The organism is Burkholderia sp. THE68, assembly GCF_009938265.1.
GTDB lineage: Bacteria > Pseudomonadota > Gammaproteobacteria > Burkholderiales > Burkholderiaceae > Caballeronia.
On sequence record NZ_AP022319.1, the window covers coordinates 1,432,022 to 1,487,546 of the forward strand.

57 protein-coding genes (2 of these 57 cut by a window edge) are annotated in these 55,525 nt (G+C 63.4%); 43 read left to right on the forward strand and 14 right to left on the reverse strand.

Going from position 1 to position 55,525, the window contains the following annotated elements; all coding sequences use genetic code 11:
- A protein-coding gene (locus BTHE68_RS34980; protein ID WP_162070818.1) for an MFS transporter crosses the window boundary here: on the forward strand, positions 1–863 show its 3' portion. 487 nt of this gene lie to the left of the window's left edge; only the last 863 of its 1,350 coding nucleotides appear in the window; its start codon lies beyond the left edge, outside the window; the stop codon is at positions 861–863.
- A 52-nt stretch (positions 864–915) separates the two neighbouring features.
- Here the strand turns inward: BTHE68_RS34980 and BTHE68_RS34985 are convergent, their stop codons facing one another.
- Positions 916–1,668, reverse strand: a complete 753-nt coding sequence (locus tag BTHE68_RS34985; protein ID WP_162070819.1) for a FadR/GntR family transcriptional regulator — start codon at positions 1,666–1,668, stop codon at positions 916–918.
- Between the two features lie 140 nt (positions 1,669–1,808).
- Here BTHE68_RS34985 and BTHE68_RS34990 point away from each other — a divergent pair, with 140 nt between their 5' ends.
- From BTHE68_RS34990 to poxB, 6 genes are all read left to right on the forward strand, one after another.
- Positions 1,809–2,654 carry an NAD-dependent epimerase/dehydratase family protein gene (locus BTHE68_RS34990; protein WP_162070820.1) on the forward strand — a complete coding sequence of 282 codons (846 nt, stop codon included), beginning with the start codon at positions 1,809–1,811 and terminating at the stop codon, positions 2,652–2,654.
- 103 nt (positions 2,655–2,757) lie between these two features.
- The gene (locus BTHE68_RS34995) at positions 2,758–3,504 is read left to right on the forward strand and encodes an amino acid ABC transporter permease (protein WP_162070821.1); all 747 of its coding nucleotides are present in this window, start codon (positions 2,758–2,760) and stop codon (positions 3,502–3,504) included.
- Entirely contained in the window at positions 3,501–4,154 is a 654-nt protein-coding gene (locus BTHE68_RS35000) for an amino acid ABC transporter permease (protein WP_061178110.1), read from the forward strand. The genes BTHE68_RS34995 and BTHE68_RS35000 overlap by 4 nt, the downstream gene beginning before the upstream one ends.
- Positions 4,138–4,866, forward strand: coding sequence for an amino acid ABC transporter ATP-binding protein (locus tag BTHE68_RS35005; protein WP_162070822.1), 729 nt, complete (start codon positions 4,138–4,140; stop codon positions 4,864–4,866). Before BTHE68_RS35000 ends, BTHE68_RS35005 begins: the two co-directional genes overlap by 17 nt.
- A 60-nt stretch (positions 4,867–4,926) precedes the next feature.
- Entirely contained in the window at positions 4,927–5,724 is a 798-nt protein-coding gene (locus BTHE68_RS35010) for a transporter substrate-binding domain-containing protein (protein WP_162070823.1), read from the forward strand.
- 244 nt (positions 5,725–5,968) lie between these two features.
- Positions 5,969–7,690: a ubiquinone-dependent pyruvate dehydrogenase gene (poxB, locus tag BTHE68_RS35015; RefSeq protein WP_162070824.1), complete on the forward strand. Its 1,722-nt coding sequence runs from the start codon at positions 5,969–5,971 to the stop codon at positions 7,688–7,690.
- A gap of 18 nt (positions 7,691–7,708) precedes the next feature.
- On the opposite strand, the gene BTHE68_RS35020 is transcribed toward poxB, so the two are convergent.
- Together BTHE68_RS35020 and BTHE68_RS35025 are read right to left on the reverse strand one after the other, a co-directional pair.
- Positions 7,709–8,224 carry an SRPBCC family protein gene (locus BTHE68_RS35020; RefSeq protein ID WP_162070825.1) on the reverse strand — a complete coding sequence of 172 codons (516 nt, stop codon included), beginning with the start codon at positions 8,222–8,224 and terminating at the stop codon, positions 7,709–7,711.
- Positions 8,211–8,567 carry an ArsR/SmtB family transcription factor gene (locus BTHE68_RS35025; protein WP_162070826.1) on the reverse strand — a complete coding sequence of 119 codons (357 nt, stop codon included), beginning with the start codon at positions 8,565–8,567 and terminating at the stop codon, positions 8,211–8,213. Before BTHE68_RS35025 ends, BTHE68_RS35020 begins: the two co-directional genes overlap by 14 nt.
- A gap of 107 nt (positions 8,568–8,674) precedes the next feature.
- Here BTHE68_RS35025 and BTHE68_RS35030 point away from each other — a divergent pair, with 107 nt between their 5' ends.
- The gene (locus tag BTHE68_RS35030; RefSeq protein WP_162070827.1) at positions 8,675–9,523 is read left to right on the forward strand and encodes an alpha/beta fold hydrolase; all 849 of its coding nucleotides are present in this window, start codon (positions 8,675–8,677) and stop codon (positions 9,521–9,523) included.
- Between the two features lie 6 nt (positions 9,524–9,529).
- On the opposite strand, the gene BTHE68_RS35035 is transcribed toward BTHE68_RS35030, so the two are convergent.
- The 3 genes from BTHE68_RS35035 to BTHE68_RS35045 all read right to left on the reverse strand — a co-directional run bounded on the left by BTHE68_RS35035 (position 9,530) and on the right by BTHE68_RS35045 (position 11,571).
- Positions 9,530–10,324 carry a DUF899 domain-containing protein gene (locus BTHE68_RS35035; protein WP_162070828.1) on the reverse strand — a complete coding sequence of 265 codons (795 nt, stop codon included), beginning with the start codon at positions 10,322–10,324 and terminating at the stop codon, positions 9,530–9,532.
- Positions 10,325–10,411: 87 nt separating this feature from the next.
- Positions 10,412–10,921, reverse strand: a complete 510-nt coding sequence (locus BTHE68_RS35040) for a DUF6622 family protein (protein ID WP_162070829.1) — start codon at positions 10,919–10,921, stop codon at positions 10,412–10,414.
- A 74-nt stretch (positions 10,922–10,995) separates the two neighbouring features.
- Positions 10,996–11,571 (reverse strand): thioredoxin family protein, encoded by a 576-nt coding sequence (locus BTHE68_RS35045; protein WP_162070830.1) that lies wholly within the window; start codon positions 11,569–11,571, stop codon positions 10,996–10,998.
- Positions 11,572–11,771: 200 nt separating this feature from the next.
- Between BTHE68_RS35045 and BTHE68_RS35050 the strand changes: the two genes are divergently transcribed.
- The 12 genes from BTHE68_RS35050 (at position 11,772) to BTHE68_RS35105 (ending at position 26,277) form a co-directional block, all read left to right on the forward strand.
- Entirely contained in the window at positions 11,772–13,514 is a 1,743-nt protein-coding gene (locus BTHE68_RS35050) for a cytochrome c biogenesis protein DipZ (protein WP_162070831.1), read from the forward strand.
- Positions 13,515–13,898: 384 nt separating this feature from the next.
- Entirely contained in the window at positions 13,899–15,185 is a 1,287-nt protein-coding gene (locus tag BTHE68_RS35055; RefSeq protein ID WP_162070832.1) for a quaternary amine ABC transporter ATP-binding protein, read from the forward strand.
- A complete protein-coding gene (locus tag BTHE68_RS35060) occupies positions 15,182–16,072 on the forward strand; it encodes an ABC transporter permease (protein ID WP_162070833.1) in 891 nt (296 codons plus the stop codon). The genes BTHE68_RS35055 and BTHE68_RS35060 overlap by 4 nt, the downstream gene beginning before the upstream one ends.
- Before the next feature lie 55 nt (positions 16,073–16,127).
- Positions 16,128–17,009, forward strand: a complete 882-nt coding sequence (locus tag BTHE68_RS35065) for a glycine betaine ABC transporter substrate-binding protein (RefSeq protein WP_061178099.1) — start codon at positions 16,128–16,130, stop codon at positions 17,007–17,009.
- Positions 17,010–17,043: 34 nt separating this feature from the next.
- Complete coding sequence (gene glyA / locus BTHE68_RS35070; RefSeq protein ID WP_162070834.1) at positions 17,044–18,339, forward strand: serine hydroxymethyltransferase; 1,296 nt, start codon at positions 17,044–17,046, stop codon at positions 18,337–18,339.
- A 48-nt stretch (positions 18,340–18,387) separates the two neighbouring features.
- Entirely contained in the window at positions 18,388–19,275 is an 888-nt protein-coding gene (locus tag BTHE68_RS35075; RefSeq protein WP_162070835.1) for a dihydrodipicolinate synthase family protein, read from the forward strand.
- Positions 19,276–19,282: 7 nt separating this feature from the next.
- Entirely contained in the window at positions 19,283–20,614 is a 1,332-nt protein-coding gene (locus tag BTHE68_RS35080) for an NAD(P)/FAD-dependent oxidoreductase (RefSeq protein ID WP_162070836.1), read from the forward strand.
- Between the two features lie 17 nt (positions 20,615–20,631).
- Positions 20,632–22,125, forward strand: coding sequence for an aldehyde dehydrogenase (locus tag BTHE68_RS35085; protein ID WP_162070837.1), 1,494 nt, complete (start codon positions 20,632–20,634; stop codon positions 22,123–22,125).
- Positions 22,126–22,142: 17 nt separating this feature from the next.
- Positions 22,143–22,913, forward strand: a complete 771-nt coding sequence (locus BTHE68_RS35090) for a pyrroline-5-carboxylate reductase (protein WP_162070838.1) — start codon at positions 22,143–22,145, stop codon at positions 22,911–22,913.
- A 54-nt stretch (positions 22,914–22,967) separates the two neighbouring features.
- Entirely contained in the window at positions 22,968–23,969 is a 1,002-nt protein-coding gene (locus BTHE68_RS35095; RefSeq protein ID WP_162070839.1) for a LysR family transcriptional regulator, read from the forward strand.
- A 7-nt stretch (positions 23,970–23,976) separates the two neighbouring features.
- Positions 23,977–24,903: a LysR substrate-binding domain-containing protein gene (locus tag BTHE68_RS35100; RefSeq protein ID WP_162070840.1), complete on the forward strand. Its 927-nt coding sequence runs from the start codon at positions 23,977–23,979 to the stop codon at positions 24,901–24,903.
- A gap of 117 nt (positions 24,904–25,020) precedes the next feature.
- On the forward strand, positions 25,021–26,277 hold the full coding sequence (locus tag BTHE68_RS35105) for an aromatic ring-hydroxylating oxygenase subunit alpha (protein WP_162070841.1): 1,257 nt from the start codon (positions 25,021–25,023) through the stop codon (positions 26,275–26,277).
- A gap of 15 nt (positions 26,278–26,292) precedes the next feature.
- Here BTHE68_RS35105 and BTHE68_RS35110 read toward each other — a convergent pair whose 3' ends face one another.
- Positions 26,293–26,994, reverse strand: a complete 702-nt coding sequence (locus BTHE68_RS35110; protein ID WP_162070842.1) for a GntR family transcriptional regulator — start codon at positions 26,992–26,994, stop codon at positions 26,293–26,295.
- Between the two features lie 166 nt (positions 26,995–27,160).
- Here BTHE68_RS35110 and BTHE68_RS35115 point away from each other — a divergent pair, with 166 nt between their 5' ends.
- From BTHE68_RS35115 to BTHE68_RS35135, 5 genes are all read left to right on the forward strand, one after another.
- Positions 27,161–28,435, forward strand: a complete 1,275-nt coding sequence (locus BTHE68_RS35115) for a glucarate dehydratase family protein (protein ID WP_162070843.1) — start codon at positions 27,161–27,163, stop codon at positions 28,433–28,435.
- Between the two features lie 40 nt (positions 28,436–28,475).
- Complete coding sequence (locus BTHE68_RS35120; RefSeq protein WP_162070844.1) at positions 28,476–29,795, forward strand: MFS transporter; 1,320 nt, start codon at positions 28,476–28,478, stop codon at positions 29,793–29,795.
- A gap of 51 nt (positions 29,796–29,846) precedes the next feature.
- On the forward strand, positions 29,847–30,245 hold the full coding sequence (locus BTHE68_RS35125; RefSeq protein WP_162070845.1) for a DUF3597 domain-containing protein: 399 nt from the start codon (positions 29,847–29,849) through the stop codon (positions 30,243–30,245).
- 129 nt (positions 30,246–30,374) lie between these two features.
- Positions 30,375–30,749 (forward strand): phage holin family protein, encoded by a 375-nt coding sequence (locus BTHE68_RS35130; RefSeq protein WP_162070846.1) that lies wholly within the window; start codon positions 30,375–30,377, stop codon positions 30,747–30,749.
- Entirely contained in the window at positions 30,746–31,045 is a 300-nt protein-coding gene (locus BTHE68_RS35135; RefSeq protein ID WP_162070847.1) for a hypothetical protein, read from the forward strand. Before BTHE68_RS35130 ends, BTHE68_RS35135 begins: the two co-directional genes overlap by 4 nt.
- Positions 31,046–31,053: 8 nt before the next feature.
- On the opposite strand, the gene BTHE68_RS36695 is transcribed toward BTHE68_RS35135, so the two are convergent.
- The 4 genes from BTHE68_RS36695 to BTHE68_RS35150 all read right to left on the reverse strand — a co-directional run bounded on the left by BTHE68_RS36695 (position 31,054) and on the right by BTHE68_RS35150 (position 33,741).
- A complete protein-coding gene (locus BTHE68_RS36695) occupies positions 31,054–31,230 on the reverse strand; it encodes a hypothetical protein (RefSeq protein WP_174258145.1) in 177 nt (58 codons plus the stop codon).
- Positions 31,231–31,259: 29 nt separating this feature from the next.
- The gene (locus BTHE68_RS35140; RefSeq protein WP_162070989.1) at positions 31,260–31,802 is read right to left on the reverse strand and encodes a hemerythrin domain-containing protein; all 543 of its coding nucleotides are present in this window, start codon (positions 31,800–31,802) and stop codon (positions 31,260–31,262) included.
- Positions 31,803–31,866: 64 nt separating this feature from the next.
- Positions 31,867–32,625: an alpha/beta hydrolase family protein gene (locus tag BTHE68_RS35145; RefSeq protein WP_162070848.1), complete on the reverse strand. Its 759-nt coding sequence runs from the start codon at positions 32,623–32,625 to the stop codon at positions 31,867–31,869.
- Positions 32,626–33,741: a DUF3182 family protein gene (locus BTHE68_RS35150; protein WP_162070849.1), complete on the reverse strand. Its 1,116-nt coding sequence runs from the start codon at positions 33,739–33,741 to the stop codon at positions 32,626–32,628.
- A gap of 223 nt (positions 33,742–33,964) precedes the next feature.
- On the opposite strand from BTHE68_RS35150, the gene deoC reads away from it, so the two are divergent.
- The 8 genes from deoC (at position 33,965) to BTHE68_RS35190 (ending at position 43,592) form a co-directional block, all read left to right on the forward strand.
- Positions 33,965–34,969, forward strand: coding sequence for a deoxyribose-phosphate aldolase (deoC, locus tag BTHE68_RS35155; protein ID WP_162070850.1), 1,005 nt, complete (start codon positions 33,965–33,967; stop codon positions 34,967–34,969).
- 26 nt (positions 34,970–34,995) lie between these two features.
- A complete protein-coding gene (locus BTHE68_RS35160) occupies positions 34,996–37,386 on the forward strand; it encodes an aldehyde dehydrogenase family protein (protein WP_162070851.1) in 2,391 nt (796 codons plus the stop codon).
- A 61-nt stretch (positions 37,387–37,447) separates the two neighbouring features.
- Positions 37,448–37,930, forward strand: coding sequence for an RbsD/FucU family protein (locus BTHE68_RS35165; protein ID WP_162070852.1), 483 nt, complete (start codon positions 37,448–37,450; stop codon positions 37,928–37,930).
- Positions 37,927–38,859 (forward strand): ribokinase, encoded by a 933-nt coding sequence (gene rbsK, locus BTHE68_RS35170; RefSeq protein ID WP_162070853.1) that lies wholly within the window; start codon positions 37,927–37,929, stop codon positions 38,857–38,859. The genes BTHE68_RS35165 and rbsK overlap by 4 nt, the downstream gene beginning before the upstream one ends.
- Positions 38,856–39,899, forward strand: coding sequence for an ABC transporter permease (locus BTHE68_RS35175; RefSeq protein WP_162070854.1), 1,044 nt, complete (start codon positions 38,856–38,858; stop codon positions 39,897–39,899). Before rbsK ends, BTHE68_RS35175 begins: the two co-directional genes overlap by 4 nt.
- A 47-nt stretch (positions 39,900–39,946) precedes the next feature.
- Entirely contained in the window at positions 39,947–40,951 is a 1,005-nt protein-coding gene (locus tag BTHE68_RS35180; RefSeq protein WP_162070855.1) for a substrate-binding domain-containing protein, read from the forward strand.
- 53 nt (positions 40,952–41,004) lie between these two features.
- Positions 41,005–42,534: a sugar ABC transporter ATP-binding protein gene (locus BTHE68_RS35185; protein ID WP_162070856.1), complete on the forward strand. Its 1,530-nt coding sequence runs from the start codon at positions 41,005–41,007 to the stop codon at positions 42,532–42,534.
- Positions 42,531–43,592: an ABC transporter permease gene (locus tag BTHE68_RS35190; RefSeq protein WP_162070857.1), complete on the forward strand. Its 1,062-nt coding sequence runs from the start codon at positions 42,531–42,533 to the stop codon at positions 43,590–43,592. Before BTHE68_RS35185 ends, BTHE68_RS35190 begins: the two co-directional genes overlap by 4 nt.
- Before the next feature lie 75 nt (positions 43,593–43,667).
- On the opposite strand, the gene BTHE68_RS35195 is transcribed toward BTHE68_RS35190, so the two are convergent.
- On the reverse strand, positions 43,668–44,390 hold the full coding sequence (locus BTHE68_RS35195; protein WP_162070858.1) for a DeoR/GlpR family DNA-binding transcription regulator: 723 nt from the start codon (positions 44,388–44,390) through the stop codon (positions 43,668–43,670).
- A 145-nt stretch (positions 44,391–44,535) separates the two neighbouring features.
- Positions 44,536–45,216: a dihydrofolate reductase family protein gene (locus BTHE68_RS35200; protein ID WP_162070859.1), complete on the reverse strand. Its 681-nt coding sequence runs from the start codon at positions 45,214–45,216 to the stop codon at positions 44,536–44,538.
- Between the two features lie 101 nt (positions 45,217–45,317).
- Between BTHE68_RS35200 and BTHE68_RS35205 the strand changes: the two genes are divergently transcribed.
- From BTHE68_RS35205 to BTHE68_RS35220, 4 genes are all read left to right on the forward strand, one after another.
- On the forward strand, positions 45,318–45,566 hold the full coding sequence (locus tag BTHE68_RS35205; RefSeq protein WP_162070860.1) for a hypothetical protein: 249 nt from the start codon (positions 45,318–45,320) through the stop codon (positions 45,564–45,566).
- Between the two features lie 254 nt (positions 45,567–45,820).
- A complete protein-coding gene (locus BTHE68_RS35210) occupies positions 45,821–46,108 on the forward strand; it encodes a DUF3649 domain-containing protein (protein WP_162070861.1) in 288 nt (95 codons plus the stop codon).
- Positions 46,075–47,733 (forward strand): PepSY-associated TM helix domain-containing protein, encoded by a 1,659-nt coding sequence (locus BTHE68_RS35215; protein ID WP_162070862.1) that lies wholly within the window; start codon positions 46,075–46,077, stop codon positions 47,731–47,733. The genes BTHE68_RS35210 and BTHE68_RS35215 overlap by 34 nt, the downstream gene beginning before the upstream one ends.
- Positions 47,730–47,996 (forward strand): DUF3325 domain-containing protein, encoded by a 267-nt coding sequence (locus BTHE68_RS35220; RefSeq protein WP_162070863.1) that lies wholly within the window; start codon positions 47,730–47,732, stop codon positions 47,994–47,996. Before BTHE68_RS35215 ends, BTHE68_RS35220 begins: the two co-directional genes overlap by 4 nt.
- A gap of 3 nt (positions 47,997–47,999) precedes the next feature.
- Here the strand turns inward: BTHE68_RS35220 and BTHE68_RS35225 are convergent, their stop codons facing one another.
- Positions 48,000–48,902, reverse strand: coding sequence for a DMT family transporter (locus BTHE68_RS35225; protein ID WP_162070990.1), 903 nt, complete (start codon positions 48,900–48,902; stop codon positions 48,000–48,002).
- A 168-nt stretch (positions 48,903–49,070) separates the two neighbouring features.
- On the opposite strand from BTHE68_RS35225, the gene BTHE68_RS35230 reads away from it, so the two are divergent.
- The 6 genes in view from BTHE68_RS35230 to BTHE68_RS35255 are tightly spaced (at most 20 nt apart) and all read left to right on the forward strand, a layout consistent with a single transcriptional unit that may run on beyond the window.
- Positions 49,071–49,376: a non-heme iron oxygenase ferredoxin subunit gene (locus tag BTHE68_RS35230; RefSeq protein WP_061178070.1), complete on the forward strand. Its 306-nt coding sequence runs from the start codon at positions 49,071–49,073 to the stop codon at positions 49,374–49,376.
- Positions 49,377–49,390: 14 nt separating this feature from the next.
- Entirely contained in the window at positions 49,391–50,638 is a 1,248-nt protein-coding gene (locus tag BTHE68_RS35235; RefSeq protein ID WP_162070864.1) for an NAD(P)/FAD-dependent oxidoreductase, read from the forward strand.
- A complete protein-coding gene (locus BTHE68_RS35240) occupies positions 50,625–51,917 on the forward strand; it encodes an aromatic ring-hydroxylating dioxygenase subunit alpha (RefSeq protein ID WP_162070865.1) in 1,293 nt (430 codons plus the stop codon). Before BTHE68_RS35235 ends, BTHE68_RS35240 begins: the two co-directional genes overlap by 14 nt.
- Entirely contained in the window at positions 51,918–52,427 is a 510-nt protein-coding gene (locus BTHE68_RS35245; RefSeq protein ID WP_061178067.1) for an aromatic-ring-hydroxylating dioxygenase subunit beta, read from the forward strand.
- Positions 52,428–52,447: 20 nt separating this feature from the next.
- Entirely contained in the window at positions 52,448–54,853 is a 2,406-nt protein-coding gene (locus BTHE68_RS35250; protein ID WP_162070866.1) for a xanthine dehydrogenase family protein molybdopterin-binding subunit, read from the forward strand.
- Positions 54,850–55,525 carry the 5' portion of an FAD binding domain-containing protein gene (locus tag BTHE68_RS35255; protein ID WP_162070867.1) on the forward strand. 161 nt of this gene lie beyond the right edge of the window, so only the first 676 of its 837 coding nucleotides appear in the window; the start codon lies at positions 54,850–54,852; the stop codon falls past the right edge of the window. Before BTHE68_RS35250 ends, BTHE68_RS35255 begins: the two co-directional genes overlap by 4 nt.

Consider the following 55,525-nt stretch of genomic DNA (forward strand, 5'->3'; position numbering starts at 1 on the left):
GCGGGCCGATCTCCGGCGCGCTCCTGCAAATGGATGGTCTGGGCGGCATGCAGGGCTGGCAATGGCTGTATCTGATCGAAGCATTGCCCGCGCTGGTGCTCGCGTTCGTCGTGTACTTCTATCTGACCGACAAGCCCGCGGACGCGCACTGGCTCGCGAAGGAAGAGCGTGACTGGCTCGTCAACCGGCAGGCGCAGGAGCGGGCGCATCGCGAATCCGTGCATGCGTTCAGCGTGAAGGAGGCCATTCTCAATCCGCGCGTGCTGGCCATCGCGTTGATCTACTTCGGCGCGAATGCGACCAACTATGGCCTGAGCTTCTTCCTGCCGCAGATCGTGAAGGCCTTCGGTCTCACCAATCTGCAGACCGGCTTCGTCACATCCTTGCCTTATGCGGTCGGCGTGATCAGCATGGTGCTGTGGGGCCGTCATTCGGATCGCAAGCTCGAGCGCCGCTGGCACGTCGCGATTGCGCTGATGGTGGCGGCGGGCGGCATCGCGGCTTCGGCGGGGCTCGATAACCCGGTGCTGAAGATGATCGCGCTGTCGATCGCGGGCTTCGGCATCTTCGGCTGCCTGCCGGTGATCTGGACGCTGCCGGCTTCGTTCCTGTCGGGCGCGGCTGCTGCCGGCGGTATCGCGGCGATCAATTCACTCGGCAATCTGGCGGGCTTTTTCGGCCCGTATGCGATGGGCTGGATCAAGGACAGCACCGGCGGTTTCGGCGCGGGTCTGCTGTGCCTTGCAGGGGCGGGCATGGTCGGCGTGGCGGCGGTGTTGCTGCTGCATCATGATGCGTCGATGGAGACGATTTCGGGCGCGCATGATGGCGATAGTGGCGAGGTGGAGATGGCGGCTCGTTGAAGCCTTCGCATCCGTGGCAAGGACCGTCGCAATACGCGGCCTTGCCACGCATTCATTCGGACGATGCCTGCGCCCGCCGCAACCTCTCCCGGCTATTGATCAAATGCAAACGCATCGCGGTGCGCGCCGAATCGGCGTCGCCGCGTTCGATCGCATCCGCAATCTGCTCGTGCTCGCGATTCACGCGCATCAGATACTCCGTGTATTGATCGCGTGGAATCGGCGTCGCGGTGATGCGCGTGCGCGGAATCATGCGCGTGCCGAGATGCTCCATGATCTCGACGAAATATCGATTGCCCGTCGCATGCGCGATCTCCATGTGAAAACGCAGATCGGGCGATACCGTATCCGTCGCATGACCGACGCTCTGTGCGAAATCGGCCAGCGCCGAGCGCATCGTGGCGAGACGGGCAGCATCGCAACGCATGGCGGCGAGTCCCGCGCTTTCGGTTTCGAGACTGATGCGCAATTCGAGAATCGCCAATGCGTCGATGGATCCGGCGACATCGGCGGGATCGAGCTGCAAGAGCGACGACGTTCCCGCCTCGCACACGAAGGTGCCGATGCCATGCCGCGTCTCCACGAGTCCCGCCGCCTGCAATCTCGATAGCGCCTCGCGCACCACGGTGCGGCTCACACCGAAGCGCTGCACCATTTCCGCTTCGGTCGCGAGGCGGCTGCCGGCCTTCAATTCCTCCGTGTCGATTTGCGAGCGCAACGCATCCACTAGTTGCGCGGTAAGACTGCGTCGCGCGCCAGGAAAAGCGGTGGATGCATCAGTGGGAAGATCGGGCGATAGCGTCACGGCGTTCTCGTTGGAATGGGTTTTACACACATTGACAAATCGGTCGGTAAATGATGATATGCGTCATGCAGTGATATGACAACGTACAAGAAGACGCGTGCAGGGTAATCCCTAGCCGATCTCGCTGGAGACACAACTCGATGGAACAACAAAACGGCACGCCCTCAACGGACTACGTCGCGCAATTCGACCGCTTGCTGCTGACCGGCGCCGCGGGCGGAATCGGTCAGGCGATCCGGCATCGCGTCGCTGAATTCGCTCAGCGCATCCGCATTTCCGACTTGCCCGGTGTGCTGAGCAGCGACGCCGCGGCTCACGAGGAGATCATCGCTTGCGATCTGTCCGACCGGCAGGCCGTCGATGCGCTCGCGAAGGATTGCGACGCGATCATCCATCTCGGCGGCGTTTCGGTGGAGCGTCCGTTCGAGGAGATTCTCGAAGCCAACATCAAGGGCGTGTTCAATCTCTACGAAGCGGCGCGCAGGCAAGGCGTGAAGCGCATCGTGTTCGCGAGCTCGAATCACGTCACGGGTTTCTATCGGCAGGACGAACGAATCGATGCCACCGCGCGCAAGCGTCCCGATGGCTACTACGGCCTGTCCAAATCGTTCGGTGAAGACATGGCGCAGATGTACTTCGACCGGTACGGCATCGAGACGGTGAGCATCCGCATCGGTTCCGTGTTTCCGGAGCCGAAGGACCGCCGCATGATGGCGAGCTGGATGAGCTACGACGATTTCCACGATCTGCTGCGCCGCAGCCTGTTCACGCCGGAGGTCGGACACACGATCGTTTTCGGCATGTCTGCCAATGCACACACATGGTGGGACAACCGCTGCGCCGCGCATCTCGGCTTCGTGCCGCACGACTCGTCCGAGCCGTTCCGCGCAAAGATCGAAGCGACGCCGCCGCCCGCGCCCACTGACGCGGTAGCCGTATTGCAAGGCGGCACGTTCACGACGACAGGCCCGTTCGACCCGGTTTAATGCATGCAGCATGCAGTATCACGGCATTCATGGTATGTCGTCATACATCCAGCGCGGGTCGCAATGAAAGCCGCGCCCAGACCTCACAGGGACATTCGCCGTCATGTTTTCTCTCGATTTCTCGCCGCTATGGCCGTACTGGCCGACCTTCCTGCTAGGCGCATGGCTCACGCTCAAGATGACCTGCGTGGCCGTGTTCTTCGGGCTGATCCTCGGCATGCTGGTCGCGTTCGCCAAGCGAGCGAAGCTGCCGGTGATCACGCGCATCTGCATCATCTATATCGAGGCCGTGCGCAACACGCCGTTCCTCGTGCAGATCTTTCTGCTGTACTTCGGTCTCGCGAGCGTCGGCTTGCGCATGCCGACCTTCGCGGCCGCCGCGCTCGCGATGACGATCAACATCGGCGCATACGCGGCCGAGATCATTCGCGCGGGGCTCGAGTCCGTGCCGCGTGGCCAGATCGAAGCCGCTGAGTGTCTCGGGCTGCCGAAGTGGCGCATCGGCTGGCATGTGATGTTGCAGCCGTCGATCGAAAAGGTGTATCCCGCATTGACGAGCCAGTTTCTGCTGATGATGCAGGCCTCCGCGATCGCATCGCAGATATCGGCGGAGGAGCTCACCGCCGTCGCCAACACCGTGCAGTCCGACACGTTCCGCTCGCTCGAAACCTACATCGTGGTCGCCGCGCTGTATCTCGTGCTGTCGCTGATCATCAAGCTCATTGCGTGGGCCGTGGGAGAGCATCTCTTCAAGCGCCGCCGCGCGATTCGTCTTGCAGCGAAGCGCGCGGGCAAGACGCCGCCCGATCCGCAACGCGTCGATACCGTGATTCCGGGAGGTGCGGCATGAGCGGCGGATTCACGTCGGCGCACCTGATCTATCTGGTGCAATCGATCGGCTGGACGCTGGTGCTTTCCGTGCTCGCGTTCGCGCTCGGCGGCATCGGTGGTTTCTGCGTGATGCTCGCGCGCATCTCGCCGCGCGTGTGGCTCTCGCGCGCCGCGCTCGTCTATATCGAGGCGATTCAGGGCATTCCGCTGCTGATCCTGCTCTTCATCGTGTACTTCGGCCTGTCGGTATATGGCTATCAGGTGCCCGCGCTCGTCGCGGCCGGCCTTGCGCTGATGGTGTATTCGAGCGCTTATCTCGGCGACATCTGGCGCGGCTGCATCGAAGCGATGCCGAAGCCGCAATGGGAAGCATCGGAGTGCCTGTCGCTCACGCGCTGGCAGACGTTGCGCCTCGTGATCATCCCGCAGGCGATGCGTCTCGCGTTGCCGCCGACGGTCGGCTTTCTCGTGCAGCTCATCAAGATGACGTCGCTCGCTTCGGTGATCGGCTTCGTCGAACTGACGCGCGCGGGCCAGATCATCAATAACTCGATCTTCCAGCCGTTCCTCATCTTCGGACTGGTCGGCGCTTTCTATTTCGTACTGTGCTATCCGCTTTCGCGCTGGAGCCAATCGATGGAGAACAAGCTCAATGTCAGCAATCGTTAAGGTCGGCGATATTCACAAGAGCTTCGGCTCGAATCACGTGCTCAAGGGCGTGTCCTTCGAGATCGAGAAGGGCGAGATGATCGCCGTGATCGGCGCGAGCGGTTCGGGCAAAAGCACGGCTTTGCGATGCATCGATCGTCTGGAAACCATCGACCAGGGCCAGATCGAAGTGTGCGGCATTCGCGTCGACGATCCGAAGGTCGATCTGCATCTGTTGCGCCGTGAAGTCGGCATCGTGTTTCAGAGCTATAACCTCTTTCCGCATCTGACGGTGGAGGAGAACATCATGCTCGCGCTGCGCCACGTGAAGAAGATGTCGCGCGACGAAGCGCGGCGCATCGCGATGAACGTGCTGGAGCAGGTCGGTCTCGGACAGAAAGCCGATGCCTATCCCGAACAGTTGTCGGGCGGACAGCAGCAGCGCGTGGCCATTGCGCGCTCACTGGCGATGTCGCCGAAGGTGATGCTGTTCGACGAAGTGACCTCGGCGCTCGATCCGCAACTGACGGGCGAAGTGCTGCGCGTGATGGAAGACCTCGCGGCCGACGGCATGACGATGCTGCTCGTGACGCACGAGATGGCCTTCGCCAAGCGCGTGGCCGATCGCATCATCTACATGCATCAGGGCAAGGTGTGGGAAGTGGGCGACGGCAGCATGCTCGATGCACCACGCACGCCCGAATTGCGCGCATTCCTCGATAACGGGCTTTGAAAATCCCGCATCACATTCATGCAGCATCAACATCAACACGGATAACGACGGAGACTCGACTTGAAAGCGAAGACAATCATTGCACGCGCGGCACTCGCAACCCTGATGATGGCAGGCGCAATCCACAGCGCGATGGCCGATGAACTCGACGACATCAAGAAAGCCGGTGTCGTGCGCGTCGCGATCGCGATCGGCACGCCGCTCTTCAGCTATGCGGACCAGAATCTGAAGCCGGCCGGATCGGACGTCGATACGGCCACTGCGCTCGCGAAGGATCTCGGTGTGAAGCTCGAACTCGTGCAGATCACCAATGCCGCGCGCATTCCGACGCTGCAGGCGAAGCGCGCGGACCTCGTGATTTCCTCGCTGTCGGTCACGCCCGAACGCGCGAAAGTGGTGGATTTCTCGAACCCGTATGCGGTGATCTCGATCATCGTCGGCGGCGTGAAGTCGGCCAGCGTGAAGGGTTACGCGGACCTCGACGGCAAGACCATCGGCCTCACGCGCGCGACGGTGAACGACACGCTCACGACCCAGCAGGCGAAGGGCGCGCAGATCCAGCGCTACGAGGACGACGCGACGCTCATCACGTCGATGGTCACGGGCCAGGTCGACATCTTTTCGAGTACGCCTTCGAACCTGAAGGAAATGCAGGATCGCGCGCCGCAACGCAACATCGAAATGAAGTTCGAGCAGAAGACCTTCGATCTCGGCATCGCGATGAACAAGGATCAGCCGCGCCTGAAGGAATGGGTGAACAACTGGGTCGGCACGAACATGAAGAACGGCAATCTGAACACGATCTACAAGAAGTATCACGGGCGTGATTTGCCGGACGGCGTGCGAAAGGGCGCCTGATTCCGCCCGGAATAATGTATTAAAAATGCCTCGAGCGCATGGCGCAACGCCATGCGCGAAAACTTCCGCACCGCCGTGTCCATGCGGCTTCAGCAGGGTTCAAGACAGCCCGCATTGCTCCGGCGTACACTTCCCTCTGCATTTTGAATCCTGCATGCATTGAGCCATCACGGGCGCGCGGCGCTGTGCTCGGTCGCACGCGATCCGTCATTCATTGGACTGCCCCCTTACCACAGGAAGCATCATGGCCAAGAATACGAATGCCGATTATCTGGCGAAGACACTCGCCGCAGCGGGCGTGGAACGTATCTGGGGCGTCACGGGCGACAGCCTGAACGGCCTCGCATTCAGCCTCGAGCGTGTCGGCTCGATCCGCTGGATGCATACGCGCCACGAAGAAGCCGCCGCCTTCGCGGCCGGTGCGGACGCCGCCGCGACAGGCAAGCTCGCCGTGTGTGCGGGCAGTTGCGGGCCGGGCAATCTCCACCTGATCAATGGCCTCTACGATTGCCATCGCAATCATCAGCCGGTGCTCGCGATTGCCGCGCATATTCCATCGACGGAGATCGGACTCGGCTATTTCCAGGAAACGCATCCGCAGGAATTGTTCAGGGAGTGCAGTCACTTCGTGGAACTGGTGACGAACGCATCGCAGTTCCCGCGCGTGCTGGAACGCGCGATGCGCGCGGCGATCGATCAGCGCGGCGTCGCGGTGATCGTGCTGCCGGGAGATATCGCGTTGAGCGAAGGCCCGAGCGAGGCGCCGCGCTGGACAGCGAGCGCTCCGGGCGCGATCGTGCCGTCGGATGCCAATCTCGAAAGGCTCGCGGCGCTCCTGAACGGCTGCGAAGCGGTGACGATCATGTGCGGCAGCGGCGTGGCCGGCTCGCACGACGAGGTGGTGGCGCTCGCCGATACGCTCGGCGCGCCGGTCGTGCATGCGCTGCGCGGCAAGCAGTTCATCGAGTACGACAATCCGTTCGATGTCGGCATGACCGGGCTCATCGGCTTCAGTTCGGGCTATCACGCGATGATGTCGTGCGACACATTGCTCTTGCTCGGCTGCGATTTTCCGTATCGCCCGTTCTATCCGCCGCAGGCGAAGATCGTGCAGATCGACTGGCGCGGCTCGCAACTGGGCCGCCGCGCGCCGCTGGAGATGGGGCTCATCGGCACAATTAAGGAGACGCTGGCCGCGCTGCTGCCGAAGCTTCAACGCAAGGACGAACGCCGCTTCCTCGAGAACGCGCTCAAGCACTACGCCACTGCGCGCAAGGATCTCGACGAGCTCGCGACGCCTTCGGCGCCGGGCCGTCCGATTCATCCGCAATACCTGACGAAGCTCGTCGATGAAATCGCGGCGGACGATGCGATCTTCACCGTGGACGTCGGCACGCCGACGCTCTGGGCGGCACGCTATCTGACGATGAACGGCAAGCGCCAGTTGCATGGCTCGTTCAATCACGGCTCGATGGCCAACGCGATGCCGCAGGCGCTCGGCGCGCAGGCGGCGCAACCGCAACGGCAAGTGGTGTCGCTATCCGGCGACGGCGGGTTGTCGATGATGCTCGGCGATCTTCTCTCCGCCGTGCAACTCGACTTGCCGATCAAGGTCGTCGTGTTCAACAACAGCCTGCTCGGCTTCGTGTCGATGGAACTGAAGGCGGGCGGCTATCTCGACACCAATGTCGATCTGAGCAAGACCGACTTCTCGCAGATCGCGAAGGGCGCGGGCATCTGGTCGGTGCGCGTGGAAGAGTCAGAGCAACTCGAGAACGCGCTGCGGGAAGCGTTCGCGCACAAGGGGCCGGCGGTCGTGGATGTCGTCACGTCGAAGCACGAACTCGCGATGCCGCCGACCATCGAGCTATCGCAGGCGAAGGGCTTCAGCCTCTACATGTTGCGCGCGATCCTGAGCGGGCGTGGCGATGAAATCGTCGAGCTTGCCCGCACGAACCTGCGTTGAGGCGAGGCCGCGCGGCCTTCACGGGCCGCGCAGGAAGTCGGCGAGTTGATCGAGCGTGCCGCCGTAACCCTGTTCGAGCGATGGCCGCAATGCATCGAAATAGCGCTGTTCTTCCGCACTCGCGCCAAAAGGCGTGGCGCGCAGCGCGACCAGGGTTTTACCGTCCCGATCGCTGAACGTCACGAAGTTCTCGATCTCCAGCGGGCATACCTCGCTGAACGGCGCGCGCGCGATGCCGCAGTTTTCGTTGGCGAACGAGTTCAGCCACACGATGCGCTCACGCTCCACGATCTCGCGATAGTTGAAGCGGCCCCACATCGCAGGCGCGCCGGCGAACTGCATCGCGTAATGAAAGAAGCCGCCGGGACGGAACTCGAAGCGACGCAGCGCCAGCGTGCAGCCTTTCGGACCCCACCAGCGCGAGATCTGATCCGCTTCGCTCCACGCTTGCCAGACGCGTTCGCGCGGCGCATCGAATACGCGGTTCATCTCGAAGGCCACGCTGGCGGCGGCCGTGTCGTTACTTTGCGGCATGTTTTCTTCCTTTAGGCTTTATCTTCGCGGTGGTCTTCAGAAACGCGTCGAGGCGGTCGAAGCTCGTTTCCCACAGCGACCGATACGCGTCGACCCAATTCGCGACTTCACTGAGCGCAGCCGGTTCAAGACGGCAGGGACGCGTCTGCGCGGCGCGCGAACGCGAGATCAACCCTGCGCGCTCCAGCACCTTGAGATGCTTCGAGATAGACGGTTGTGTCATCTCGAACGGCTCGGCCAGTTCGTTCACGGTGGCTTCGCCGCTCGCGAGCCGCGCGACGATGGCGCGCCGCGTGGGATCGGCGAGCGCCGCGAATACCTGATTCAAGTCGTCTTCGCGCATGCGTTTCGATGGCTGATCGGTTATATAGCTAATCAGGAATATAAGAGAGCGCGGCGCGATGGTCAAGCGCGGCGTATCCTCATCATTCGCCATTCAAGGGATCCGCCATGAGTGAAACGAAACATGCATTGCCCCTCGATCACGTTTTCGATTTCGAAGGTCAACCGGTGCGCTTCGGCGTGATGGGTGAAGGCGCGCCGCTCGTGCTGGTGCACGGCACGCCGTTTTCATCGCAGGTATGGCGGCGCATCGCACCGATCGTCGCGCGGTCGAGGCGTGTGCATTATTTCGATCTGCTGGGCTATGGCGAATCGGCCATGCGCGAGGGACAGGATGTGTCGCTCGGCGTGCAGAATCGCGTGCTCGCGGCGTTGATCGGCCACTGGAGCCGCGACTGGAACGGCGCGCTGCCCGACGTGCTCGCGCACGACTTCGGCGGCGCGACATCGCTCAGGGCGGCGCTGCTGAACGGCTGCGCCTATCGTTCTTTGATGCTCGTCGATCCAGTCGCCGTCGCGCCCTGGGGTTCGCCGTTCGTGCGTCATGTCCGGCAGCATGAAGCCGCGTTCGCGGGCGTGCCGCCGTATATGCATCAGGCCATGCTCGATGCGTATCTGCAAGGCGCGGCGCATCGGCGCCTGGCGGAAGACACGCTGCGCATCTATACGCGCCCCTGGACGGGTGAGCAGGGCCAGGCGGCGTTCTATCGACAGATCGCGCAGATGGATCAGCGCTATACGGATGAGGTGCAGTCGCGCTACGGCACACTGACGTGTCCCGTGTCGATTCTCTGGGGCGAGGATGACGAATGGATACCGGTCGAACGCGGCGTCGAACTGGCGTCGCTGATTCCGGGCGCGCGCTTCACGCGTGTGCCCGGATCGGGGCATCTGATGCAGGAGGACGCGCCGGAAGCGATCGTCGGCGAATGGCTGACGTTCACGCAACAGCGATGAGCGGCCTCACGATTTCTTTTTCGCACTCTCTTCCCGGAACGCCGCTTCGCCGGCGGTGGAGATCTCGACCCACTTCTTGTCCGGCGGCGCATCGGCTACGTAGCTGTCGTGCCAGTTCCACCACTTGTACGTGGGCGTCTGCGGATAACCTTCAGGCGAGTCTTCCCACAGTTCCTGTCGGCCGAGCGGCGTGATGTCCAGATAATTCCACGTATTGCCCATCTGCTCGTCGCCGCGATTGTTGAGGAAGTACGTGCGGAACACGCGGTCGCCATCGCGGAAGAACACGTTCGTGCCGTGCCATTCGTCGACGCCGAAGTCGGCATCGAAGCCGTCCGTGAGCGTGAACCACGGAATGTCCCATCCCATGCGCGCTTTCAGGCGTGCGATGTCCTGCTGCGGTCCGCGCGATACGAACACGAGCGTCGTGTCGCGTGCGTTGAGGTGCGCGACATGCGCGACCTGATCGGCGACCATCGAGCAGCCACGGCACGCATGTTCGGGCCAGCCGAACACGCCCGGCTCATAGAACGCGCGATAGACGATCAGTTGACGCCTGCCTTCGAAGAGATCGAGGAAGCCAATCCTGCCGTCGGGGCCTTCGAACTGATAGTCTGTCTTCACGGCCATCCACGGCATGCGGCGACGCTCGGCGGCGAGCGCGTCGCGTGCACGGGTGTGGGCCTTTTCCTTCACGAGCAACGCGTCGCGCGCCGCTTCCCATTCGTCCTTCGATACAACCGCCGGTGTACGCATTTCACTCTGCGCGCCCGTCGTTCCTTTTTCGTCTGATGATGTCATGGCCTTCAACCTCCGCGTTGTTTGCCTCGAATCAGTCTGCACCTGAAAATGGATCGACGGGAGTAACAAGTGTGACGGCATTCCGCTTCACGCCCACGACGCACGCAACGTGTGCAGCGTCTTCCAGTACGTGAAGAAGCGTCCGGCGAACATGCCCGCGACGATGCCGGACACGGCCGCATCGATCGTCACGTACATCGCGAGCGCCGACAGATTCGTCACCGTCGCCAGTTCGAAGCCGAGCCAGAACTTCGCGATGAACGTGGCGGCGATCAGCACCAGCGGCAGGAACGAGCCCGGCAGCATCACGGTGCGCGCGATCGGATCGACGATGAAGCGCGTGCGGGTCGCCGTGAAGACGCCGCCCGCGATGCCCGCGCCCATCCCGATGATCCATGCAGCGACCGCGTCCAAGCCTGCGAGCGGCGCCGAGAACAAATGTGCAATGCCCATGCCCGCGAAAATCAGCGGGATGATCGCGAGTTTCGACAACGGCGTGGTGCTGGCCCGGGTCGCCTTGAATCCGCGATAAGCCAGGAACGCGAGCAGCAGCCAGACCCAGGTCGGCGTGCCTTGAATGATGGCGATCGGCGTCATGATCATCTCCTTCGAATCGGTTGTTTGACGCGCATGATGCCGCCGCAAAATTAGCTGCGAATGAGTCGGGTCGGTCAGCTCTGTTTCCCGCTCAATCCGAGCAGCCCGCGAATCATTTCTTCGGTCTGCGCATATTGCCCTTCGCCGAAGTGCGTGTAGACGATCTTGCCGTTCTGATCGATCAGATAGAGTGCGGGCCAATACTGGTTGTTATATGCGTTCCACGTTGCGTATCGATTGTCCTGCGCGACCGGATATTCGATTCCATATTTCGCGATCGCTTTCTTCAGATTGCCGGTATCGCGCTCGAACGTGTATTCGGGCGTATGCACGCCGACCACGACGAGCCCCTTGTCGCGATACCGCGCATACAGGTCCTTCACGTGCGGCAGCGTATGCACGCAGTTGATGCAATCGAAGGTCCAGAAATCCACCAGCACGACCTTGCCGCGCAACTGCTTGAGATCGAGCGGTGCGCTGTTGAACCAGTTGTCGATGCCGGCGAAGTCAGGCGCCTGCGCGCCGCTCTGCTGCGTCGCGGTCACGCCGGCCGCCGCGCCGGTCGAGGAAAAGGCGGTGAGTGCGGCGACGGCGCCGAGCGAGGCGACCATTGCAGTGGCGACGGCTGCGATCTTGAGACGATCGAACATGACGGGTTCTCCTTTCGGTTTGACATTGGAGCGTATTGAAGCGCGCTGATGTATCGCGCGCGTGTCCCGTTTGTATCGCCATGTATCTGGCCACGCGGGCGATACAAGACCTTGCACGGCGCGCCGTTTCCGACATTTCCGCGATACATGAGGGCGCTGAAATACGTGACATCCACCGCTCTTCAAGGAAGACCGATCTCATGTCACTCATCGTCATCGCATTTCTCGGCGGCGTGTTCACCGTGCTGAGTCCCTGCATCCTGCCGGTCGTGCCGTTCGTGTTCGCGCGCTCCGACAAGCCTTTCCTCACGGACCGCCTGCCGCTCCTCGCCGGTCTCGCGGGCACGTTCGCGTTGCTCACGGGCATCGGTGTCGCGGGTCTCGCGGGCGCCGCGCAACTGAGCCAGTACGGCCGCTGGATCGCGCTGGCGACGCTCGCGGTCTTCGGCGCGGCGCTGCTGTTTCCATCGGTGGCCGCGCGGCTCACGCGTCCGCTGTCGTCGCTCGCGGACCGCATCGTCGCGCGTTCAGAGACGCAGGGTGCGACGCGCCGCATCGCTTCGTCGACGTTACTGGGCGCGGCGACGGGCCTTCTGTGGGCGCCGTGCGCGGGCCCGATCCTCGGCGTGATCCTCACGGGCGCGGCGCTGCATGGCGCGAACTGGCACACGGCCGCGGCGCTTCTCGCCTATGCCACGGGCGCGGCGAGTTCGCTAGCGGTAGCGTCGAGCCTCGGCCGGCGCGCGCTCGACGGCCTCAAGCGTTCGCTCGGCGTAGGCGAGCATCTGCGCCGCGCGATGGGCGCGCTCGTGCTGTTGACCGTAGCCGCCATCGCGACGGGTCTCGATACGCGTCTGCTCGCGCTCATTCCCGGCGCACCGACGAACGGCATCGAAAGCAGGCTCGTCGGCGCGTTGAAGGCGAAGCAGCCTGAACAGCGAGCGCGCATCATGCGGGTCTCATTGCCTGCCGCGCTGCCGGTGCAAGGCAGGCTGCCGTCGCTCGATGGCGCGACGACATGGCTCAACTCCGCGCCGCTGTCCACGGATGAATTGCGCGGCAAGGTCGTGGTGGTCAACTTCTGGACGTACTCATGCATCAACTGCCTGCGCACCTTGCCGTATCTGAAGACATGGGCGCAGCGTTACCGCGATGACGGGCTTGTCGTGATCGGCGTGCATACGCCCGAGTTCGGCTTCGAACGCGACACCGGCAACGTGAAGCGCGCGCTGGCGAATCTGAATATCGGCTACCCGGTCGCGGTCGACAACGACTACGGCATCTGGCGCGCCTTCGGCAATCAGTATTGGCCGGCGTTCTATATCGTCGATGCGCAAGGGCGCGTGCGATTTCATCACTTCGGTGAAGGCGGATATCGTGAGGCGGAGGACGCGATACGCCAGTTGCTCGCCGATAACGGCAAGACGAACGCCGCGCGCGATGCGCAAGCGGTGCAGGGCAGCGGCGCGCAGGCAGCGGCCGATGCGGCCAACATCGGCTCGGGCGAAACCTATGTGGGCTATCGGCAGGCGCAAGGGTTCGCGTCGCCGCAGCGCGCGATGCACGATGCCGCCGAAACCTACGCGTTGCCGACGCAACTCGCGCTCAACGACTGGGCGCTCGCGGGGAAGTGGAACGTCGGCGGGGAAGCGGCTGTGTCGGCCGCATCGCAGGCGCGCATCGCGTATCGCTTTCACGCGCGCGATCTGCATCTGGTGCTCGCGCCTTCGGCGGACGGCAAGCCGGTGCGCTTTCGCGTGACGATCGACGGCGCCGCGCCAGGCGCATCGCACGGCGCCGATGTTGCAGCCGATGGGAGCGGCGTCGTGACGAACGCGCGTCTGTATCAGCTCGTGCGACAGACGGATGCCGTGGTTGATCGCACCTTCGAGATCGAGTTTCTCGATCCGGGCGCACAGGCATATAGCTTCACTTTCGGCTGATCCATTTGCCGATTCGATGTAATCGACGCCGCGCTTTAATGCGCGGCGTCGGCGCGTTTACCACAGAAAAAGTTATCCAACCGGCTCCATCTAGGGGCATTCCCTAGCGTCCTTTCCGTAAGCTCGCGCGACGAATGCCATCCGCGCGCCAGCCCCTCGCCCGCAAAGCCTTGCCAGTCATACCGCTCCCGAGATAACGCAGCGATGCGCCATTGTTAAGCATCGGCTGCACCGCGCGCTTGCATTACCAGAAGTATCGGAAAGTGCTCAGAAAATGTCGGTGGGTGATCGGAATTGGACAGGTACGCTTCATTCAACGCTACGAACGCCGGGATGTTCCGGCAGCGACAAATCCCTTTTCGAACTTGCCAGGTGAATGCCCCGATGATTCCCAACCTGACTCTCGCACCGAACGACGTCACGAATCCGGCTTCCTCGCAGTCTGGAACCGTATCGCCGTCCCGCTCGGTAGCGGTGTCCCAGACCGAGATTCTCACGGTCAGGAACCTTTCGAAGATCTTCGGCGCGAAGCCGGAGCGCGCACAGGAGCTTTTGAACCAGGGCCTCGGCCGCAACGAAATCTTCGCGCAGACCGGCAACATGGTCGCCGTCGACGATGTCAGCCTGGCCGTCAATGCCGGCGAGATCTTCGTCATCATGGGCCTGTCCGGCTCCGGCAAATCCACGCTCGTGCGCCTGCTCAACCGCCTCATCGAGCCGACCTCCGGCCAGGTAATCCTCGAAGGCCGCGACATCGCGCCGATGAGCATGCCCGAGCTGCGCGCCGTGCGCCGCGAAAAAATGGCGATGGTGTTCCAGTCGTTCGCGTTGCTGCCGAATCGATCCGTCATCGACAACATTGCCTATGGCCTCGAAGTCGCGGGCAAGAAGAAGGCTGATCGATATGAAGTGGCGCGCGCCGCGTTGACGCGCGTCGGCCTCGCATCGTACGAGAAGCTGCTGCCGAGCGAACTGTCGGGCGGCATGCAACAGCGCGTCGGGCTGGCTCGCGCGCTGGCGGTCAATCCCTCGGTGCTGCTGATGGACGAAGCGTTCTCCGCGCTCGATCCGCTGATCCGCTTCGAGATGCAGAACGAACTGCTGCGGCTTCAGAAGGAAGAGCAGCGCACGATCGTCTTCATTTCGCACGATATCGAGGAAGCGGTGAAGATCGGCGGGCGCATCGGCATCATGAAGGACGGCCGCCTGATTCAGGTCGGCACGCCCGCCGAACTCATCCAGTCTCCCGCCGATGACTACGTGCGCGACTTCTTCCGCAATGTCGATGTCTCGCGCTTCCTCGAAGCATCGAGCCTGATGACGAAGGTGGAACGCGGTCTCATCGCGTGCAATACCAGCGCGCCGTCCGAGCGCTATCTGAACAGCCTGATCGACAGCGGCGCCGAATGCGGCTACGTCTGCGATGAATCAGGCCGCTATCAGGGCTGCGTGACGCCCGCATCGCTGCACAAGAGCGGCAGCCGGCCGATCAGCGACGCGCTTCTGCGCGACGTCGCGGCGGTTCCGCTCACGGCCGATCTGCATCAGCTTGCGGCGATCGCACTCGGTCAGGAGCACGACGTCCCGGTCACGGATGAGCAAGGCAGACTCGCGGGTGTGGTGTCCTGCCGCACGATTCTCAAGCAGGTCATGGAGCGGAGAGCAGCATGAATTCATCGATCTTTGGAAAGTTCGCGGAAGACGCGGTCAACTTTCTTTTCTCGCATTTTCGCGGCGGTTTCGACGCATTCTCGGCCGCGCTCGGCGCGGTCATCAAGGTGCTCGAAGACGGCCTGGGCGCGGTGCCGTTCATCGTGATGCTCGTGCTTCTGATGGCGCTCGCGCTGTGGAGAAAGGGTGTGATGTTCGCGGTGTTCGTCGGCGCGGCGCTCTGGGTGATCAACTACATGGGCCTGTGGGCGCAGACGGTTTCGACACTCGCGCTCGTCGTCGCGGCGACTTTCTTCAGTCTCGTGATCGGCGTGCCGCTCGGCATCTGGGGCGCGCGCAACCGGCGTGTGGAAGTGGTGCTGCGCTCGCTGCTCGACTTCATGCAGACCATGCCCGCCTTCGTGTATCTGATTCCGGCGGTCATTCTGTTCGGTCTGGGCCGCGTGCCCGCGGTGATCGCCACGATCGTGTTCTCGATGCCGCCGGTAGTGCGCCTGACGACGCTCGGCATCCGCCAGGTGCGTGAGGAATTGCTCGAAGCGGGCCGCTCGTTCGGCAGCACGGATGCGCAACTGCTCTGGAAGATTCAACTGCCCAATGCATTGCCTTCGATCATGGCAGGCGTGAACCAGACCATCATGATGGCGCTGTCGATGGTGGTGGTCGCTTCGATGATCGGCGCGGGCGGGCTCGGCGAATACGTGTTGAGCGGCATTCAGCGGCTCGATATCGGCATCGGTTTCGAAGGTGGACTCGGCGTGGTGCTGCTCGCGATCATCCTCGATCGCCTGACGGAGAGTTTCGGCGTGAAGTCGAAGAAAGCAAAGAAGAAGGTCGTGTCCACGCCGGTCAAGCCGGCCGCGCCGGGCAAGGCCGCGCAAACCTGATACAGAAACATCCCCGAAACCACCCAATACTGAATCGTCAGATACGGAGTCCGAAATGAAAAACAGCTTCATCAAATCATTGATAGTCAAGATAGTGACGCCGGCCATCGTGGCGTTCGGGGTCGGCGCGAGTCCGGCGATGTCCGCCGAGCCGCTCAAGATCGCGGTCACGAACTGGGCCGATGTGCTCGCGGTCGCCAATGTCGCGAAGTACGTGCTCGAAACCAAGCTTCAGCAGCCGGTGCAGTTCGTTCAGGCGGATATCGGCATCCAGTATCAGGGCGTGTCGCGCGGCGATCTGGACATCATGGTCGGCGGCTGGCTGCCGGTGACGCACGGTCAGTACGTCGCGCGCTACAAGGACACGCTCGACGACGTCGGCATCATCTACACGGGCGGCAAGAACGGCTGGGCGGTGCCCGCGTATGTGCCCGAGTCGCAGCTTTCGTCGATAGAAGACCTGAAGAAACCCGAAGTGCAGAAGCAGCTCAACGGCGTGATCCAGGGCATCGAGCCGGGCGGCGGTCTCATGCAGGCGTCGGAGAAGACCATCAAGGCCTACGACCTGTCGGGCTACAAGCTGCAATCATCGAGCGAGGCCGGCATGCTCGCGTCGGTTCAGCGCGCGTATGGTTCGAAGCAGTGGATCGTCGCGACGGTGTGGAGCCCGCACTGGCTGTTCCAGAAGTGGCAGATGCGCTATCTGAAGGACCCGAAGGGCACGCTCGGCGGCGAAGAGCAGGTTCACGCGTTCGCATCGAAACAGTTCGCGAAGAAGTTCCCGCGCGCCGATGTCTTCTTCAAGCATCTCAAGCTGACGCTCGCGGATGTCGAGGCCATCGAGTTCGAAGGCAATTCGACCAACGACTACGCCACGGCCGCGAAGAAGTTCGTCGACGCGCATCCGGACAAGGTCAAGGCGTGGCTCGAACAGTAAGGCTGTAGTGCACGACACCTTCGGAGTATTTCCCGTGAACGAGTATTCGCGCTTCTTTGGCGAGAGCCTGCAGAGCCACGATCCCGTGATCGCATCGGAGATCGCGTTGGAGTTGCGCCGTCAGCAAACGCAGATCGAACTGATTGCATCCGAAAATATCGTGTCGTCGGCGGTGATGGAAGCGCAGGGCACCGTGCTGACGAACAAGTACGCCGAAGGCTATCCGTCGAAGCGTTACTACGGCGGCTGCGAACATGTCGATCGCATCGAGGCGCTGGCGATCGACCGCGTGAAGGCGCTGTTCGACGCCGGGTTCGCCAACGTGCAGCCGCATTCGGGTGCGCAGGCGAACGGCGCGGTAATGCTCGCGCTGCTCAGGCCCGGCGACACCGTGATGGGCATGTCGCTCGATGCGGGCGGCCATCTCACGCACGGTGCGCGTCCGGCGCTGTCGGGCAAATGGTTCAACGCGGTGCAGTACGGCGTGAACCCGGACACGCTGCGCATCGATTACGACGAAGTCCGGCGGCTCGCGGAGCAGCATCGCCCGAAGCTGATCATCGCCGGATATTCGGCGTATCCGCGTGCGCTCGATTTCGCGGCGTTCCGCGAGATCGCGGACAGCGTCGGCGCGCTGTTGATGGTGGACATGGCGCATATCGCGGGCATCGTCGCGGCGGGGCGGCATCAGAATCCAGTGCCGTTCGCCGATGTCGTCACGTCCACGACGCACAAGACGTTGCGCGGCCCGCGCGGCGGCTTCATCCTCACCAACAACGGCGAGATCGCCAGAAAGATCGACTCGGCGGTATTCCCGGGCCTGCAAGGCGGTCCGCTCATGCATGTGATCGCCGGCAAGGCGGTCGCGTTCGGCGAAGCGTTGCGGCCCGAGTTCAGCGCGTATATCGATCGCGTGCTGCGCAACGCGCAGGCCTTGGGCAAGGTGCTGCAAGCCGGCGGCCTGAGCCTCGTGACGGGCGGCACGGACAACCATCTGCTGCTCGTCGATCTGCGCGGCAAGCGTCTCACCGGCACGCAGGCGGAGAAGGCGCTGGAACGCGCGGGCATCACATGCAACAAGAACGGCATTCCGTTCGATACCGAAAGCCCGATGGTGACCTCGGGCATCCGTCTCGGCACGCCGGCCGCGACCACGCGCGGCTTCGGCGCCGCGCAGTTCGAACAGGTCGGCGAAATGATTCTCGACGTACTGGCCGCGCTCGAACGCGAACCGAATGGCGACGCGCACGTGGAGCGCTCGGTGCGCGCCCGCGTGCGCGATCTGTGCAGCACCTTTCCGATCTATTCACATGCGGAAGCGCTCATCTGACGCGCGTCCCGCACGATCACACACGATCCATTCATTAGAGAGACTGACATGAGCTTCGAAGGCGTACATACTCCGCTCGTCACCCCGTTCAAGGCCGACGGCGAAATCGATCACGACCTGCTCGGCAAGCACGCCGCCAGTCTCGTCGGCCGCGTCTCGGGCCTGGGCGTGGGCGGCACCACCGGCGAATACTACGCGCTCAGCTTCGAAGAGCGCGTGAAGACGTTCGACACGGTGGCGTCCGCGGTCGGCGGCAAGACGTATCTAACGGCAGGCATCAACGCGACCACGACGAAAGAAGTGCTGCTTCTGGGTCAGGAAGCGAAGCGCGCGGGTTATAACGCGTTGCTGGTCGCCGCGCCTTACTACGTGCAGCCGACGCAGGACGAACTGCTCGACCATCTCTTGAAGGTCGATGACGCGCTCGACATGCCGGTCATGCTCTACAACTTCCCGGCGCGCACCGGCACGGCGATCGGCGATGAAGTGCTCGACAAGCTGCTCGAACGCCCCAACTTCGCGGCGATGAAAGAGAGCACGGGCGACATCGCGCATCTGCATCATCTCGCGACGCATCTGCCGGACCGCTTCTTGTTGAGCTGCGGCATGGACGATCAGGCGCTCGAATTCTTCGCATGGGGCGTGCGAAGCTGGGTCGCGGGCGCGTCGAACTTCCTGCCCGAAGCGCATACCGACCTGCTCGAAGCATGTGTGAAACGCGGCGACTTCGTCACGGGCCGCAAGCTGATGACGCAACTCCTGCCGGTGCTCGAACTGCTGGAGCGCAGCGGCAAATTCATCCAGTACGTGCGTTACGGATGCGAACTCGCCGGCACGCGCGTGGGCAACGCGCGCGCGCCGCTCGGCACGCTCAACGACGACGAGCGCAGCGCTTTCGCCAAGATCGTTCAACCCCTGCTGCGCAACGCTCAGTAAAACCTGCATGGCCTCGAAACTGGACTTCGTGCGGGTTCCCGCACCCGATGGCGTCAATGGCTGGTGGGAAAGCCTGCCGCCCGCCGCGCCCGCGAAGGGCGTGACGGGTGAGCAGCGCTTCGACTTCGTGGTGGTCGGCGGCGGCATCACGGGTTTGTGCGCGGCGCGGCGGCTTGCAGAGCTTGCGCCCGATGCATCGATCGCGCTCGTCGAGGCCGATCGCATCGGACGCTCGACGGCGGGCCGCAACTCCGGCTTTTTCGTGGACTTGCCGCATGACATCAGCAGCGAGAGTTATTCGCGCAGCGTCGAGGCCGACAAGGCCGACGTGCGGCTGCAACGGCATGGCATCGACTATGTGCGCAGCACCGTCAAGGCACATGGCATCGATTGCGACTGGCGCGACGACGGGAAGTATCACGCGTCGGTGAACAAGAAAGGACACGCGGCGCTGACGCACTTCGCGGACGGACTCGCGCGCATCGGCGAAGCCTGCGAATGGCTCGACGAAAACGCGATCGCGAAAGTGACGGGCACGCGCTTCTATCAGAGCGCACTCTTCACGCCGGGATGCAGCACGGTCCAGCCGGCGGCGCTCATGCGCGGTCTCGCGGCCACGCAGCCGTCGAACGTGACCGTGTTCGAAATGAGCGCGGTGAAGGGCATGGAAACGCGCGGCCAGATGAAGCTCTTGAGCTTCGCGAACGGCAGGATCGAAGCGAAGCGCGTCGTGCTGTGCACCAACGCGTATGCGGCGACCTTCGGCGGTCATCCGAACGGCCTGCTGCCGGTCTATACCTTCGCGTCGATGTCGCGCGTGATGAGCGATGAAGAAATCGCGCGGCTCGGCGGCACGAATTCGTGGGCGCTGATTCCCGCCGACCCGATGGGCACCACCGTGCGCCGTCTCGCGACGAACCGGATTTGCGTGCGCAACCATTTCGCGTTCCGGCCGAACCTCTCGGTATCGGAAGGCGATCTCGCCAAAGCGAAGCACCTGCATCAGCGCTCGTTCGATCGCCGCTTCCCGATGTTGAAGGATGTCGAATTGCAATACACGTGGGGCGGCGCGCTGTGCCTGTCGGCGAACAATGGCGCGCTCTTCGGGCAACGCGACGACGGCGTGTACGAGGCGGTCGGCTGCAACGGACTGGGCCTGAGCCGCGGCTCGGCGGCGGGCAAGCTGATCGCCGAACACGCGCTCGGGCAATCGAACGATCTGATCAATCAACTCCTGCAACAGCCGCATCCGCGCTCGCTGCCGATCCGGCCGATCGCGGACGTCGCGGTATCCGCGGCGATCTGGGTGAAGGAATTCTCGGCGGGCGCCGAACTTTGAATCTGTGAGGACATGACATGACGACGCATCAGGAATGGCAACGCATGGCGGACAACCTGTCGCTGGACGGCCGCGCCTTCATCGCGGGGCAACGCTGCAACGCAGCTTCGAACGAGACGTTCGGCACGCGCAATCCGTCGACCGGCAAGGTGCTCGCGGAAATCGCGAAGTGCGACGCCAAGGACATCGACCGCGCGGTCGTCGCGGCGCGTGAAGCGTTCGAAGCGGGCGTGTGGTCGAAGGCCGCGCCATCGCAGCGCAAGGCGGTCCTGCTGCGCCTTGCGCAACTCATCGACGACAACGCGGACGAACTCGCGCTGCTCGAAGCGCTTGAAGCAGGCAAGCCGATCAGCGAATGCATGGGACTCGATATCCCCGAATCGGCGGCGTGCATCCGCTGGCACGCCGAGGTCACGGACAAGCGTTACGACGCGCTGTCGCCCTCGGGCTCGAGCGTCGTGAGCATGATCACGCGCGAGCCGATCGGCGTCGTCGGTGCGGTGCTGCCGTGGAATTTTCCGGCGTTGATGCTGGCGTGGAAGATCGGACCGGCGCTGTCGGTGGGCAATAGCGTGATCGTCAAGCCGGCGGAGCAGACGTCGCTGTCGACGTTGCGCATCGCCGATCTCGCGATTGAAGCGGGCGTGCCGCCCGGCGTGTTCAGCGTCGTGACCGGCTTCGGCGAGAGCGCAGGGCAGGCGCTCGGCACGCATGCGGATGTCGATCTCCTCGCGTTCACCGGCTCGACCGAAACCGGCAAGCGTTTCCTGCGCTATTCCGCCGATACCAACTTGAAGCGCGTCGTGCTCGAATGCGGCGGCAAAAATCCGCAGGTCGTGCTGCCGGACGTCGCCAACCTCGATGCCGTCGCAGAACAGGCCGTCGCCGCCGCGTTCTGGAACATGGGCGAGAACTGCAGCGCGGGCTCGCGCATCCTGGTGCATGCGAGCCACAAGGATGAACTGCTGAAGAAGATGCTGGCCGTGCTCGAAGGCTGGAAAACCGGCGATCCGCTCGATCCCGATGTCAAGCTCGGCTCGCTCATCGAGGAAGCGCATTACCGCAAGGTGCTCGGTCATATCGAGAAGGCGAAGGCGGAAGGCGCGCGGGTCGTCTGCGGCGGCAATGCGACGCTCACGGAAACGGGCGGCTGGTTCGTCGAGCCGACCATCTTCGACAATGTCACGCCGGAAATGAGCATCGCGCGCGACGAGGTCTTCGGCCCGGTCGTCTGCTTTATCGAATATGCTGACGTCGACGAGGCCGTGCGAATCGCCAACGATACGTGCTACGGACTCGCGGCATCGCTGTGGACCGATAACGTGAATCAGGCGCACAAGATCGCGGCGCGCATCCGCGCGGGCACCGTGACGGTGAACTGCTTCGGCGAGGGCGACCTTTCGACGCCTTTCGGCGGCTTCAAGCAGTCCGGCTTCGGCGGACGCGACAAGTCGGTCTACGCGCACGATCAATATTGCGAGCTGAAGACCACCTGGCTGAAGCTCGACTGAACACTGGACGAGGCACCATGCGTATAGGCTTCATCGGTACCGGCGCGATCACGGAGGCGGTCGTGACCGGCATGATCCGCTGCGACGTTGCTTTCGAGCACGTCGCGCTGTCGCCGCGCAACGCGAACACCGCCGCGCGGCTCGCGAAGCTGGACCCGCGCATCGAGGTTTGCGCGAGCAATCAGGACGTGCTCGATTCATCGGATGTGGTGTGTCTCGCGGTCTTGCCGCAGATCGCATCGGATGTATTGAGCGAACTTGCCTTCGATGCGCGGCATCACATCATCAGCTTCCTCGCGGGCAAGTCGCTCGATCAGGTGCGGGCATTCGTGCGCGGCCCGGAAAAGGTCGTGCGTGCAATCCCCTTGCCCGCGGTGGCGGCGGGCAAGGGCAGTACCGCGATCTGCCCGCGCGACGACATCGCGCGAGCGTTGTTCGCGCCGCTCGGCGAAGCGGTCGAAGTCGACGACGAACATCAGTTCAACGCCTTGTCCGCCGCGACCGCGACGATGGCGGCCTTCTTCGCGCTGCTGGAGGAGCAGGCGTCGTGGCTCGTGCGGCAAGGCATGCCGTACGCGTCGGCCCGGTCGTTTTTGTCGGGCTATCATGTGGGCCTCGCTCATGAAGCAGCCTCGGGCACGGAGCCATTCTCCGCGATGATCGGGCAGGTGAGCACGCCCGGCGGTCTGAACGAGCAGCTCAACCGCGAGCTGTCGGCGCGGGGCACGTACGCGCACTACGCGCAGGCGCTCGACTCGATCATGCGCCGCGTGCAAGGGCGCGAGTGAACGCGCAAGATACGAAGAACAAGCGATAATCGCGAGCCCTGGAAGGTGATGCACATGCAGAAGAAACAGCAGTTCGCGGACAGGCTTCTCGCCCAGATGCCGTCGTTGCGCGCGCTCCGGTGCTTCGTCACCGCCGCGCGCTACGAAAGCTTCACGCAGGCCGCGGAAGTGCTGTGCGTCACCCAGGCGGCGGTGAGCCGGCAGATCAAGGAGCTCGAAGATACGCTCGAAGTCGCGCTGTTCGAGCGCACAGGCCGGCACATCGCGCTGACCGACGCGGGCCGCATTCTCTACAACGCGTCGTATCTGTCGATCATGAATATCGCGGAGGCGGCGCAGGCGGTGCGGCGAGTCGATCGCCATGCGCTGACGCTCTGCATCTCCCATACGTTTTCGGCGCTGTGGCTGTCGTTCCGATTGCCCGCGTTTCGCCAGCGCTTTCCGAACATCCGCCTGCACGTGATGGTCACCGAGCACTTCATGGAACTCGACGATCTCATGGAGCCCGATGTCATCATCACGAAGAACCCGCCGCGCGAGGCGGAATACGAAGTCGAGCCGCTCTTTCACGACATCGTCTATCCGGTGTGCAGCGTGCCGTTTCACGAGCGCTATTTTCATGGGCGTACGCTCAAGCCGCTCGATCTGCTCGCGCATCCCACGCTGAGCCTGTCGCTGCTCGGGCGCGCGCAGGTGTGCGAGCACGTCGACTGGCGCGTGTGGAAGAACTGGTATCAGCAAGGCGACGGTTCCGAACGCCTCGACCAGCACGACGATCTGGAGAGCAACGACTATCGGCTGCTGGTCGCGCAGGCCGAAGCGGGTGAGGGCACCTTGCTCGGCTGGCATCATCTGGTGCATCGTCAGGTGGAGCAGAAGAAGCTGGTCCGTCCCGTCGACGACGCGCTCGTGTTTCACGATCGACATCACTATGTGATTACGCATCGCAATGCGAAGGCGCGTCCGGAATATGTTCAGTTTCGTCAATGGCTCGACGAGGAAATCGCGACGATGATGCAGGGATGGCCAGCAGCCGAAGCGAAGGCGATGCAGTGAGCGCCGCATGAAACCGGCCATCGAGAAAACGAAGGGGTATCGGCGGCTGATTCCGTCGGTGACGGCGCTGGTCGAGTTCGAGGCCGTCGCGCGGCTCGGCAGCTTCACGCTCGCTGCGCATGAACTGGGCGTCACGCAGGCGGCGGTGAGCCGTCAGGTCAGGTTCCTCGAAGAGACGCTCGGCACGCGGCTATTTCGCCGCCTGCATCGCGCAATCGAGCTGACCGATGAAGGCGAGGCGCTGTACCGGGTCGTCGCGGAGTCGATGCAGAAGATCGCGAGCGTGTTCGACCGCCTCGCGCGCGGCCCCGTGCAGCAGGAACTCGTGCTCGCGGCAACCTCCGCGTTCTCGCATTTTCGTCTGCTGCCGCGCCTGGCTTCACTCAAGGCGGTGCAACCCGATCTGCAACTGCGCCTGTCCACACAGATGTTCACGGCGGACCTGCGGCACAAGGAAATCGACGTCGCGGTGCGCTTCGGCAACGGCATATGGCCGGACGGCACCGCCACCTTGCTGTTCGACGAGGAAGTGTTCCCGGTCTGCTCGCCCACATGGTTGCAGGCGCAGCCCGCGCCGGCGTCGCTGGAAGAGCTCGCGGGCGCCGTGCTCGTCGAATCGGATTCGACCACCGAAGGCTGGATGGGCTGGGAAGAGTGGTTCCACGCGGTCGGCTTCCGGCCGATGCGGCTGAATTTCGCGCTTCGTTGCAGCCTCTACACCGATGCGATCCAGGCCGCGCGCTACGGCCAGGGTGTCGCGCTCGGCTGGGGCCGGCTGGTACACGATCTCGTCGAGAGCGGCGAACTGGTCAGACTGCCCGTCGCGGCGTTCCGGCCGACGGAATGCTACTTCGTCGTGGTGCCGCACGGCCGCACGATCACACCCGCGATCGATGGCCTGATCAACTGGCTGCGCGAGGACGCGCACGCATAATCCAAAGTTATCCCAGACAGAAAATAAAGCGCGTTGACGCTATTTTTCCGCGCTCCAATACTCAGGATATCGCGGGACCGCTCGGAGTCCCGATCCCATGAACGTTGGAGAGCGACGATGTCCGAAGTGCAAATCAGAACCCAAGGCGAACTGATCCGCAGCCGCGAGCCCGGACACGGCATGCCGGGCGAGCTGTTCGGGCGGCAGGACGTGTTCGAGAAAGATGTCGAGATCTTTTTCCAGAAGCACTGGATTCTGGTCGGCGTGACGGCGGACGTGCCCGAGCCGGGCGATGTGTCCACCGTCGACATCGGCCGCGCCTCGATCATCATGGTTCGCGACGACGATGAAAACATCCGCACCTATCGCAATGTCTGCCGCCATCGCGGCGCGCGTCTGAAGGAGCCGGGCAAGTCGACCGTCGGCATGCTGGTGTGTCCGTATCACCAGTGGACTTACGATCTCGACGGCAGCCTGCGGCACGCCGCGCACATGGGCCGCGATTTCGATCCGAGCTGCCGCAGCCTGATTCCGGTGCATACGCGCATCGTCGGCACGCATGTTTTCGTGTGTCTCGCCGACGAGCCGCCCGCCGACATTTCAAAACTCGAAGCGACGATGGCGCCGCGTTTCGCGCCTTACGATCTGCGCAATACGAAGATCGCGTTCGAATCGGAGATCATCGAGAACGGCAACTGGAAGCTCGTGATCGAGAACAATCGCGAGTGCTATCACTGTGCGGCGACGCATCCGGAACTGACCGCCTCGTTTCTGCCGGAGGATTTCGGTTTCTGTCCCGAGAATCTCACCGATGAAGCGCTTCGCGAAATCGCGGCGTACAAGGAACGCAACGCGGCGTGCCAGGCGAGCTGGGAGCGTGATGGCTTCACGAGCGCGACGGTCGAATGGCTGGGCGAGGATGCGGTCACGCAGTTCAGGACGCAGCAACTCGTCATTGCGGGACACGGAGAATCGCAGACCATCAGCACGAAGGCCGCGAGCCAGAAGCTGCTTGGCAACCTGCAGCGGCGCGATCTCGGCGACACGCATTTGTGGACGCACAACTCATGGACGCACGTGATGAGCGATCACGCCGTGGTGTCGTACATCATTCCGCTCGCGCCGGATAAAACGCTCGTGCGGTCGAAATGGCTCGTGCACGCGGATGCGGTTGAAGGCGTCGATTATCAGATTCAGGACCTGACCGAAGTGTGGGTCGCGACGAATGCGCAGGACAAGCATCTCGTTGAGATCACGCATGAAGGGACGCAGGATCCGGCCTACCGGCCGGGGGTGTTTTCGCCTTTTACCGAGAGTTATGTCGAGCAGTTCTCGCGATGGTATGCGGCTCGGTTGAGTGCGTACGGCGTCTGAACGGCGAGCGCACGCTCAATGATCCGTCACAAAGTTCGGGTGACGAGTACGAATCTCGTCCACCTGACTGAGCGTGCCCGACAGATGCTTTCGTAAGGCGGCATCGGCGGCATCGGCATCGCCCTTTTCGATGGCGTCGACGATTTCGCCGTGATCGCGCACCACAGCCATCGTCTTGCCGTCCACCGGCAAATGCAAGCGACGCAACCGGTCGATGTGACCGCTCAACCTGCGCACCAGATCCCAAAGCTGCGGCACGCCTGCCGCCTCGTACATCTGCCGGTGAAAAGACTGATCGAGCGCTGAAAACTGCTCGACGTCCTGTGGCTCCAGCCACTCCATCTGCTCGGCGATCGTCGCGCGCAGCCTCGCGATCAGCGACGCCTTGTGTTCCCGCGCCAGCGTCCGCACGACTTCCAGTTCGATCGACCGCCTCAGAAAATGCGCCTGCAACGCCGATGCCACGTTGATCTGGCTCACGACGGTCGCGTGCTGCGGAAAGATATCGACCAGACCTTCCTCGCCGAGCTTCATCAGCGCGTCGCGCACGGGCGTCTGGCTGAGGCCGTAGCGCGTCGCGAGTTCGGTGCGAGACAGCACCGTACCGGGCGCCAGTTCCAGCGACAGAATCATGTCGCGCAGCCGTTCGAATACTTGCGGCGCGGCATGACGGGAGCGGTCGAGGCGATGAATCGAGGCGGAAGCGGCGTTTTTCATGGTATGCGCGAACAAAAGGCGACTGAAACATTAGTACTATAGCCGCGCTCGGGCCCGAAATGTAACGTTGTCGAAGCCATCGACACCTTCGCGTATACCCGACTGACACACTAATACATTAGTGCTTTACCATTCGGCTACTCTCTCGCTACTTCCGGACGCCGACATGCCCCGCCAGATTTCCATCACGCAGGTCCGAATCACGCCTATCGCCTTTCGCGACGGCCCGTTGCTGAACGCCGCGGGCATTCACGAGCCGTGGGCGTTGCGCGCCATCGTGGAACTGGAGACGAGCGACGGTCGTGTCGGCATCTCCGAGACTTACGGCGACGAGCCGATGCTGCGCGTGCTCGATCAGGCGAAGGACCTCGTGATCGGCCTGTCGCCGTTCGATCTGAACCAGATGGAAGAGCGCGTGCGCGCGACGATCAAGGCGACGCCCGGCGCGGTCGAATTCGAACTCGCGCCCGGCTCGCACGCCGCGAAGAATGCGCCGAAGGTCATCAGCACGCTCGAAGTGGCGATGCTCGATCTGCAAGGGCAGATCATCGGCGCGCCGGTCGTCGATCTGCTCGGCGGCAAGGTCCGCGACGCGGTGCCGTACAGCGCGTATCTGTTCTTCAAGTACGCGGAGCACATCGACAAGCCGTATGCGCCCGATGCGTGGGGCGAGGGCATCAGCCCGGAGCAGATCGTCGCGCAGGCACAGCGCATGATCGATCTGTACGGTTTCCAGAGCATCAAGCTGAAGGGCGGCGTGTTCGAGCCCGCGCATGAAATCGCCTGCATGCAGGCGCTGGCGAAGGCATTTCCGGGCATGCCGCTGCGTCTCGATCCGAATGCGAACTGGACGCTGGAGACGAGCATCAAGGCCGCGCCCGCGCTCGACGAAATCCTCGAATACTACGAAGACCCGTGCCCCGGCCTCGAAGGCATGGCCGAACTGCAAAAGCACACGAAGCTGCCGCTCGCGACCAACATGGTCATCACCACGATGGACGACTTCCGGCGCGGCTGCAACATGGGCTCGATCAAGGTGCTGCTGTCCGATCACCACTACTGGGGCGGCCTGCGCGCGACGCAGACGCTCGCGCGCATGGCGAAGCTGTGGGGCTTCGGCATGTCGATGCACTCGAACTCGCATCTCGGCATCAGCCTGATGGCGATGACGCATGTCGCGGCCAGCGTGCCGAACCTCACGTATGCGTGCGACACGCACTATCCGTGGCAGGAAGAGGAAGTCATCAAGGGCGGCCGCGTCGTGTTCGACAACGGCTCGGTGCGCGTGCCGACGACGCCGGGCCTGGGCGTCGAGCTCGATCGCGAGAAGCTCGCCGAATTGCACGAGCAATACCTGACGTGCGGCGTGCGCAATCGCGACGATCTCACGCAGATGCGCAGGTATCAGCCGGACTTCACCGGCAAGAACCCGCGCTTCTGAGCAATAGAACAAGTACACGCGCATTCCAGGAGACAAGCTCATGAGTAGTAATTCCAGCGCGCTGTCGAGCGCCGTTCACAAGATCAAGTGGCACGTGCTGCCGCTGTTCGTCGTGATGTTCATCGTCAATTACATCGACCGGGTGAATATCGGGTTCGTGCGTCAGCATCTGAGCGCGGATCTCGGCATCGGCGCCGCGGCCTACGGGCTCGGCGCGGGCCTCTTCTTCGTGAGCTATGCGGTGTTCGAAGTGCCGTCGAACATGCTGATGCAGCGCTTCGGCGCGCGCGCGTGGCTCACGCGGATCATGATCACGTGGGGGCTCGCCGCGACCGGCATGGCCTTCGTGCAGGGCGAAACCTCGTTCTATGCGATGCGTCTTCTGCTCGGCGCGGCCGAAGCGGGCTTCTTTCCCGGCGTCGTGTTCTATTTCACGCAATGGCTGCCGCGCGACCAACGCGGCAAGGCGATGGCCATTTTCCTGAGCGGTTCGGCGCTCGCGTCGGTATTCTCCGGCCCGATCTCGGGCGGCCTGATGCTGATCCAGGGCGCGGGACTGCATGGCTGGCAGTGGATGTTCATCATCGAAGGCATGGCGTCGGTGGTGCTCGCCGGCTTCGTGTGGTTTTGGCTCGATTCGAAGCCGCGCGACGCCAAATGGCTCACGCGTGAAGAGCAGGAAGCGGTCGTCGCCGAGATCGAGGACGAGCAGCGCCGCCGCGATGCGGTGCATGTAAAGAAGCCGTCGACATGGAGTCTGCTGCGCGATCCGCAAATCCTGATCTTCTGCCTGATCTATTTCTCGGTCTCGCTGACGATCTACGGCGCGACGTTCTGGCTGCCGAGCATCATCCGCAAGATGGGGCATCTCAACGACTTCCAGGTCGGGCTGTTCAACTCGATTCCGTGGCTGATCTCCATCGTCGCGATGTATCTGTTCGCGGCGCTCGCGGCGCGCTTCAAGTTCCAGCAGGCGTGGGTTGCGTGCGTGTTGCTGATCGCGGCGGCCGGCATGTATGCGGCGGGGCTGGGCAGCCCGGTCTTCTCGTTCGTCGCGATCTGCTTTGCGGCGATCGGTTTCAAGGCGGCGTCGTCGCTGTTCTGGCCGATTCCGCAAGGCTATCTCGATGCGCGCATCGCGGCGCCCGTGCTCGCGCTTATCAACTCGATCGGCAATCTCGGCGGCTTCGTCGCGCCGGCGACCTTCGGCTTTCTCGAACAGAAGACCGGGTCGATTCAGGGCGGTTTGACGGGGCTCGCCGCGATGTCGGTGCTGGCCGCTGGCGTGGTCTTCCTGGCGCGCATGGCACCACGCACGGCACGCGATGCGGCGCCGTTGCGACCGGGCGTGCAGAAATAGAGGCGGCATGGCGCTTGCGTACGATGTGAGCCCACTTCAAAAGGAGGCGCCATGAGTATCTTTTCCAATATCCTGAACAAAATCTTTCACCACGACAGTGCGCCCGCCAGTCCGGCCCAGCCGGCAGCGCCCGCCGCCGCGCCGGCTGCGTCGGCGGCTCCTGCCACGCCCGCGCAACCCGCCGCGCCGAAGCAGGAAGTGGATGTCGAAGCGGTACTGACGCAACTTCAGGCGAATCACGGCGAACAGCTCAACTGGCGCACGTCCATTGTCGATCTGATGAAGCTGCTTGGCCTCGACAGCAGCCTGTCCGCGCGCAAGGAGCTCGCTTCGGAACTGCACTACAGCGGCAACACGGAAGATTCCGCCGCGATGAACATCTGGCTTCACAAGCAGGTGATGCAGAAGCTTGCGGAAAACGGCGGCAAGGTCCCGGACGAGCTCAAGTAATCACGCTTCCCTCGCGAAAAAACGCGCCGCACACAAAGCGAGCGCGTTTTTTTTTGAGCATCACGCCGCTGGCATGCGCGCTGCTGCATCTCAGTGCACACCGCACCGATCCCTCGCCGGAGAAGCACGATGACAATTCAGAGAACACTCTCCAACTGGCGCAGGATCGGCCATTTCTGCGCGGGACGTCTCGTCGACTATGGCGAGCTGATACCTATCGAACTCGCCGAGACGAAAAAGCGCGTGCTGCACGAGATCGTCGCGCTCGTCGCGCTGACCATCGGTGCGTTGTTCACGCTGTCGTTCGTTTCGATCGCCGTGATCGTGACTGCCGCCGGCACGCCGCATCTCGTGTTGACGGCATGGTGCGTCGCGGGCGCGTGGCTCGCGGTTGCAGTCATCGCGGTGATAGTGATGATGTCGCGAAAGCCTGCCGAGCCGTTCCAATTGTTGCGCGATCAGGTGCGGCGCGACGTCGAAGCAATCAGAGAGGTGGCGCAATGAAGCATGCCGAAGCTCAGGCGACCGTGCTCGCGCGCATGGCGGAATCGCGCACGGAACTGCTTGCCGCGTACGTGGCGAATGAACCGATGCGCGTCGCGTACGTGCCTCGTGCGTTACCGAAGCCGCGATCTGCGCCGTGGTTCCTGCGCACGCCGAACGCCGAACTGATTGCGCTGGCGCTGGTCGGCGTCACCATCCTCGGGCTGCGGCGCACGGTGCAGACGGCGGTCGGCGCGGGATTGAGCGCGTCGACCCATCGTGCATTCGCCGATCTTTTCAACGCATTGCGCGGATGAGGGCCTGCTCAACGCCGCGCACGGCGCTTCTTCGGCCTGCTCGGCGTGAGAGCCTCCGACCAGAAAGTCGCTACCTGCCGCTTCGCTTGCGCGGTCGCGCGGCCTCGCGCCGAACCGATGACCGCGTTCGCTCCCGAAAGCCACATGCTCATAAACGGGTTCTTCTTCACCCAGGGGTTTTTCATATCTCGGCTCCGGTGCGTGTTAATTGAGGTCAATGCAGATGCATCGTGTTGTCGCCGGCATCTTTCGGGATCTTCGATTCGAGTTCTTCCTTGCGTCGCATCAGCTTGCTGCCGAGGCCATTCAGGTCGGCGCCGGACTTGCGCAGCTTCGGGAACAGATCCGATTCTTCCTCCTCGATATGATGGCGCACCATCTCGCTCATCACCTTGAAGGTCGCATCGAAGCCCGCTTCGCCCGCTCTCAGCGTGGTGAACTTGTCGATCAGCACCTTCACGAGAAAGTGCTCGACGTACGCTTCCTCCACATCAGGACGGTCGTCTTCGTCCAGTGCCTCCTGCGCGGCGGGATAGAGCAGTTCTTCCTCGATCATCGCGTGGACGGTCAGTTCTTCGCAGGCGCGTCGAACCAGTGTGGTCTTCGCGTCGAGATCATTCTCGTCCGCTTTCTCGAACGCATCGAACAGCTTTTCGACGGCGCGATGATCGTCCATCAGAACTTGTATGGCGTCCTGATGTTGCGTGGCCTGCGTCGCTGCAGTGGTCTTCGTTTGTGTGACGATTTGGCGAGGCATCATGTGCTCCGTTGTCAGGTGGGGGTTCCATCCAACAGCAAAGCGTGGTCCCGGGAGCGTTTTGCTAACTTTCGCCGTGGCTGCCCGCGCGCCTTCCGCCGATCATCTCGGCCAGCCAGTTGATGACGAGCCCCGTGTACGCGCGCTGACTGCCTTCATCCGACAAGCCATGATCCGCGCCGTCGATCACGCGATACGTCAGCGAATGCGCGCGCAGGAACGCCTGAAGATAGCTGGCCAGCACCGTATGCGGCACGATTTCATCGTGCTGCGACTCGACCAGCAACACGTCGCCGCCGAACTCTGCCGCCGCTCGCAGCGCGCGGTTCTCGCTGGCGCTCACGATGCGTCTGCGATACGCGACGAGATCATGCTCCTTGTGCAGCGCGCGCTTCGGGATGTTCCAGCCATCATCGAGATAAAGGGCCGGCACGCGCAGGCCGAGCCAGCGCACCTGACGCATCGATGTAACGATCGACGCGAGATAGCCGCCGTAGCTGCTGCCGATCACCGCGATCGACGTCGAATCGACGAGCGGATGCGCGGCCAGCGTGTCATATGCCGCGAGCACGTCGCCGAGATTCGTTTCGCGCGTCACGGTTTCGTGCTCTTCCCTGGTGCGCGCGTGGCCGGTCAGATCGAACGTCAGGCATACGCAGCCGAGCGCCGCGGCCTGGCGCGCCCGTTCCATGTACTGCGCCTGATCGCCGCCCCAGCCATGCACGAAGAGCACGCCCGGAATAGTCGTTTTGGGCGTGACGACGGTGCCGTCGAGATAACCGCGTTCGACGGGAATCTGGATCTGCTGCCGGTCTGCCGCCATTCATTCGCTCCTTTCGACCGTGTAGAACTTCGTGATGGGCCCGCTGTGCGGATCGACGCCGCGATAGCAGATGCACGCGTCGGCGGGCACGTCCGCATGGGCGCCATAGATTTCGACAGTCGATGCGCGCACCACCGCAAGCGAGGGATCGTCCGCGAACGCGCGCAATGCGCCGAGTTCCGCGCCGCTCGCGCCGCCGAGCCGCCACGATTGCTCGAGCACGCCGCAGACGTGCTCGCCCTGATCATTCGTGCCGCAGGCAACATCGTAATTGCGCCGCGACGCGAAAAAATCCGGAAACGCGTCGTGGATGGCGGCATCGAACGCGCGCGCCAGCCGGATCGACATGCGTGCGTCGTCCGGCATGTCCAGGCGTTCCAGCACATCGAATCCGCCGCGCACGACGACGAGATCTGAACCGCCGTAGACCTCGTGCCCGTGGTTGTCGCGCGTCAGGTGCTGTGCGCCGTAGTAGCTCGCCTCGTGCGCGCGGATGCGCAGCCAACCCACGCTGTACGTCGCGATATCGCGCAAGTCTCGCTCCAGCACGATGCCTTCGGTGCGAAGCGTATCGTCGCCGATGTCGTCGAGTTGAGCATCGAGTTCGTTCGCATCGGCGATCACCGCCTGTCCGCTTCCGCCGATCCCCGATGGACGCTTGAGCCGTACCGCGCCGTCTTTCCACAGCAGCGCGGCGGCGGCGTGCGCGTCGTCGCGCGCGAACGCCGAGTGTCCCGGCAGCACCAGATGCCCGACGCGATCGACGAGTCCGTCCGGCCATCCGGCGGGCTTTTCGCGCGCGCCGGGCGGCAAACCATGCGCGACCACTTTCGTCGCGACGAACGGATAGGGCACGACGCCGCCGAACAGATCGTCTTCGCATGTGACGCCCATGCGACGGGCGTCGTCGAGCAAAAGCGTGTCGTCGGGAATGAGATAGCGATGCGGATAGCGCCGCGCCTCGTCGATATCGCCGGCAAACGGAACGCCGATGAGCGCGGCGAGTTGCCCGGCGAGCGCGCGTTGCGTTTCGATTTCGTGTTGCCCGCGTGCGGCCTTCTGGCCGCCGCTATGGACCAGCACGACGAGATCGTGGTCTGCGGACGGTGCGTTCATGCGCGCTCCTCGGTACACGACGCTTGCGGCGAGGCTGCGACAGACTTACCAGAAGCCCGGCGCAGTGTAAGAAATGAGCAAGCTTCGTTCCGCTGGACGTCCTGACGAGCGGCTGCGACTCCGAACTTTCCCTATGTTACGATCCTAACAAGACTGTTATAAACTGAGATCAATCTATCAAAAACTGTTGTGCGTCGCACAAGACGCCGGCATACCCGATCTCATGCTGGAAACTGCATCGAAGTCCATCGTCGCGTGGCCTGGCAAGACCCAGGCTCATAGCGCCCGCAATCCCGGCGTGCCGTTCGATCTCGCGTGGCTCGACGGGCTGCGCGTGAATCAGTCGGCCGTGGCGCGCCGCACAGCGACGCTCGGCACCCGCCGCGCCGTCAAGAAAGACGCGCAGGCGGCGTGGCTGCTGAAGGCCATTACCTGCATCGACCTCACTACGCTGAGCGGCGACGACACCCACGGTCGCGTCGAACGCCTGTGCGCGAAGGCACGCCGTCCGTTGCGCGACGATTTGCTCGACGCGCTCGGCATGGCGCCCGGCTCGATCAGAACCGGCGCGGTGTGTGTCTATCACCGCTACGTGAAAACGGCAGTGAACGCGCTCGAAGGCAGCGGCGTTCCGGTCGCGGCCGTATCGACGGGCTTTCCTGCCGGCCTCATTCCGCATGAACTGAAGCTGCGCGAGATCGAGGCGTCGGTGAAAGACGGCGCGTCCGAGATCGATATCGTCGTCACGCGCGAGCATGTGCTGACAGGCAACTGGCAGGCGCTCTACGACGAGATGCGCGATTTCCGCGCAGCTTGCGGCGATGCACATGTGAAGGCGATTCTCGCCACCGGCGACATCCGCACGCTGTCGAACGTCGCGAAGGCGTCGATGATCTGCATGATGGCCGGCGCCGATTTCATCAAGACATCGACGGGCAAGGAAGGCGTCAACGCGACGCTCGACGTGTCGCTCGTGATGGTACGCATGATCCGCGAGTATCTCGCGCGCACCGGCGTCGCAATCGGCTTCAAGCCCGCGGGCGGCGTGTCCACCGCGAAGTCGGTGCTCGAATATCAGATCCTCATGAAGGAAGAGCTCGGCCGCGAATGGCTCGAACCGGATCTGTTGCGCATCGGCGCATCGAGCCTGCTCGCGGATATCGAACGCCAGCTCGAACATCACGTGAGCGGACGCTATTCGGCGTTCAATCGTCATCCCGTCGCCTGACTCACCAGACCTCAATAGATAGCCTCATGAGCGTTGCCGAATACTTCTCCTCGATGGAATACGGACCCGCACCGGAAGACGATCGCGCCGCGCGCGCATGGCTCGATCAGCATGCCGGGCGCTTCGGTCACTTCATCAACGGCGCATGGCGCGACAGCGACGCCGCCGCGCGATTCGATTCGCGCGAACCCGCGACGGGCCGCGTGCTGGCGTCGATCGCACAGGGCGAAAGCGCCGATGTCGACGCCGCCGTGCAAGCCGCGCACGATGCGCTCGAAGGCTGGCAAGCCATCGGCAGCTCGGGGCGCGCACGGCATCTGTACGCGCTCTCGCGCATGGTGCAACGGCATGGCCGTCTGTTCGCCGTGCTCGAATCGCTCGACAACGGCAAGCCGATTCGCGAGTCGCGCGATATAGATATACCCCTTGTGGCAAGACACTTTCTGCATCACGCGGGCTGGGCGCAGCTGCAGGACAAGGAGTTTGCCGACTGGGCGCCGCTCGGCGTGATCGGCCAGATCGTGCCGTGGAATTTTCCGCTGCTGATGCTCGCATGGAAGATCGCGCCGGCGCTCGCGCTCGGCAATACAGTCGTGTTGAAGCCCGCCGAGTTCACGTCGCTGACCGCGCTGCTGTTCGCTGAACTGGCGCATCGCGCGGGCCTGCCGAAGGGCGTGCTCAACGTCGTCACCGGCGATGGCGGCACGGGCGCGGCGCTCGTCGAACACAAGCGCGTCGCGAAGATCGCATTCACCGGATCGACCGAAGTGGGCCGCCAGATTCGCGCAAGCACGGCAGGCTCGGGCAAGTCGCTCACGCTCGAACTTGGCGGCAAGTCGCCGTTCATCGTGTTCGACGATGCCGATCTCGACAGCGCCGTGGAAGGCGTCGTCGATGCGATCTGGTTCAATCAGGGACAAGTGTGCTGCGCGGGCTCGCGCCTGCTGGTGCAGGAAGGCATCGAAGCGCGCTTCGTCGAGAAGCTGAAGCGCCGCATGGACACGTTGCGTGTCGGGACCTCGCTCGATAAGGGCATCGACATGAGCGCGGTCGTAGATGAAGTGCAGCTCGAACGCATTCGCGCGCTCGTCGAGCGAGGCGAAAGCGAAGGCTGCGAAATCTATCAGTCGCCGCGCGCCGCGTTGCCCGAAGGCGGCGCGTTCTTTCCGCCTACGCTCGTCACCAACGTCGCGCCCGCATCGACGCTCGCGCAAGAAGAAATCTTCGGGCCGGTGCTCGTGACGATGAGCTTCCGCACGCCGGAAGAAGCCGTCGCGCTCGCGAACAACACGCGCTACGGGCTCGCTGCAAGCGTCTGGAGCGAGAACATCAGCCGTGCGCTCGATGTCGCGCCGCGCCTGCAATGCGGCGTCGTATGGATCAATGCGACCAATCTGTTCGATGCGGCCGTCGGCTTCGGCGGCTATCGCGAGTCGGGCTTCGGCCGCGAAGGCGGACGCGAGGGCATCTACGAATACCTGAAGCCGCGCGCATGGGCGAAGCTCCCGGTTCGCGGCGAAACGAAGCCGTTGCAGGCGCAACCCGATTCGCTCGTCGATGCAGGCAAGGTCAGCGCGCTCGATAGAACGGCGAAGCTCTACATCGGCGGCAAGCAGGCGCGGCCCGACAGCGGTTACTCGCGGCTCGTGCATTCGCCTGCTGGCGAGATCGTCGGTGAAGTGGGCGAGGGTAGTCGCAAGGACATTCGCAACGCGGTGACTGCCGCGCGTGGCATGACGAAGTGGTCGTCGGCGAGCGCGCACAACCGCGCGCAAGTGCTTTACTACCTCGCGGAGAATCTGAGCGCACGCGCCGATGAATTCGCGAAGCAACTCGTCACGCGCGCCGGTTCGAGCGAGCGCGATGCAAAGCGTGAAGTCGATGCATCGATCGCGCGCTTCTTCACGTATGCCGCATGGGCCGACAAGTACGATGGCGCCGTGCATGCGCCGCCGCTGCATGGCGTCGCGCTGGCGATGCACGAGCCGCTCGGCGTGATCGGCATCGTGTGTCCGGACGAAGCGCCGCTGCTCGGCTTCGTGTCGCTGGTTGCGCCCGCGCTCGCGCTGGGCAATCGCGTGGTCGCCGTGCCGAGCGAGACGTGCCCGCTGATGGCGACGGACTTTTACCAGGTCGTCGAGACATCGGACGTGCCGGGCGGAGCGTTGAACATCGTCACCGGCGATGCGCGATCGCTGGCTCAGACGCTCGCGCAACACGACGACGTCGATGCGCTCTGGTGCTTCCACGGCGCGGCGCTTTCGGCGATGGCGGAGCGTGAGTCGGTCGGCAACCTGAAGCGCACGTTCGTCGATCATGGCCGCGTATTCGACTGGCACGATGCCGCGAGCGAAGGACTGCCGTTCCTTCGCCAGGCGGTGCAGGTGAAGAACATCTGGGTGCCGTACGGCGACTGATTACCGATTTGATCGAGCGTAGATTCCGAAACGGAACACGCTCATGCATGGAGGAGACGCTGTGCTGAAGAACATCGATCCGCTCTTGAACGCCGATATCCTGTACGCGCTCGCCGCGATGGGACACGGCGACGAAGTGGTGATCTGCGACGCTCATTTCCCCGCCGATTCCATCGCGCGGCAGACGGTGCTGGGCAAAGTGCTTCGCATCGACGGCGCGAGCGCGCCGCGTGCGGTGCGCGCGGTGCTGTCGGTGCTGCCGCTCGATACGTTCGTCGACGATCCCGCCGGCCGCATGGAAATCGTTGGCGATGCAACTGCCTTGCCCGCCGTGCAGCGCGAAGCGCAACGCGAAGTGGACGATGCCGAAGGTCGCGAACAGCCGTTTGCGCCGGTCGAGCGCTTTGCGTTCTATGAGCGCGCGAAAAAGGCCTATTGCGTGATCGCCACGGGCGAAGGGCGCGGTTACGGCTGCTTCATCTTCAAGAAGGGCGTGATGCTCGCACCGGACGCTCCCGAGATTGCACACGGAGGCACGCGATGAAGAGCGTCGTCATTCTCGGCATCTACGTGACGGACCTTGCGTTTCGCGCGCAGCGTATGCCGCTGCTCGGCGAAACGGTCGCGGGTTCGGCCTTCAAGATGGGACCGGGCGGCAAGGGCTCGAATCAGGCCGTGGCCGCCGCGCGCGCGGGCGCGGACGTGATTTTCTGCACGCGCATCGGCGCGGACGCGTTCGGCGAGATCGCGCAGGCGACCTGGGCCGCCGAAGGCATCACCTCGCGCGCGACCGTGATGAACGATGTCGCGACAGGCGCCGCGCATATCTACGTCGATGAGAATACGGGCGGCAACGCGATCATCGTCGCGGCGGGCGCGGCGGGTACGCTCGTGCCCGAAGATGTCGACGCGATCGAGCACGACATCGCGCGCGCGGGCGTCTTCGTCACGCAACTTGAGCAACCGATTCCGGCCGCGCGTCGCGGTCTGGAACTCGCGCGCAAGCACGGCGTGACGACCGTCTTCAACCCCGCGCCCGCGCTGCCGCTCGCCGACGATATTTATCCGCTGTGCGACTACATCACGCCGAACGAAACGGAAGCGACGGCGCTGACGGGGGTGGAGATCGCCAGTATCGACGATGCACGCCGCGCCGCCGATGTGCTGCTGAAGAAAGGCGCGCGCGCCGTGATCGTCACGCTGGGCGAAGCGGGCGCGCTGCTGCACAGCGCGCATGAATCGACGCTCGTGCCCGCGTTCGATTGCGGCCGCGTCGTCGAAACCGCGGGCGCGGGCGACGGCTTCACGGGCGGCTTCGCGGCCGCGCTCGCACGCGGCGAAAGCCCGCTCGATGCGGTGCGCTTCGGCTGCGCGCTCGCGAGCCTTTCGGTGACGCGCCCGGGCACCGCGCCGTCGATGCCGCGTCTCGTCGAAATCAACGCCGTGCTCGCGGAAAGGAGCGTCACGCAATGAAAGGATCGAAGTGGCTCGCTGATCGCCAGTTCAATTTCCTGATCGGCGTGAACGTGCTCGTCGTGATCGTCGCGACGTGGATGTCGCACGGCCAGTTCCTCGATATCGACAATCTCCAGTCGATGGGCGGCCAGTTGCCCGAACTCGGCCTGCTCGCGCTCGGCATCATGTTGTCGATGGTGTCGGGCAATGGCGGCATCGATCTGTCGGGCGTCGGACTGGCGAATCTCTCCGGCATGGTCGCGGCGATGCTGCTGCCGCACATGGTCTCCGCCGACGATTCGCCCGCGCTCTATACGGCGGTATTCGTGTGCATCGTCGTGATGGTGGGCGCGATCGGCGGCTTGCTGAACGGCGCCGTGATCGCGAAGCTCAGGCTCACGCCGATTCTCTGCACGCTCGGTACGCAACTGCTTTTCACGGGCATCGCGGTGGTGCTGAGCAATGGCGCGTCGGTGCGAGTGGAATACGTTGATCCGCTTTCCAACATCGGCAACGGCACCTTCCTGCAAGTGCCCATTTCGCTCTGGGTCTTCATCGCCGCCGTGCTGCTGCTCGGCTGGGTGCTGAAGCGCACGCCGTTCGGCCTGCGCCTCTATCTGATGGGCACGAACCCGAAAGCCGCGTTCTATGCGGGCATTCCCCGCGCGCGCATGCTGATCCTCACCTATGGCATGTGCGGCGTGCTCGCGTCGCTGGCGGGTCTCATCAGCGCGACGCATACGTCGAGCGCGAAGTGGGACTACGGCAACTCGTATCTGCTGATCGCGATCCTGATCGCGGTGATGGGCGGCGTGAATCCGGCGGGCGGGTATGGGCGCATCGTCTGCGTGTTCCTCGCCGCGACGGTGCTGCAGTTCCTGTCGAGCCTGTTCAATCTGCTCGGCGTATCGCAGTTCTTCGGCGATTGCGCGTGGGGCTTTCTGCTGCTCGCATCGCTCGCCTTCGCGGGCGGCGAGCGCGTGCGCGCGATCTTCGGCATCGGCGGCGCCGCGCCCAAACGCAATGTGCCACCGCCGCCCGCATCGACCGGACGTTAGTGTGATTCGTTAAAGAGACCAATCGGACCATAAAAGGAGACAACGCAATGAAGCTCAGCAAACTCGGTACCGCACTGACGGCGATCGCACTCGCCGCGGGCGCGATCGCAGCCGCGCAGGCCGCGACCAACGAAACCATCGTGACGGTGGTGAAGGTGACCGGCATCAACTGGTTCAACCGCATGGACGAAGGCGTGAAGGAGTTCGGCAAGGCGAACCCGAACGTCAACGCCTATCAGACGGGCCCGGGCCGCGCCGACGCCGCGCAGCAACTGAAGATCATCGAGGATCTGATTGCGAAGAAGGTCACGGCGATCGCCGTCGTGCCCTACGATCCGCCGACGCTCGAACCCGCGCTCAAGAAAGCGATGGATCGCGGCATCAAGGTCGTCACGCATGAAGCGGACAACGCCAAGAACACGATGGTCGACATCGAAGCCTTCGACAACACCGCGTACGGCGCGGGCCTCAACGAGCGCCTCTCGAAGTGCATGGGTCAGCAAGGCAAGTGGGCGGTGCTGGTCGGCTCGCTCGGTTCGCGCTCGCAGGTGCAATGGGCCGATGGCGGCATCGGCAACGCGAAGGCCAAGTATCCGAAGATGGATCTCGTCGAGCCGAAGCTCGAAACCAATAACGATGGCGAGCGTGCCTATCAGGTCGCGAAGGAAGTGCTGCGCAAGCATCCGGATCTGACGGGCTTCCAGGGCTCGTCGTCGCTGGATGTGATCGGCATCGGCCGCGCGGTCGAGGAAGCGGGCAAGGTCGGCAAGATCTGCGTGTACGGCACCGGTCTGCCGACGGAAGCGGGCAAGTTCCTCGAAAGCGGCGCGGTCAACGGCATCGCGTTCTGGGATCCGAAGCTCGCCGGTCTGGCGATGAACAAGGTCGCGCAGATGCTCGTCGAGGGCAAGGAAGTGCAGAACGGCGCGGATCTCGGCATCACCGGCTACAACAAGGTCACCGTGACGAAGGGGCCGGGCAAGGGCGTGATCGTGCGCGGCACCGGCTGGGTCGACGTCGACAAGACGAACTACAAGCAATACAACTTCTGATGTGACGCGCGCGGCGCGCTTTTTCGAAGGCGCGCCGCGTGCCCTGGACAGACATGACCACAACGACACCGCTTCTCGAAGTCGTCGATATTCACAAGCGCTTCACCGGCGTCTATGCGCTGCGCGGAGTGAGCCTCGCGTTCGAGCGCGGGCAGATCTATCACTTGCTCGGCGAGAACGGCTGCGGCAAGAGCACGCTCATCAAGATCATCTCGGGCGCGCAGCCGCCTGACGAAGGCGAACTCGTGATCGAGGGCGTGCGCCATAAGAAGCTGTCGCCGCTCGAATCGCTTTCGGCGGGCATCGAAACCGTTTATCAGGATTTGTCGCTGCTGCCGAACATGAGCGTCGCGGAGAATGTCGCGCTGACGTCCGAGCTTGCCGAACATGCGGGCAAGCTCGCGCGCACGTTCGATCGGCGCGCGCTTGCGCAAACGGCCGCGCGCGCGCTCGAAGCCGTGGGCCTGCCCGGCGACGCGGAATTCCAGAAGACGCTCATCGAACAACTGCCGCTTGCGACGCGTCAGCTCGTCGCGATTGCGCGCGCGATTGCCAGCGAGGCGAAGTTCGTCATCATGGACGAGCCGACGACCTCGCTCACGCAGAAGGAAGTCGATAACCTCATCGCCGTGCTCGCGCGTCTGCGCGCGGACGGCGTGGCCGTGCTGTTCGTGAGTCACAAGCTCGACGAGTGCTATGCGATCGGCGGCGAAGTGATCGTGCTGCGCGACGGCCAGAAGATGGCGCAAGGTCCGATCGAAAACTACACGAAGGCGCAGATCAGCGAGCTCATGACGGGCAAGCATCTTTCAACGGAGCGCTATCGGGCGGAGGGCGAAGCAGGTGCATCGCAAGTCGTGCTCGACGTGCAGGGCGTCGGCCGTAAAGGCCAGTTCGCCGATGTGTCGTTCAAGCTGCACAAGGGCGAAATTCTCGGCGTGACCGGTCTGCTCGATTCGGGCCGCAACGAACTCGCGCGCGCGCTTGCCGGCGTCGCGCCCGCCGATGCGGGCACGGTCACGCTCGACGGCATGCGCGTGCGGCTGCAATCGCCGGCGGATGCGAAAGCGCAACGCATCGGCTATGTGCCGGAAGACCGCCTGAACGAAGGCCTTTTTCTCGACAAGCCGATTCGCGACAACGTCGTCACCGCGATGATCGCGAGCCTGCGCGACCGCTTCGGCCAGATCGACCGCAAACGCGCGCAAGAGCTTGCCGAGCGCACCGTGAAGGACTTGCAGATCGCGACACCCGATGTCGACAAGCCCGTGCAATCGCTTTCGGGCGGCAATCAGCAACGCGTGCTGATCGGCCGCTGGCTCACGATCGATCCGCGCGTGCTGATTCTGCACGGGCCCACGGTCGGCGTCGACGTGGGATCGAAGGACATCATTTACCGCATCATGCAGCGGCTGTCGAAAGAGGGCATCGGCATCATCCTGATCAGCGACGACCTGCCCGAGCTGCTGCAGAACTGCGACCGTATTCTGATGATGAAGAAAGGCCGCGTCGCGAACGAATATCGCGCGGACCGGTTGACCGAAGCCGATCTTTATCACGCGCTACTTTCAGAGGCAGCATGAGCATGAGCGAATCCATCCGCCGCACGGGACGCGAACCGATGCCGCAACCCGTGGCCGAAGTCGCGCCGCGTGTGCGCAAGGGCAATCTGTACGCGCAACTGATGCGCAATCCCGAGTGGTTCACGGTCGGGCTGATCGTGGTGACATGTCTGGTCGTCGGCGGCATCAATCCGCGCTTCTTCCAGTTCGCCACGCTGTTCGACATGCTGCATTCGGCGACCACGGTCTCGCTCTTTGCGCTCGGCACGCTCGTCGTGCTGGCGTCGGGCGGCATCGACGTATCGTTCACGGCGATCGCCGCGCTGACGATGTACTCGATCACCAAGGCGGTGTTCGCGTGGTGGCCCGAGTGCCCGTTCGTGCTGATTCTGCTCGCGGGCGCGATCGGCGGCGTGATTCTGGGTGTGATCAACGGGATGCTCGTGCATCGACTGAAGGCGCCTTCGCTGATCGTGACCATCGGCACGCAGTATCTGTATCGCGGCTTGTTGCTGACGTTCGTCGGCACGCAGTTCTTCATGAACATTCCGCACAGCATGGATACGTTCGGGCGTTTGCCGCTGTTCTTCTATCACACGTCCGATGGCTTGCGCGCGGTGCTGCCGGTCTCCGTGCTCGCGCTCGTGCTCGCGGCGGTCGTGACGTGGTGGCTGCTCAACCGCACGATGATGGGCCGCGGCGTCTACGCGATGGGCGGCTCGCTCGCCATCGCGGAACGTCTCGGCTACAACCTGCGCGCGATTCATCTGTTCGTGTTCGGCTATACGGGTCTGCTTGCGGGCGTCGCTGGCATTTTGCATGTGTCGACGAACCGGCTCGCGAATCCGTTCGATCTCGTCGGCACGGAACTCGATGTGATCGCGGCGGTGATTCTTGGCGGCGCGCGCATCACGGGCGGCACGGGAACGGTGATCGGCACTTTGCTTGGCGTCGTGCTGGTGACGCTCATCAATAGCGTGCTGATTCTGATCGGCGTGCCGAGCACCTGGCAAAAGGTGATCATCGGCGCGTTCATTCTCGTCGCGGGGACGTTGTTTGCGTTGGGGCGCAGGCAGTAACGCGCTTTCAAAAAGCGGAACAAAAAAGGCTCGTTCAAATCCTGAACGAGCCTTTTCGTTTTTAATCGGAACGATTCAACTGCGTTTTCGCACTGCCTGACCTTGCTCGGTGATGATCGAATCGAACTCCGAAAGCTGCGAGAACCGCACTGCCTTGACCTTGCCGAACTTGCTCGCATCGACGACGAGATGCCGTTCCACCGCGCTCGCCATCGCGGCCTGCTTGATGGCGACCTCGTGAAAATTCCAGCACGTCACGCCGCGTGCTTCATCCACGCCGCCCGCCGACATGAACGCCTTGTTGATTCCCATGCGCCGCAACGTCTCGACGCTCTCGTCGCTCGCGAACGATTCCGATGACGGCACGTAGACGCCGCCCAAAAGGATCATCCGCACGTTCGGCTTGCGCCGCAAAATCTCCGCGACATTGAGCGAATAGCACACGACCGTCAGATGCATCTCCGTGGGAATCTGCCGCGCGAGCGTGGTGAGCGTCGTGCCACAGTCGATGAAGATGGTTTCGCTGTCCACGAGCAGACGCGCGGCATGTGTCGATGCAACCGCCTTCGCCTGCGCGAAATGGTCTTTTTCTTCTTCGATGGTGTAGCCCGCGTTGGGCACATCCGCGGCGCTGACGATATAGCCGCCGAGATACGTGAACTGGCCGGGATGCGCGGCGATATCGCGACGCACCGTCATTTCCGATACGCCGAGCAATGCGGCCGCATCGCGCAGGCGCATCACGTTCTGTTTTTCGAGCGCGCCGGAAAGGGCGCGCATGCGGTCGGTTTTGGCCATCGAGACGGCGCGACGAAGCGCGCGTTGAAATGGCGGCGCGTCGCGCGAGGGATGTTAGGTTTTCGTCGTTGAATGAGAGAATTATAACAATGCAAGCCGCGTTTCCAGCCGCCTGCCACGCGTTGCGCGGGTAAATCCCGAGGGCTCACGCCTTACGCGTATAGCGCAGCCAGACGACGTCGTGTTCCAGTTTTTCGACCGAATCGAGCGTCAGATACGCAGGCTTGCGCCACGCGTTCATCGCGATTTCGAACGATGACGTATGCGCTTCGCGCCCATCGACAAGCGGAATCAGCAGCACGCTGACTTCATCCGCGAGTTGCGCATTCACGAAGGCGCCCGACACATGCCCGCCGCCTTCGACGATCAGCGTTCCGATTTTCAGTTCGCGCCCGAGCGTATCGACGACGCGCTCGAGGTCGATATCGTCCTTGCCGCCGAACACATACGATGCATCGATCGACTGGAGATACGCGAGGTAGTCGTCCTCCACGCTCTCGGCCAGCACTTCGACGATATGCGATTCGAGCGCCGTATTGCTCTTCCACGCGACGCGTCCCTTCGGATCGATGGAAATCGCGTACTGGCTCGCATCGCGTTTGGCGAAGTGGTCTTCACGCGGAATCGGCCCGTTCGCGCGCCCGCGCGGATAGTCGCGGTCCTTGCCGTGCGAGATTTCCTGCATCGTAACGCGGCCGCAGACCCAGGCATCGGCCTTGAAACGCGCGGCGGTGTCTTCGTAGATGGGCGACGCGAAATCGAGATTCCAGTTATCGGTCAGGCTGCGGCCATCGATCGACGACATCATGTGACAGACGATATGCATGTTTTTCTCCAGGCAAGAGGGCGGCGATGCATCGACGGTGCAAGCGCCGTGCCGCTGTGAAGCGCGATGCACGGCGCGCTCATTGTGAGAAAATCATCGGCATGAAAAAGCTCGCACTCTTCGTTCCGGTTTTCCTGATCACGCTTAGCCCGCTCGCGCACGCCAGCGTCGAATCGGGCGCGCACCAGTTCAAGGAAGACGTGAAATCCGCCGGCCGTCAGACCGGGCACGCCGCACGCGATGCCGCCCACGCCATCGGCGACGGCGCCAAATCGGCGGGGCATGCCATCGCGGACACGTCCAAACGCGGCTATCACGCCACGAAAAAATGGGTGACGGGCGAAGAATAAACCCGTCACGCCGTTCAGGAATTTCTTCTATCGATGCGTCCAGCGGCGCATCGCGCCTTCCTCGCGCGCTCGCGCAACCTTCCTCGCCTTTTAAGCATCGCTTGACAAGTTCGGCGGGCGTTATTGATAATTATTATCATTTACGCTGATCGACTGATTTTCCGGCGCGCCTGTTCCGTGGGCGCACGCCCGGCCGAACATTCTCCTACTCGAACACCTTGGAAACACATGACGCAGCGATTCGCACTCGTTCAATGAGCGCGATCGTCAGGCACGGCCCACTCGTTTCGCGCATCGTGGCCGCGATATTCGGCGGCTACGCGCTCGCCGCACTCGTGAGCGTCGCGGCACTCGCATTGCCGATGAGCAAGCCGCAAGCCGTGCTGACCGGCATGCTCGCGAGCTTCGTGATTTACGCGTGCGCGGTGATCTGGGTGTTCGCGGTTCGCAGCGCGCAGCGCGCGTGGGCAGGGCTCGTGATCGTCGCCGTGCCGCTGTTGCTGGCCGCATGGAGCGTGGCGCCGGGAGGGCTTCTGTCGTGAAGCACGCACGCGAGCGCAAGCCGAAGGGACGCGGCATTCGCCAGAGCATGTCGGACCTGCATACGTGGGCGGGACTGCTGGCCGGATGGATTCTTTACGCGATGTTCCTGACCGGCACGGTCAGCTACTTCAAGGACGAAACCTCGCAATGGATGCGGCCGGAGCAGCCGCATCAGCGCGAGATCGGCGACCCGGCGCTCGTCGCGCAACGCGTCACGGCGACGCTCGGCAAGATTGCCGCGGGCAGTTCGCAATGGAGTTTCGAATTGCCGGGCGAGCGCACGAGCGTCATCGATTCATTCTGGCGCACGCCGGGCGCGGCGGCGGGCAAGCGCACCTTCGAACAGGCGAGCTTCGATCCCGTGACGGGCCAGCGCACGAGCGCGCGCAAAACGCTCGGTGGCGAATTTTTTTATCGCTTCCATTTCCAGTTTTATTACATGCCGGTGCTATGGGGACGATGGCTCGCGGGACTCTGCGCGATGTTCATGCTTGTCGCGATCGTGAGCGGCGTCATCACGCACAAGAAGATCTTCGTCGACTTCTTCACCTTCCGATGGGGCAAGGGTCAACGCTCATGGCTCGACGCGCATAACGCGCTATCGGTGTTCGGCCTGCCGTTTCACGCGATGATCACGTACACCGGCCTCGTCACCCTGATGGCGATGTACATGCCGTGGGGCGCGCAGACCGCGTTCAGGACGCCCGCCGAGCGACAGGCGATGACATCGCAGTTGAGCGCGTTCATTCAGCCTGGCAAACCGGGTGGACAGAACGCGCCGCTGGCGCCCATCGACGCGATGGTGCGCGAAGCCGAGGCACGCTGGGGCCGCGACAGGATCGGCCGCGTGACGATCACGAATCCCGGCGATATCACGGCGCGCGTGGCCGTTTCGCGCGGCGAGGCAGCGCGCGTGTCGATGAGTCCGCAATACATGCTTTTCGATGGCGTCACGGGCAAGCTCATCGAAGTGAAGGATCAGGTCGGCGGCGCGGCCGAGACGCGCGGCGTGCTCTACGCGCTACATCTCGGGCGTTTCAGCGATCTGCAATTGCGCTGGCTGTATTTCATCGTCAGTCTCGCGGGCACGGCGATGGTCGGCACGGGGCTCGTCATGTGGACTGTGAAGCGCCGCCAGAAACTGCCTGATCCCGCGCGGCCGCATGTCGGCTTCAGGCTCGTCGAGCGCCTGAATATCGCGAGCATCGCGGGATTATCGGTCGCGATGGCGGGCTTTCTGTGGGGCAATCGCTTGCTGTCGCCCGGCATCTCCGCGCGCGATGAAGCGGAGATCAACGTGTTTTTCGCGGTATGGGGCGCGACGTTGCTGTATGCCTTCGTGCGTCCGGCGAGGCGCGCGTGGATCGAACTGTTGTGGCTCGCCACGGCCTTGCTCGCGCTGCTGCCCGTGCTGAATGCGATGACCACCGACAGACCGTTGTGGCGCAGCATCGCGCAAGGCGACTGGGTTTTCGCGGGCTTCGATCTGATGATGTGGGCGTTCGCCGCGCTGCATGCGGCGCTCGCACTGCGCGTGACGCGCCAGCGTGCACGCGTGAAGCCGGTGGGGAAGCAGGCCGTTGCGCGCGCCGTGACGGCCCGGCGTGAAGAGGAAAGCGTATGACGCTCGTTTTCTGCGTGATCGCTTTCGCCTTCCTGGCCTTATCAATGGATCGCCACCAGACGACCTTGTTCGGCCGTGAGTTGCGCGCCGGACGATCGCGCGGCTTTCGTATCGCGGGCTGGTGCGGTCTCGCGCTCGCGCTGCGCTTTGTCGTCGGTACTGAAGGGTGGGCGCTCGGTCTCGTGAGCTATAGCGGCTGCACGAGTCTTGCGGCGGGGCTCGTATACGGCGGACTCATCGCGTACGAGCGATTCGCGGATTGACGTTCACGCAAGCGGTCCTTCAGGAATCTTGCGCTGCCACGCAACGGCGATCGCACTGCCGACGATCAACGCGATGCCCGCAAGCGAAAGCGGCGCGATCGTCTCACCCCACGCGATATACGCAAACAATGCGGCCCACACGATGCTCGTGTAGTTGAAGGGCGCGAGCGTGCCGGCGTCGGCGCGCCGGAAGGCCACTGTCATCAGGATCTGTCCGACGGTCGCCAATGCGCCGAGCAATGCCATCAGCGCGAGTGCATCGAGGGTCGGCGTCTTCCAGCTGAACGCGAGCGTGCACGCCGTGACGAGCGTTCCCACGGCGGTGAAGAACAACACCGTGGTGCGCGAATCGTCCGTGGCGCGAATCCGCTTGATCTGGATGATCGATAGCGCGCCGCACAACGCACTCGACAACAACAGCAACGGTCCGAGCCAGCTCGATTCGCCGCCGCCCGGCCGAACGACCAGCAGCACGCCCGCGAAACCGATCATGGCCGCCACGGCCGAACGCGCACTGAGCTGCTCCTTCAGGATGAACGGCGCGAGCACGACGACGATCAGCGTTTCCGAATACGCGATCGCCACTGCCTCGCCCAGCGGAATATAGGGCAAACCTGCGAAGAAAAATCCGGACGCGCCGAGCAGCGTCAGCGCGCGCCATGTCTGTCCCTTGATATCGAGGCGCTTCACGCGCTCGATCAGCGAACGCTCGCCGACACAGCACGCCGCGATGGCCGGCGCAAGACCGAACAACATGCGGAAGAACGTGAGTTCGTTGGCCGGATAGTGCAGTGCGATGGCCTTCGCGAGCGTATCGACGATCGCGAAGCACAGCATCGAAGCAAGGATGAAGCCAATGCTGGCGAGCGGCAGATGGGACGGGCGCGTGACGGTGGTGGAAGGCATGACGCTCGACATCGTGACGGAGGCTGGAATCATCGCATAGCCGCGTGTGCCTGCCCGTCCGTCTACGGGAAAGCCATTATTTTTGTTCGGGTTGACTCTCCGAAAAGTCCTGCTAGTATTCGCTCATCAAGTTCATCAGCATACTGATCGATTTCGAAGGGGCGACAGATGGCACTCAGGTTCGCGGCGAAACTCGCCGATCTCGTGGAAGACGAGCCGCTCGGCGTGACGATCGGCGAGGAGCGGATCGCGCTCTATCTGCTCGATGGCGAAGTGCATGCCACGCATAACGTTTGCACGCATCAGTTCGCGCTTTTGAGCGATGGCTATATGGAAGACGGCTGCATCGAATGTCCGCTGCATCAGGGGCGCTTCGACATCCGCACGGGCGCGGCGCAGTGCGCGCCGGTCACGCAGGCGCTGCGCGTCTACGGCGTGCAAGTGGAAGGCGGCGACATTTACGTCGATCTGTGAGGCGCGGAGCAATCATGGCGACGCAGACGGTATTGATCATCGGCGCGGGACAGGCGGGCGCGCGAGCGGCCGAAGCGCTGCGCACATACGGATTCGAAGGGCGCATCGTGCTGGCGGGCGACGAGCGTCACGCGCCGTATGAAAGGCCGCCGCTCTCGAAGGACGTGCTGCTCGCGCAAGACGATGACGATTGCTTCAAGGGCTGGGTGCACACAGCCGAACTCTATGACACCGCCCGCATCGAGTGGCTCGACGATCGCGTGCTGCGCCTCGACACGCAACGGCATGTCGCGACGCTCGCACGCGGCGGCGAGTTGCGCTACGACCATTGCCTGCTGACCACGGGCGGTCGCGCGCGCCACCTGGCCGACGTTCCGGAAGGACCGCACACGTTCTATCTGCGCACGCTCGACGACGCGATGCGTCTGCGTTCGCGTCTTGCGACCGCGCGCTCGGCGGCAGTGATCGGTGGCGGCTTTCTCGGTCTGGAATTCGCGGCGAGTGCGCGCACGCGCAGCCTCGATGTCAGCGTGTTCGAATCCGCAGCGAGCCTGTTGAGCCGCGCCTTGCCGCCGATCTTCTCCGAACGTCTGCGCGCGAAGCACGAGACGCACGGCGTGCGTTTCGTATTCGACGCGATGCGCTTGCAAGTGCGAGAGCACGCAACGGGCGTGCAAGTGAATGGCGAGCACTTCGATCTGTGCGTGGTCGCGATCGGCCAGGAACCGAACGACGAACTCGCGAAGGCCGCGGGCATCGCGACGAACAACGGCATCAGCGTCGATCGTCATTGCCGCACGTCCGCGCCCGATGTCTATGCGGCTGGCGATTGCGCGAACTTCCCATATGGCGCGAACGATCGCGCGACGCGCCTCGAATCGTGGCAGAACGCGCAGGAACAGGCGATCGTCGCGGCGCGCAACATCGCGGGCGACGCGCTCACTTATGCGCCGACTCCGTGGTTCTGGACCGATCAATACGACTGGAACATCCAGATGCTCGGCATGCCCGGCGGCGCCGTCGATCGATGGATCGAACGCGCGGGCGCGGACGGCAAGACGCTGCTGATGGCACTGCGCGACGGTGTCATCGTCCATGCGCTCGCGATCAATCAGGGCGGCGAACTGCGCGCGATCAGACGGCTCGTCGAAGACGCGGTGCCCGTCGACGCCGGCATGCTCGCCGACCCCACGATCAAGCTGCGTCAGCTCGAACGGCTGATTCGCTCAACACACTCGGGAGATCAAGGTGTACTCGTCTGAAACGATCATCGGCGTGCATACGCCTCAAAGCAAGAATCCGCCGATCGAAGGGCTCGTGTGGCCCGAAGAAGGGCTGCAATGCATTCCCGACTGGGTCTATACGAGCGAAGCCGTCTATGCGCGCGAAGTCGAGCGGATCTTTCATGGCCGCACCTGGAACTTCGTTGCGCTGGAAGCGGAAGTGCCGAACGCCGGGGATTACAAGCGCTCGTATGTAGGACCGACGCCGGTCGTCGTATCGCGCGCCGAAGACGGCTCGATCAACGTGTTCGAGAACCGCTGCGCGCATCGCGGCGCGGAGTTCTGCCGGCACAGCCGCGGCAACAACAAGGAATTCGTGTGCCCGTATCACCAATGGTCGTATGACCTGAAGGGCAATCTTCAGGGCGTGCCGTTCCGGCGCGGCGTGAACAAGCTGGGCGGCATGCCGAAGGACTTCCGCACCGACGCGCACGGCCTGAAGAAACTCGCGGTCGCGACGCGCAACGGTGTGGTGTTCGCATCCTTCACGCATGACATGGAGCCGCTCGAAGACTATCTCACGCCCGAGATCCTCACGGACTTCGACGCCGTGTTCAACGGCAAGCGCCTGCGCGTGCTCGGCTTCTACAAGAACGAGCTGCCGTGCAACTGGAAGATGTATCACGAGAATCTGAAGGACCCGTATCACGCGACGCTGCTGCATTCGTTTCTCGTCGTGTTCGGTCTGCTCGTCGCGGGCAATCGCTCGGCGATGGTCGCGGACAGCAAGTACGGCATTCACGGCACGATGGCCTCGGCGAAAAGCGATTCGCTCTACGCGACCATCGACGAAGACAAGAAGAAGGAGATGCGCTCGTTCCACGACGGCATGACCTTGCGCGATGAACGCTTTCTCGAGTTCATCAAGGAATTCGATTCCGAGTGGTCCGTCACGATGCAGACGATCTGGCCGAACCTCATCGTGCAGCGCGAGATGAACACGCTCGGCGTGCGCCATATCGTTCCGAACGGACCGAACAGCATGATCATGCTCTGGACCATGTTCGGCTATGAAGACGACACCGACGAGATGCTGCGTCACCGTCTGCGCCAGGGGAATCTGATGGGACCATCGGGCTTTCTCGGCCTCGAAGACAACGAAGCGATGAAGTTCGTCCAGGAAGGCGTGCGCCGCTCGGTGAGCGATCGCAGCATCATCAAGCTGGACGGCGACAAGATCGGCACGGCTGACAACCTGATCTCCGAGGCTGCCATTCGCGCCATGTACAAACACTATCGTGAAGTCATGGAGTTCTAGATGTTGCCAGGATTCGAGAAGCAGAATATCGCGCACGACAAGGCGCTGATCGCGCGCGCCGCCGTGGAGGATTTTCATGCGGAGTATTGCGCGGCGCTGGATAGCGGCGACATCGAGCGCTGGCCGGAGTTCTTTACCGAGAACTGTCTTTACCGCGTGACCGAGTACGAGAACGCAGCGAACGGTTTTCCCGTCGGGCTGGTGTATGCGGAAGGGCGCGACATGTTGCGTGACCGCGCAGTGGCGATCTCGCGCACGCAGATGTTCGCGCCGCGCCAGATGCTGCATTTCGTTTCGAACGTACGCATTCTGAACGCAACGGATGAAGAGATCATCGCGCAGAGCAACTACATGTTGCTGCAGACGCTCGTCGAAGGCGCGACGACTTTGCATCAGGCGGGCAGGCTTTTTGATCGCTTCGCGCGCAATGGTAACGTTCTTCTGCTGAAGGAAAGACAGGCGGTGTATGACACGGCGATGATCGCGAACGATCTCGCTTATCCCGTCTGAACATCGTTGGGAGAGAGCGCATGAGTCACACCGAACACATGGAAGCGCCGGCCGAAAGCGGGGGCGTCGGCGCGCGCGTCAGACGCCGCGAAGACGAGCGGCATCTGCACGGCAAGGGCAAGTTCGTCGCCGACTATACGTTTCCGGATTTGCAGGAAGTCGCGTTCCTGCGCAGCCCCGTCGCCCATGCGCGCATCGTGCGTATCGGCAAGCCGGAACAGTATGCGGAGCAGGTGATCCTGCGCGACGACATGCAGGGCGCGACCGATATCGTCGCGGATTCGAGCCTGCCCAGCTACAAGCCTTCGTCGCATCCGCCGCTCGCGTCGGGCAAGGTGCGTTTCGTAGGCGAGCCGGTCGCGATGTGCTTCGCGAAGACGCGTGCGCAGGCCGAGGATATCGCCGAGGAAATCGAGCTCGATCTCGACGAACTGCCGGCCTTCGCAAACGCATTCACCGCACGCGAACGCACCGATGTGCGCGTGCACGATCACTGGACCGACAATCTCTTTCTCGACCTAAAGGCCGATGTCGACTTCGACGCACGTTCGAAGGACGCGCCTGTCGTCGTGAAGCAGAAGGTCAATCTCGCACGCCAGTGCATGGTGCCGATGGAAGGCAAGGCCGTGCTCGCGTACTGGGATCATACGCATTCGCAACTCGTCGTCATCACGTCGACGCAGGTGCCGCATATGATCCGCACGGTGCTGTCGCAGTGTCTCGGCATCGAGCATGGGCAGGTACGCGTCATCTCGCCCGATGTCGGCGGCGCGTTCGGCTACAAGTGCGTGCTTCAGCAGGAAGAGTTGTGCATTGCGTGGCTCGCGCTCAAGTACCGCAAGCCGTTTCGCTTCATCGAGGATCGCCGCGAACATCTGATCGCCGGTGCGAACTCGCGTCAGCATCACTACGAGCTCACCGCATATGCCGATGAAACGGGCCGGCTGCTCGCGCTCGACGCACAGCTTCTGATCGACGGCGGCGCGTATTCGGCGTGGCCGTTCACGATCGGTCTGGAAACGGGACAGGCGCTCGGCAATCTGCCGGGGCCTTACGATTTCTCGGGCTATCGATGCCGCACGCAATGCGCCGCGACCAACAAGCCGGGCTTCCTGCCGTATCGCGGCGTCGCGCGCACGGGCGTGTGCTTCGCGATCGAACTGACGATGGACGCGATCGCGCGCGCCGTCGGCCGGGAAGCGTGGGAAGTGCGTCACGACAATCTCGTGCGCGGCGCGGACATGCCCTATACCAATGTCGTGAAGAAGCACTACGACAGCGGCGACTTCCAGGAAAGCCTGCGCCGCGCAGTGGCGCAACTCGATGTGCCGAAGTGGCGCGCGCGGCAGAAGGCGGGCGAGCAGGACGGGCGTCTCGTCGGTATCGGCTTCGCGACCTTCACCGAGCAATCCGCGCACGGCACGGCGGTGTTCGCGTCGTGGGGATTGCCGGTCGTGCCGGGCTACGATCTCGCGACCGTGCGTATCACCGCGGACGGTGGCCTCGAAGTGCGCGCGGGCATTCACTCGCACGGGCAAGGCATGGAAACCACGCTCGCGCAGATCGCGAACGAAGTGCTCGGCGTGCCGCTGCAAAAGATCAAGGTCGTGCATGGCGATACAGCGCTTACGCCGTACTCGACGGGCACGTATGCATCGCGCAGCATCGTGATGGCGGGCGGCGCGGTCGCCACGACGTGTCGCGAACTCGTGCCGCGTCTGCTGTTCATCGGCGCGCATTTGCTCGGTGAAGAACAGGACGCCGTGCGTTTCGAGAACGGTGAGGTGATCGGCGCAAGCGGGCGTGTGACGATTCAGGAGATCGCATCGGCGTGGTATCTGCGTCCCGAGCGTTTGCCCGCCGGCGTGAATCTCGCCGGACTGGAAGCGACGCAAGGCTTCAAGCCGAAAGTCGATACCGGCGCGTTCAGTTACGCGACGCACGCGGCGGCAGTCGCCGTCGATACGAAGACCGGCGATGTCGAAATCCTCGATTACGTGATCGTCGAGGATTGCGGCCGCATGATCAATCCGATGGTCGTCGAGGGGCAAACGATCGGCGGCACGGCGCAAGGCATCGGCACCGCGTTCTACGAGGAAACACTCTACGACGACAACGCGCAGCCGCTCACATCGACACTCGCCGACTACATGTTGCCGGGACCGACCGAGCTGCCGTCGCTCACGATCATCCACATGGAAACGCCTTCGCCTTATACGGAGTTCGGCGCAAAAGGCGTGGGCGAGGGCGGAGCGATCGCGCCGCCCGCCGCGCTCTTCAACGCGGTGAACGATGCGCTCACGCCGCTCGGTGCGAGCGTGTCGGAAACGCCCTTGACGCCGCGTCGTCTGCTTGCGGCGATCGAAGCGGCGAAGTCCAGCAAGGCGACCAGCCAGGAAGAACTGAGGCAGGAGGTGGCGGGATGAAAGCCGCTGCATTCGAGTATGTGAAAGCCGCGTCCTTGGCCGACGCGCTCAGGGAACTGAAGGACGCAAAGCCGATATCGGGCAGCCAGTCGATGGGCCCGATGCTGAACCTGCGTCTTGCACGGCCGGGCCGCGTCGTCGATGTATCGCGCATCGCCGATCTGCGCACGGTGTCCGAAGCGGGCGACTTCGTGCGCGTCGGCGCGGCGGTGACGCACGCCGAAATCGAGGACGGCAAGCACGCGCTCCTGCGTCATCCGTTCATGCAGCATGTGGCGAGCGGCATCGCGTATCGCGCGATCCGCAATCGCGGCACGATCGGCGGCAGTCTCGCGCATGCCGATCCCGCCGCCGACTGGCCGCTTGCGTTGTCTGCGCTGGATGCGCGTCTGGAACTGTCGAAGGCCGGCGGGACACGGCAAGTGCGCGCGGGTGAATTCATGCTGGGCGCATTCACGACACTGCTGGAAGACGGCGAGATCATCACCGCGGTGCTGTTGCCGAAGCTCGGCCCGACGCTGCGCTGGGGTTACTACAAACTCTGCCGCAAGACCGGCGAATTTCCGCACGCGAGCGCGGCTGCCGCTTTCGATGCGCGCACCGGACTCGCCCGCGTGGTGCTCGGCGCGCTCGACGGCCCGCCGACCGCGCTCGACGAACTTGCGCGGCAGA

Excerpts from the sequence above, each read along its gene's own strand:
- BTHE68_RS34990 (WP_162070820.1), top strand. The coding sequence starts at position 1,809 with ATGGAACAACAAAACGGCACGCCCTCAACGGACTACGTCGCGCAATTC.
- BTHE68_RS35030 (WP_162070827.1), top strand. The coding sequence starts at position 8,675 with ATGAGTGAAACGAAACATGCATTGCCCCTCGATCACGTTTTCGATTTC.
- BTHE68_RS35110 (WP_162070842.1), bottom strand. The coding sequence starts at position 26,994 with ATGAAAAACGCCGCTTCCGCCTCGATTCATCGCCTCGACCGCTCCCGT.
- BTHE68_RS35085 (WP_162070837.1), top strand. The coding sequence starts at position 20,632 with ATGACGACGCATCAGGAATGGCAACGCATGGCGGACAACCTGTCGCTG.
- BTHE68_RS35120 (WP_162070844.1), top strand. The coding sequence starts at position 28,476 with ATGAGTAGTAATTCCAGCGCGCTGTCGAGCGCCGTTCACAAGATCAAG.
- BTHE68_RS35100 (WP_162070840.1), top strand. The coding sequence starts at position 23,977 with ATGAAACCGGCCATCGAGAAAACGAAGGGGTATCGGCGGCTGATTCCG.
- BTHE68_RS35055 (WP_162070832.1), top strand. The coding sequence starts at position 13,899 with ATGATTCCCAACCTGACTCTCGCACCGAACGACGTCACGAATCCGGCT.
- BTHE68_RS35115 (WP_162070843.1), top strand. The coding sequence starts at position 27,161 with ATGCCCCGCCAGATTTCCATCACGCAGGTCCGAATCACGCCTATCGCC.
- BTHE68_RS35180 (WP_162070855.1), top strand. The coding sequence starts at position 39,947 with ATGAAGCTCAGCAAACTCGGTACCGCACTGACGGCGATCGCACTCGCC.
- BTHE68_RS35140 (WP_162070989.1), bottom strand. The coding sequence starts at position 31,802 with ATGCCTCGCCAAATCGTCACACAAACGAAGACCACTGCAGCGACGCAG.
- BTHE68_RS35020 (WP_162070825.1), bottom strand. The coding sequence starts at position 8,224 with ATGCCGCAAAGTAACGACACGGCCGCCGCCAGCGTGGCCTTCGAGATG.
- BTHE68_RS35130 (WP_162070846.1), top strand. The coding sequence starts at position 30,375 with ATGACAATTCAGAGAACACTCTCCAACTGGCGCAGGATCGGCCATTTC.
- BTHE68_RS35230 (WP_061178070.1), top strand. The coding sequence starts at position 49,071 with ATGGCACTCAGGTTCGCGGCGAAACTCGCCGATCTCGTGGAAGACGAG.
- BTHE68_RS35225 (WP_162070990.1), bottom strand. The coding sequence starts at position 48,902 with ATGCCTTCCACCACCGTCACGCGCCCGTCCCATCTGCCGCTCGCCAGC.
- BTHE68_RS35095 (WP_162070839.1), top strand. The coding sequence starts at position 22,968 with ATGCAGAAGAAACAGCAGTTCGCGGACAGGCTTCTCGCCCAGATGCCG.
- BTHE68_RS35250 (WP_162070866.1), top strand. The coding sequence starts at position 52,448 with ATGAGTCACACCGAACACATGGAAGCGCCGGCCGAAAGCGGGGGCGTC.
- BTHE68_RS35105 (WP_162070841.1), top strand. The coding sequence starts at position 25,021 with ATGTCCGAAGTGCAAATCAGAACCCAAGGCGAACTGATCCGCAGCCGC.
- BTHE68_RS35205 (WP_162070860.1), top strand. The coding sequence starts at position 45,318 with ATGAAAAAGCTCGCACTCTTCGTTCCGGTTTTCCTGATCACGCTTAGC.
- BTHE68_RS35150 (WP_162070849.1), bottom strand. The coding sequence starts at position 33,741 with ATGAACGCACCGTCCGCAGACCACGATCTCGTCGTGCTGGTCCATAGC.
- BTHE68_RS35080 (WP_162070836.1), top strand. The coding sequence starts at position 19,283 with ATGGCCTCGAAACTGGACTTCGTGCGGGTTCCCGCACCCGATGGCGTC.
- BTHE68_RS35005 (WP_162070822.1), top strand. The coding sequence starts at position 4,138 with ATGTCAGCAATCGTTAAGGTCGGCGATATTCACAAGAGCTTCGGCTCG.
- deoC (WP_162070850.1), top strand. The coding sequence starts at position 33,965 with ATGCTGGAAACTGCATCGAAGTCCATCGTCGCGTGGCCTGGCAAGACC.
- BTHE68_RS35050 (WP_162070831.1), top strand. The coding sequence starts at position 11,772 with ATGTCACTCATCGTCATCGCATTTCTCGGCGGCGTGTTCACCGTGCTG.
- BTHE68_RS35235 (WP_162070864.1), top strand. The coding sequence starts at position 49,391 with ATGGCGACGCAGACGGTATTGATCATCGGCGCGGGACAGGCGGGCGCG.
- BTHE68_RS35175 (WP_162070854.1), top strand. The coding sequence starts at position 38,856 with ATGAAAGGATCGAAGTGGCTCGCTGATCGCCAGTTCAATTTCCTGATC.
- BTHE68_RS34995 (WP_162070821.1), top strand. The coding sequence starts at position 2,758 with ATGTTTTCTCTCGATTTCTCGCCGCTATGGCCGTACTGGCCGACCTTC.
- BTHE68_RS35000 (WP_061178110.1), top strand. The coding sequence starts at position 3,501 with ATGAGCGGCGGATTCACGTCGGCGCACCTGATCTATCTGGTGCAATCG.
- BTHE68_RS35215 (WP_162070862.1), top strand. The coding sequence starts at position 46,075 with ATGGAGCGTGGCGCCGGGAGGGCTTCTGTCGTGAAGCACGCACGCGAG.
- BTHE68_RS35210 (WP_162070861.1), top strand. The coding sequence starts at position 45,821 with ATGAGCGCGATCGTCAGGCACGGCCCACTCGTTTCGCGCATCGTGGCC.
- BTHE68_RS35035 (WP_162070828.1), bottom strand. The coding sequence starts at position 10,324 with ATGACATCATCAGACGAAAAAGGAACGACGGGCGCGCAGAGTGAAATG.
- BTHE68_RS35185 (WP_162070856.1), top strand. The coding sequence starts at position 41,005 with ATGACCACAACGACACCGCTTCTCGAAGTCGTCGATATTCACAAGCGC.
- poxB (WP_162070824.1), top strand. The coding sequence starts at position 5,969 with ATGGCCAAGAATACGAATGCCGATTATCTGGCGAAGACACTCGCCGCA.
- BTHE68_RS35045 (WP_162070830.1), bottom strand. The coding sequence starts at position 11,571 with ATGTTCGATCGTCTCAAGATCGCAGCCGTCGCCACTGCAATGGTCGCC.
- BTHE68_RS36695 (WP_174258145.1), bottom strand. The coding sequence starts at position 31,230 with ATGAAAAACCCCTGGGTGAAGAAGAACCCGTTTATGAGCATGTGGCTT.
- BTHE68_RS35025 (WP_162070826.1), bottom strand. The coding sequence starts at position 8,567 with ATGCGCGAAGACGACTTGAATCAGGTATTCGCGGCGCTCGCCGATCCC.
- BTHE68_RS35060 (WP_162070833.1), top strand. The coding sequence starts at position 15,182 with ATGAATTCATCGATCTTTGGAAAGTTCGCGGAAGACGCGGTCAACTTT.
- BTHE68_RS35200 (WP_162070859.1), bottom strand. The coding sequence starts at position 45,216 with ATGCATATCGTCTGTCACATGATGTCGTCGATCGATGGCCGCAGCCTG.
- BTHE68_RS35065 (WP_061178099.1), top strand. The coding sequence starts at position 16,128 with ATGAAAAACAGCTTCATCAAATCATTGATAGTCAAGATAGTGACGCCG.
- BTHE68_RS35090 (WP_162070838.1), top strand. The coding sequence starts at position 22,143 with ATGCGTATAGGCTTCATCGGTACCGGCGCGATCACGGAGGCGGTCGTG.
- BTHE68_RS35135 (WP_162070847.1), top strand. The coding sequence starts at position 30,746 with ATGAAGCATGCCGAAGCTCAGGCGACCGTGCTCGCGCGCATGGCGGAA.
- BTHE68_RS35040 (WP_162070829.1), bottom strand. The coding sequence starts at position 10,921 with ATGACGCCGATCGCCATCATTCAAGGCACGCCGACCTGGGTCTGGCTG.
- BTHE68_RS35195 (WP_162070858.1), bottom strand. The coding sequence starts at position 44,390 with ATGGCCAAAACCGACCGCATGCGCGCCCTTTCCGGCGCGCTCGAAAAA.
- rbsK (WP_162070853.1), top strand. The coding sequence starts at position 37,927 with ATGAAGAGCGTCGTCATTCTCGGCATCTACGTGACGGACCTTGCGTTT.
- BTHE68_RS35190 (WP_162070857.1), top strand. The coding sequence starts at position 42,531 with ATGAGCATGAGCGAATCCATCCGCCGCACGGGACGCGAACCGATGCCG.
- BTHE68_RS35145 (WP_162070848.1), bottom strand. The coding sequence starts at position 32,625 with ATGGCGGCAGACCGGCAGCAGATCCAGATTCCCGTCGAACGCGGTTAT.
- BTHE68_RS35075 (WP_162070835.1), top strand. The coding sequence starts at position 18,388 with ATGAGCTTCGAAGGCGTACATACTCCGCTCGTCACCCCGTTCAAGGCC.
- BTHE68_RS35160 (WP_162070851.1), top strand. The coding sequence starts at position 34,996 with ATGAGCGTTGCCGAATACTTCTCCTCGATGGAATACGGACCCGCACCG.
- BTHE68_RS35125 (WP_162070845.1), top strand. The coding sequence starts at position 29,847 with ATGAGTATCTTTTCCAATATCCTGAACAAAATCTTTCACCACGACAGT.
- BTHE68_RS35245 (WP_061178067.1), top strand. The coding sequence starts at position 51,918 with ATGTTGCCAGGATTCGAGAAGCAGAATATCGCGCACGACAAGGCGCTG.
- BTHE68_RS35220 (WP_162070863.1), top strand. The coding sequence starts at position 47,730 with ATGACGCTCGTTTTCTGCGTGATCGCTTTCGCCTTCCTGGCCTTATCA.